The organism is Moorena sp. SIO1G6 (genome assembly GCF_010672795.1).
In the GTDB taxonomy this organism is placed as follows: Bacteria; Cyanobacteriota; Cyanobacteriia; order Cyanobacteriales; family Coleofasciculaceae; genus Moorena; species Moorena producens.
Window position 1 is genome coordinate 1 of sequence record NZ_JAAHFZ010000035.1, and the last position, 57,671, is coordinate 57,671.

The 57,671-nt window shown below is 43.7% G+C and carries 51 protein-coding genes, 1 tRNA gene and 3 pseudogenes (1 of these 55 running past the window's edge); 26 read left to right on the forward strand and 29 right to left on the reverse strand.

Annotated features, from left to right (window positions below; genetic code table 11):
* From F6K63_RS25440 to F6K63_RS25450, 3 genes are all read right to left on the reverse strand, one after another.
* A partial coding sequence (locus tag F6K63_RS25440; protein WP_287313432.1) for a tetratricopeptide repeat protein occupies positions 1–1,310 on the reverse strand: 1,310 nt, incomplete at its 3' end.
* A 54-nt stretch (positions 1,311–1,364) separates the two neighbouring features.
* Complete coding sequence (locus F6K63_RS25445; protein ID WP_287313433.1) at positions 1,365–1,598, reverse strand: hypothetical protein; 234 nt, start codon at positions 1,596–1,598, stop codon at positions 1,365–1,367.
* 19 nt (positions 1,599–1,617) lie between these two features.
* Positions 1,618–3,021 carry a tetratricopeptide repeat protein gene (locus F6K63_RS25450; RefSeq protein ID WP_287313434.1) on the reverse strand — a complete coding sequence of 468 codons (1,404 nt, stop codon included), beginning with the start codon at positions 3,019–3,021 and terminating at the stop codon, positions 1,618–1,620.
* Between the two features lie 174 nt (positions 3,022–3,195).
* Between F6K63_RS25450 and F6K63_RS25455 the strand changes: the two genes are divergently transcribed.
* The gene (locus tag F6K63_RS25455) at positions 3,196–4,536 is read left to right on the forward strand and encodes an FAD-binding oxidoreductase (protein WP_287313435.1); all 1,341 of its coding nucleotides are present in this window, start codon (positions 3,196–3,198) and stop codon (positions 4,534–4,536) included.
* A 232-nt stretch (positions 4,537–4,768) separates the two neighbouring features.
* Here F6K63_RS25455 and F6K63_RS25460 read toward each other — a convergent pair.
* Positions 4,769–4,842 (reverse strand) — tRNA-Val (locus F6K63_RS25460).
* Positions 4,843–5,034: 192 nt separating this feature from the next.
* Here F6K63_RS25460 and F6K63_RS25465 point away from each other — a divergent pair.
* The 3 genes from F6K63_RS25465 (at position 5,035) to F6K63_RS25475 (ending at position 6,724) form a co-directional block, all read left to right on the forward strand.
* Complete coding sequence (locus F6K63_RS25465) at positions 5,035–5,538, forward strand: DNA-processing protein DprA (protein ID WP_287313436.1); 504 nt, start codon at positions 5,035–5,037, stop codon at positions 5,536–5,538.
* A gap of 43 nt (positions 5,539–5,581) precedes the next feature.
* Entirely contained in the window at positions 5,582–5,992 is a 411-nt protein-coding gene (locus F6K63_RS25470) for an MAPEG family protein (protein WP_287313437.1), read from the forward strand.
* 240 nt (positions 5,993–6,232) lie between these two features.
* Positions 6,233–6,724 carry a YajQ family cyclic di-GMP-binding protein gene (locus tag F6K63_RS25475; RefSeq protein WP_287313438.1) on the forward strand — a complete coding sequence of 164 codons (492 nt, stop codon included), beginning with the start codon at positions 6,233–6,235 and terminating at the stop codon, positions 6,722–6,724.
* Between the two features lie 386 nt (positions 6,725–7,110).
* Here the strand turns inward: F6K63_RS25475 and hemL are convergent, their stop codons facing one another.
* A complete protein-coding gene (gene hemL / locus F6K63_RS25480; RefSeq protein WP_287313439.1) occupies positions 7,111–8,418 on the reverse strand; it encodes a glutamate-1-semialdehyde 2,1-aminomutase in 1,308 nt (435 codons plus the stop codon).
* Between the two features lie 479 nt (positions 8,419–8,897).
* Here hemL and F6K63_RS25485 point away from each other — a divergent pair, with 479 nt between their 5' ends.
* Entirely contained in the window at positions 8,898–10,142 is a 1,245-nt protein-coding gene (locus F6K63_RS25485; protein WP_008190491.1) for an RNA-guided endonuclease InsQ/TnpB family protein, read from the forward strand.
* A gap of 90 nt (positions 10,143–10,232) precedes the next feature.
* Positions 10,233–10,883 (forward strand): bifunctional phosphoribosyl-AMP cyclohydrolase/phosphoribosyl-ATP diphosphatase HisIE, encoded by a 651-nt coding sequence (gene hisIE / locus F6K63_RS25490; RefSeq protein ID WP_287313440.1) that lies wholly within the window; start codon positions 10,233–10,235, stop codon positions 10,881–10,883.
* 3 nt (positions 10,884–10,886) lie between these two features.
* Here the strand turns inward: hisIE and F6K63_RS25495 are convergent, their stop codons facing one another.
* On the reverse strand, positions 10,887–11,672 hold the full coding sequence (locus F6K63_RS25495; protein ID WP_287313441.1) for an SDR family NAD(P)-dependent oxidoreductase: 786 nt from the start codon (positions 11,670–11,672) through the stop codon (positions 10,887–10,889).
* Between the two features lie 23 nt (positions 11,673–11,695).
* The gene (locus F6K63_RS25500) at positions 11,696–12,676 is read right to left on the reverse strand and encodes an SDR family NAD(P)-dependent oxidoreductase (protein ID WP_287313442.1); all 981 of its coding nucleotides are present in this window, start codon (positions 12,674–12,676) and stop codon (positions 11,696–11,698) included.
* Between the two features lie 47 nt (positions 12,677–12,723).
* Between F6K63_RS25500 and F6K63_RS25505 the strand changes: the two genes are divergently transcribed.
* The 4 genes from F6K63_RS25505 (at position 12,724) to F6K63_RS25520 (ending at position 16,494) form a co-directional block, all read left to right on the forward strand.
* A complete protein-coding gene (locus F6K63_RS25505) occupies positions 12,724–12,858 on the forward strand; it encodes a hypothetical protein (protein WP_287313443.1) in 135 nt (44 codons plus the stop codon).
* Positions 12,859–13,100: 242 nt separating this feature from the next.
* Positions 13,101–14,543 (forward strand): flavin-containing monooxygenase, encoded by a 1,443-nt coding sequence (locus F6K63_RS25510; protein WP_287313444.1) that lies wholly within the window; start codon positions 13,101–13,103, stop codon positions 14,541–14,543.
* A 96-nt stretch (positions 14,544–14,639) separates the two neighbouring features.
* Positions 14,640–15,509 carry a DUF4351 domain-containing protein gene (locus F6K63_RS25515; protein WP_287313445.1) on the forward strand — a complete coding sequence of 290 codons (870 nt, stop codon included), beginning with the start codon at positions 14,640–14,642 and terminating at the stop codon, positions 15,507–15,509.
* A 127-nt stretch (positions 15,510–15,636) separates the two neighbouring features.
* The gene (locus tag F6K63_RS25520) at positions 15,637–16,494 is read left to right on the forward strand and encodes a DUF4351 domain-containing protein (RefSeq protein WP_287313446.1); all 858 of its coding nucleotides are present in this window, start codon (positions 15,637–15,639) and stop codon (positions 16,492–16,494) included.
* Positions 16,495–16,725: 231 nt separating this feature from the next.
* Here F6K63_RS25520 and shc read toward each other — a convergent pair whose 3' ends face one another.
* A complete protein-coding gene (shc, locus tag F6K63_RS25525; protein ID WP_071105911.1) occupies positions 16,726–18,639 on the reverse strand; it encodes a squalene--hopene cyclase in 1,914 nt (637 codons plus the stop codon).
* Between the two features lie 103 nt (positions 18,640–18,742).
* Here shc and F6K63_RS25530 point away from each other — a divergent pair, with 103 nt between their 5' ends.
* Positions 18,743–20,131: a glycosyltransferase gene (locus F6K63_RS25530; RefSeq protein ID WP_287313447.1), complete on the forward strand. Its 1,389-nt coding sequence runs from the start codon at positions 18,743–18,745 to the stop codon at positions 20,129–20,131.
* Positions 20,132–20,650: 519 nt separating this feature from the next.
* Entirely contained in the window at positions 20,651–21,424 is a 774-nt protein-coding gene (locus tag F6K63_RS25535; RefSeq protein ID WP_287313448.1) for a hypothetical protein, read from the forward strand.
* 287 nt (positions 21,425–21,711) lie between these two features.
* Here F6K63_RS25535 and F6K63_RS25540 read toward each other — a convergent pair whose 3' ends face one another.
* Complete coding sequence (locus F6K63_RS25540; RefSeq protein WP_287313449.1) at positions 21,712–22,221, reverse strand: hypothetical protein; 510 nt, start codon at positions 22,219–22,221, stop codon at positions 21,712–21,714.
* Positions 22,222–22,425: 204 nt separating this feature from the next.
* On the opposite strand from F6K63_RS25540, the gene F6K63_RS25545 reads away from it, so the two are divergent.
* The gene (locus F6K63_RS25545; RefSeq protein ID WP_287313450.1) at positions 22,426–24,210 is read left to right on the forward strand and encodes an iron uptake porin; all 1,785 of its coding nucleotides are present in this window, start codon (positions 22,426–22,428) and stop codon (positions 24,208–24,210) included.
* A gap of 117 nt (positions 24,211–24,327) precedes the next feature.
* On the opposite strand, the gene F6K63_RS25550 is transcribed toward F6K63_RS25545, so the two are convergent.
* A complete protein-coding gene (locus tag F6K63_RS25550; protein WP_287313451.1) occupies positions 24,328–24,534 on the reverse strand; it encodes a hypothetical protein in 207 nt (68 codons plus the stop codon).
* A gap of 491 nt (positions 24,535–25,025) precedes the next feature.
* On the opposite strand from F6K63_RS25550, the gene F6K63_RS25555 reads away from it, so the two are divergent.
* Complete coding sequence (locus F6K63_RS25555; RefSeq protein WP_287313452.1) at positions 25,026–25,982, forward strand: ribonuclease Z; 957 nt, start codon at positions 25,026–25,028, stop codon at positions 25,980–25,982.
* A gap of 206 nt (positions 25,983–26,188) precedes the next feature.
* Here F6K63_RS25555 and F6K63_RS25560 read toward each other — a convergent pair whose 3' ends face one another.
* The gene (locus F6K63_RS25560) at positions 26,189–28,453 is read right to left on the reverse strand and encodes a RelA/SpoT family protein (RefSeq protein WP_287313453.1); all 2,265 of its coding nucleotides are present in this window, start codon (positions 28,451–28,453) and stop codon (positions 26,189–26,191) included.
* A gap of 314 nt (positions 28,454–28,767) precedes the next feature.
* Between F6K63_RS25560 and patD the strand changes: the two genes are divergently transcribed.
* The 6 genes from patD (at position 28,768) to F6K63_RS25590 (ending at position 32,083) form a co-directional block, all read left to right on the forward strand.
* Complete coding sequence (gene patD, locus F6K63_RS25565) at positions 28,768–29,142, forward strand: heterocyst frequency control protein PatD (protein ID WP_287313454.1); 375 nt, start codon at positions 28,768–28,770, stop codon at positions 29,140–29,142.
* Between the two features lie 332 nt (positions 29,143–29,474).
* Complete coding sequence (locus F6K63_RS25570; RefSeq protein ID WP_008190529.1) at positions 29,475–29,609, forward strand: hypothetical protein; 135 nt, start codon at positions 29,475–29,477, stop codon at positions 29,607–29,609.
* Positions 29,610–29,642: 33 nt separating this feature from the next.
* Positions 29,643–30,071 carry a hypothetical protein gene (locus F6K63_RS25575; protein ID WP_008190532.1) on the forward strand — a complete coding sequence of 143 codons (429 nt, stop codon included), beginning with the start codon at positions 29,643–29,645 and terminating at the stop codon, positions 30,069–30,071.
* A complete protein-coding gene (locus tag F6K63_RS25580; RefSeq protein WP_502708357.1) occupies positions 30,068–30,292 on the forward strand; it encodes a PEP-CTERM sorting domain-containing protein in 225 nt (74 codons plus the stop codon). Before F6K63_RS25575 ends, F6K63_RS25580 begins: the two co-directional genes overlap by 4 nt.
* A 577-nt stretch (positions 30,293–30,869) precedes the next feature.
* Positions 30,870–31,469, forward strand: coding sequence for a 2OG-Fe(II) oxygenase (locus tag F6K63_RS25585; RefSeq protein ID WP_287313455.1), 600 nt, complete (start codon positions 30,870–30,872; stop codon positions 31,467–31,469).
* Between the two features lie 23 nt (positions 31,470–31,492).
* Complete coding sequence (locus tag F6K63_RS25590) at positions 31,493–32,083, forward strand: 2OG-Fe(II) oxygenase (protein ID WP_071105899.1); 591 nt, start codon at positions 31,493–31,495, stop codon at positions 32,081–32,083.
* A 169-nt stretch (positions 32,084–32,252) separates the two neighbouring features.
* Here the strand turns inward: F6K63_RS25590 and F6K63_RS25595 are convergent, their stop codons facing one another.
* A complete protein-coding gene (locus F6K63_RS25595; protein WP_071105898.1) occupies positions 32,253–32,978 on the reverse strand; it encodes a pirin family protein in 726 nt (241 codons plus the stop codon).
* Positions 32,979–33,029: 51 nt separating this feature from the next.
* Positions 33,030–33,747, reverse strand: a pseudogene (locus tag F6K63_RS25600) (nitroreductase family protein).
* Between the two features lie 536 nt (positions 33,748–34,283).
* Between F6K63_RS25600 and F6K63_RS25605 the strand changes: the two are divergent.
* Positions 34,284–35,180: a LysR family transcriptional regulator gene (locus F6K63_RS25605; RefSeq protein WP_287313457.1), complete on the forward strand. Its 897-nt coding sequence runs from the start codon at positions 34,284–34,286 to the stop codon at positions 35,178–35,180.
* A gap of 519 nt (positions 35,181–35,699) precedes the next feature.
* On the opposite strand, the gene F6K63_RS25610 is transcribed toward F6K63_RS25605, so the two are convergent.
* Positions 35,700–36,119 (reverse strand): hypothetical protein, encoded by a 420-nt coding sequence (locus F6K63_RS25610; RefSeq protein ID WP_287313458.1) that lies wholly within the window; start codon positions 36,117–36,119, stop codon positions 35,700–35,702.
* A gap of 1,218 nt (positions 36,120–37,337) precedes the next feature.
* Between F6K63_RS25610 and F6K63_RS25615 the strand changes: the two are divergent.
* From F6K63_RS25615 to F6K63_RS25630, 3 genes and pseudogenes are all read left to right on the forward strand, one after another.
* Positions 37,338–38,246 (forward strand): annotated as a pseudogene (locus tag F6K63_RS25615) (reverse transcriptase domain-containing protein); the annotation flags it as partial.
* Between the two features lie 105 nt (positions 38,247–38,351).
* Positions 38,352–38,963, forward strand: a pseudogene (locus tag F6K63_RS37995) (HNH endonuclease signature motif containing protein); the annotation flags it as partial.
* A 701-nt stretch (positions 38,964–39,664) separates the two neighbouring features.
* Positions 39,665–40,933 carry an RNA-guided endonuclease InsQ/TnpB family protein gene (locus F6K63_RS25630; RefSeq protein WP_287313459.1) on the forward strand — a complete coding sequence of 423 codons (1,269 nt, stop codon included), beginning with the start codon at positions 39,665–39,667 and terminating at the stop codon, positions 40,931–40,933.
* An 11-nt stretch (positions 40,934–40,944) separates the two neighbouring features.
* Here the strand turns inward: F6K63_RS25630 and F6K63_RS25635 are convergent, their stop codons facing one another.
* From F6K63_RS25635 to F6K63_RS25665, 7 genes are all read right to left on the reverse strand, one after another.
* Entirely contained in the window at positions 40,945–41,640 is a 696-nt protein-coding gene (locus F6K63_RS25635) for a redoxin domain-containing protein (RefSeq protein ID WP_287313460.1), read from the reverse strand.
* A 306-nt stretch (positions 41,641–41,946) separates the two neighbouring features.
* Positions 41,947–44,055, reverse strand: a complete 2,109-nt coding sequence (locus tag F6K63_RS25640) for a protein-disulfide reductase DsbD family protein (RefSeq protein ID WP_287313461.1) — start codon at positions 44,053–44,055, stop codon at positions 41,947–41,949.
* A gap of 85 nt (positions 44,056–44,140) precedes the next feature.
* Positions 44,141–44,752, reverse strand: coding sequence for a Uma2 family endonuclease (locus F6K63_RS25645; protein ID WP_287313462.1), 612 nt, complete (start codon positions 44,750–44,752; stop codon positions 44,141–44,143).
* A gap of 43 nt (positions 44,753–44,795) precedes the next feature.
* Complete coding sequence (locus tag F6K63_RS25650) at positions 44,796–44,918, reverse strand: hypothetical protein (RefSeq protein WP_287313463.1); 123 nt, start codon at positions 44,916–44,918, stop codon at positions 44,796–44,798.
* A 184-nt stretch (positions 44,919–45,102) separates the two neighbouring features.
* Positions 45,103–48,345, reverse strand: a complete 3,243-nt coding sequence (locus tag F6K63_RS25655) for an efflux RND transporter permease subunit (RefSeq protein WP_287313464.1) — start codon at positions 48,343–48,345, stop codon at positions 45,103–45,105.
* A 23-nt stretch (positions 48,346–48,368) separates the two neighbouring features.
* Positions 48,369–48,503 carry a hypothetical protein gene (locus tag F6K63_RS25660; protein ID WP_287313465.1) on the reverse strand — a complete coding sequence of 45 codons (135 nt, stop codon included), beginning with the start codon at positions 48,501–48,503 and terminating at the stop codon, positions 48,369–48,371.
* A 428-nt stretch (positions 48,504–48,931) separates the two neighbouring features.
* Entirely contained in the window at positions 48,932–50,461 is a 1,530-nt protein-coding gene (locus F6K63_RS25665) for an efflux RND transporter periplasmic adaptor subunit (RefSeq protein WP_287313466.1), read from the reverse strand.
* Positions 50,462–50,653: 192 nt separating this feature from the next.
* Here F6K63_RS25665 and F6K63_RS25670 point away from each other — a divergent pair, with 192 nt between their 5' ends.
* Positions 50,654–52,336 carry a dipeptide ABC transporter ATP-binding protein gene (locus F6K63_RS25670; protein ID WP_287267165.1) on the forward strand — a complete coding sequence of 561 codons (1,683 nt, stop codon included), beginning with the start codon at positions 50,654–50,656 and terminating at the stop codon, positions 52,334–52,336.
* A gap of 200 nt (positions 52,337–52,536) precedes the next feature.
* Here the strand turns inward: F6K63_RS25670 and F6K63_RS25675 are convergent, their stop codons facing one another.
* Entirely contained in the window at positions 52,537–52,785 is a 249-nt protein-coding gene (locus tag F6K63_RS25675; protein ID WP_287313467.1) for a hypothetical protein, read from the reverse strand.
* Complete coding sequence (locus tag F6K63_RS25680) at positions 52,772–53,173, reverse strand: hypothetical protein (protein ID WP_287250651.1); 402 nt, start codon at positions 53,171–53,173, stop codon at positions 52,772–52,774. The genes F6K63_RS25675 and F6K63_RS25680 overlap by 14 nt, the downstream gene beginning before the upstream one ends.
* A gap of 23 nt (positions 53,174–53,196) precedes the next feature.
* On the opposite strand from F6K63_RS25680, the gene F6K63_RS25685 reads away from it, so the two are divergent.
* A complete protein-coding gene (locus F6K63_RS25685; RefSeq protein ID WP_267875698.1) occupies positions 53,197–53,331 on the forward strand; it encodes a hypothetical protein in 135 nt (44 codons plus the stop codon).
* Between the two features lie 145 nt (positions 53,332–53,476).
* Here the strand turns inward: F6K63_RS25685 and F6K63_RS25690 are convergent, their stop codons facing one another.
* From F6K63_RS25690 to F6K63_RS25715, 6 genes are all read right to left on the reverse strand, one after another.
* The gene (locus F6K63_RS25690; RefSeq protein WP_008190568.1) at positions 53,477–54,421 is read right to left on the reverse strand and encodes a trypsin-like serine peptidase; all 945 of its coding nucleotides are present in this window, start codon (positions 54,419–54,421) and stop codon (positions 53,477–53,479) included.
* Between the two features lie 953 nt (positions 54,422–55,374).
* Positions 55,375–55,713, reverse strand: coding sequence for an excalibur calcium-binding domain-containing protein (locus F6K63_RS25695; protein WP_287313468.1), 339 nt, complete (start codon positions 55,711–55,713; stop codon positions 55,375–55,377).
* A 178-nt stretch (positions 55,714–55,891) separates the two neighbouring features.
* On the reverse strand, positions 55,892–56,077 hold the full coding sequence (locus F6K63_RS25700; protein WP_008190569.1) for a hypothetical protein: 186 nt from the start codon (positions 56,075–56,077) through the stop codon (positions 55,892–55,894).
* 124 nt (positions 56,078–56,201) lie between these two features.
* Positions 56,202–56,420 carry a hypothetical protein gene (locus tag F6K63_RS25705; RefSeq protein WP_287313469.1) on the reverse strand — a complete coding sequence of 73 codons (219 nt, stop codon included), beginning with the start codon at positions 56,418–56,420 and terminating at the stop codon, positions 56,202–56,204.
* Positions 56,421–56,447: 27 nt separating this feature from the next.
* Complete coding sequence (locus F6K63_RS25710; RefSeq protein WP_008190580.1) at positions 56,448–57,026, reverse strand: hypothetical protein; 579 nt, start codon at positions 57,024–57,026, stop codon at positions 56,448–56,450.
* A gap of 152 nt (positions 57,027–57,178) precedes the next feature.
* Positions 57,179–57,671, reverse strand: partial view of an adenosine kinase gene (locus F6K63_RS25715; RefSeq protein ID WP_008190583.1) — the end only. It continues 527 nt past the right edge of the window; only the last 493 of its 1,020 coding nucleotides appear in the window; its start codon lies off the right edge, out of view; it ends in the stop codon at positions 57,179–57,181.

The following is a 57,671-nucleotide window of genomic DNA, read 5'->3' on the forward strand; positions in this document are numbered from 1 at the left end:
TTCTGGTTATAGTAAACCACGCCAATAGTATTGAGCGCAATCCCTTCCAGCTTACGCTTACCCAATTCGCGGTGAATAGCTAAAACTTTCTGATAATAGTTGAGGGCTTGGTCATACTGTTCTTGCTGGCGGTAAAGGTAAGCAATATTACCAAGGGTGGTGCTTTCATCAGCCTGATTCTTAACTTCCCGGTGAATAGCTAAGGCTTGCTGATAATAGTTGAGGGCTTGGTCATATTGTTTCTGTTGATGGTAAACCAGGCCAATAGTATTCAGCGCAATTCCTTCCAGCTTACGCTTACCCAATTCTTTCCGAATTGCTAGGGATTGCTGGTAATAGTCTATAGCTTTGACATACTCCCCTTTCTGGTTGTAAATCCCTCCAATCCAAAATAGAATATTCTGTTCTAATCCCCGAAAACCAGTGGGTTTAGTAATGGCATTTGCCAACTCCAGGGTTTCCAGCCCTTTATCCAATTCTCCTTGATTGTTATACAATATTCCCTTCAAGGTCAGGGCTACACCTTCCCTTAATTGATAACCCTCTTCTCGACTCAGGGCATGAGCTTGCTCCAGAAACTCCCCAGCTTGGTTTAATTTCCCTGACCAGATATAAGCTGAGCCGATCCAATTCAGAGCGTAGGCTTGATAGTAGCCTGCTAGAATGCGTACGCTTTTCCCAGTCTTAGCTACTTCTTTGATAATACTCAAACCTTGCTCTAACCTATCAAAGGCTTTGTCATACTCTCCTTGGGAGGAGTAAACTGAGCCAAGATTAACCAGAGCATAACCAATCCCAAGCTGATTACCTACTTCTTGGTTAATGGTTAGGGCTTGCTCCAACAATTCCAGAGCCTTAGGATACTCTTCGAGATCCGAATAAACTGTTCCGATATGGGTCAGGGTTTCCCCTTCTCCCTTACGGTCTCCATTACCTTGACGGATTTTCAGAGCTTGCTGCAATACTTCCAGAGCTTTGCTTTCTTGAGATAATAAATTGTAAACCTGTCCAAGGCCATTAAGAGCTTGAGCAACACCTGTAGAGTTTCCCAATTCCCGATAAATCTTCAACACTTGTTGATAACTCTCCTTGGCTTGAGGCAACTGACCTTTAACAAACTCTGACCTTGCCCTATCCAATAACTGCTCAGCTTGAGTGGCTTGGTCTGGAGTCGTTTGTGCCACTGCTGGAGCAACTCCCAGATTTTCTGGAGCTAGGATCGGTGAGAGCAGGCACATTAAGGTAGCACTAGCTAGCTTGAGACAGAATACAGGAATAGTAGAGTAAGTACCCATCGAAAAATCAGCCACTTGGTAGTTTCTTACTATATATCCTTAGGTGGTGGCAGTTTTATGCAGATTTTACTATGGAAGTTTTAAATTGGGTGAGGGAGTAGGGAGTAGGTTGAAGGTTAGCAGGTTGAAGGTTGAACGCGATCGCGTGGCCAAAGGCCAAGGTTGAACGCGATCGCGTGGCCAATAGGCCAAGGTTAGTGCGTAGGGTGAGTTAGGGGCGGACTTGCCCTTATTGTTCGCTTCGTAGCCAGGGTTGAGATAGTCCGCCCCGTAACGCACCACTAGACGTAATGATTTACCCAATATTATTGAGGGTAGTACTTTACCCTGAGCGTACACCAATGTCTTCAGCAATCGCTACAGCTTGCTGGTAGTAGTCTAAGGCTCGGTCATACTCACCCTGATTCTGGTACACTGAGGCAATATTATTGAGGTTAGTAGCAACACGTACACGACCAAGATCCCCCAACTCTTGGTTAATCCCTAAAGCTTGCTGATAATAGTCTAGAGCTTGGGGATACTTCCGTTGCTTCTGATATATCGAGCCAATGTTGTTGAGTGTAGTCGCAATTGTGATCGAGTCGTTTAACCTTTTGCTAATAGTTAAGGCTTGCTGGTAGTAATCTAAAGCTTGGTTGTACTTTCTCCAATTGTTGTAAACTCCCCCAAGATTATTGAGGAGGTTTGCACTACTTTTCTGGTCATCATTTTTTTTAGTAATGGTCAAGGCTTGCTGGTAGGAATCTAGAGCTTGGTCATACTTTCCCTGATAGTTGTAAATTTGCCCAATAAAATTGAGCGCGATTGTTTCTTGAGAGGAGTCTTTGATTTGTCGGGTAATGGCAAGGAGTTGCTGATAAAACTCCAGGGCTTGGTCATAGTTGCCTTGTCTGATTTGAGCTACTCCAAGCACTCTCAGGATATTGACTTGATGGGGGTAATTTTTAAGTTCTCGAAAAATCTCTAAGGCTTGTTGGTAGTAGTCTATAGCTTGGTCAGGCTTGCCAACTTTAAAATAATCTACCCCAATTTCCATAAAATTTAGACCTTTTACAGTCAGATTTTCAATGGTTTGGGAAATAGCTAAAGCTTGTTGATAATAGTCTCTCGATTCCTGAGACTTTCCCTGTTTTTCATAAACCTGACCAAGATTAACAAGGGTAGTGCTTTCCCCAGCATGATTCTTAACTTCCCGGTGAATAGCTAAAGCTTGCTGATAATAATCAATGGCTTGGTCATAGTTTTTCTGTTTATCGTAAACCAAGCCAATAGTATTCAGCGCAATTCCTTCCAGCTTACGCTTACCCAATTCTCGGCAAATTGCTAGGGATTCCTGGTAAACCTCTAGGGCTTGGAGATACTCTCCTTTTTTGTTGTAAATCCTTCCAGTCTCAAACTGGATATTCTGTTCTAATCTCCGACTCCGAGTTGGTTTATAAATGGCTAACCCAAGCTTCAGGGTTTCTAGCGCTTTATCCAATTCCGCTTGAGCAGTATACAGTATTCCCTTCAATATCAGGGCTGCACTAACCTGATATTGATAACCCTCTTCTCGACTCAGGGTATGAAATTGCTCCACAAACTCCCCAGCTTGGTCTGGAGTGGTTTGTGCTACTGCTGGAGCAACTCCCAGATTTTCTGCGGCTAGGCTCGGTGAGAGCAGGCACAGTAAAGTAGCACTAGCTAGCTTGAGACATAATACAGAAATAGTAGAGTAATTACTCATAGACACACCGGTGACTTGACAGTTGATTACTATATATATCTGTAATTGGTGGCACTTTTATGCGAATTCTACTAAATAATTTTTCAATATCAAGCAACTTGCTCTGATCTGATGTCAAGATAATTACTATTAATAAAAATCTCCCCACACCTCCCCCCACTCCCCACACCTGTGATGACAACTCCCCAAGCTATTGACTGGAATTCCTTAGCCTCGGAACTTACCGGAATAGAAATTATTAATGACCCGACCAAAGTTGCTAAATTATCCCTAGACTACTACCACTTCAGTCCGGTACTGGAATCCCAGCTGAAGGATAAACGGGGGAATATGGTAGTTCGTCCCACTACGGTGGCGGAAGTCCTGGAAATAGCTAGGGTTTGCGTTAAGTACAAAGCTCCCCTAACCGTAAGAGGCTCAGGCACTGGTAATTATGGTCAGTGTATCCCCCTCAACGGTGGTCTGATTCTCGATACTACTCGCCTGAATCAGATTAACTGGATAAAACCGGGTTTAGCCTCTGTTCAGCCTGGGGTAAAGCTAGCCGCCTTTGACAAAGAAGCTCATAAAATTGGCTGGGAATTGCGCATGGCTCCCTCTACCTATCGCACCGCTACTATTGGTGGGTTTATTGGTGGCGGCAGTGGCGGCATTGGTTCCATTACTTATGGAGTATTACGCGATCGCGGAAATCTTCATGCTGTCCAAGTCGTAACCCTCGAAGACCAGCCCCGTGTAATCGAATTACGGTCAGATCAGGTACAGAAGGTGAATCACGCCTATGGCACCAATGGTATTATCACCGAATTAGAAATACCCCTAGGGCCAGTGTATCCTTGGGCGGAAGTGATCGTAGTCTTTGATGACTTTATGACTGCGGCTAGATTTGGTCAAGCCTTAGGTGATGCGGATGGCTTGATTAAAAAACTGATTAGCATTCACGCTTGGCCAATTCCATCCTACTTTGCCGCTCTCAGCAACTACCTTCCCCAAGCTAAGCACTGTGCCTTGCTGATGATCGCAGAATCTTCCCTAGAGCCATTCCAGGATTTAGTTCGGGAGTATGCTGGAGAAGTCACTTACCAGAAGAGTGCCCATGAAGCTAGTAAGGGAGTCAGCCTAGCAGAGTTCACCTGGAATCATACCACCTTACACGCCCGTAGTGTTGATCCCAACCTCACCTATTTACAAACCTCATTTGTGAATCTGGAGCAGGTGGAGCATCTGTATCACCACTTTGGGGATGAAGTGATCATGCATTTAGAATTTATGCGAGTGGCAGGAAAACTGATACCAGTGGGACTACAAATCGTTCGGTATAGTTCTGAAGACCGTTTAAATGAAATTATTCGCTATCACGAAGACTATGGCGCTATGATTGCTAATCCCCACACCTACATCCTAGAAGATGGGGGTATGAAAACCGTTGATATGGAACAGTTGCGGTTTAAGGAAATAGTTGATCCCTATGGATTGATGAATCCCGGTAAAATGCGAGCCTGGAAGCATCGGTAGAGTAAGGAGTGTGGGAAGTGTGGGGATAAGCAGTCAGCAGTCAGCAGTCAGCAGTCAGCAGTCAGCGGTCAGCGGTTAGCCGTCAGCGGTCAGCCGTCAGCTTATTTTATTCAAAAGCTGTTCCGGTAGCGTGGCCATAGGCCAATGGCTGTTCCCGTAGCGCATAGGCTGATAGCTGTTGGCGTAGCCTGCGCGTAGCGCATATGCTTACCTGTGGATAGTGAAATAAATATGGACACAACTGGACTCGAACCAGTGACCCCCACGATGTCAACGTGGTGCTCTAACCAACTGAGCTATGCGTCCAAACCATTCATTATGATAGCACATATTTAGAATATAGCAATGCTCAGGAACGTTTGAGGGAAATTGCCTATTGCCTATTGCTAGCATGCCTATTGCCTATTGCCTTTCCTTAAAATTCTTTTGAAGGAGGACATGAGGGATGAGTTCTGCTAAAATGTCCTGGTCGTTCAGCCTTTACCAACATCTTTATCTTTGAGTCAACCAATAGAAACCGCCAGTATCGATACATTAGCCAAGGAACTCGCAGCCATACAGCAAACTGGTTCTAAGCGAATTGCCTTGTTGGGGTCACGTCACGTTCCTATCACCCATCAGAATCTAATTGAGATGATGAGCTATGCCTTAGTGCAAGCGGGTAATCGTCTGATTACCTCTGGTGCGACCGGAACCAACTTAGCTGCCATTCGAGGTGCTATGCGAGCCGATCCGTCCTTGCTAACGGTAATTTTGCCCCAAAGTCTTCAGCGACAGCCACTGGAATCCCGGAAATACTTGGAGAAGGTAATGCATTTGGTGCAAAACCCCCAAAATGATACCTTGTCTCTTGCTGAAGCTAGTGCCTTGTGTAATGCCGAAATTGTTGCGAGGTGTCAGCAATTAATTTGTTTCGCATTCCATGATAGCCGTACCCTCCTCAACACCTGTAAGGAGGCGGAACAGCAAAACAAGGTTGTTACTCTGTTCTATTTTGATTAGTTGTGATGAATTGTGATTAATTTTGATTAGTGTGAGCTAGACTATGCATCTATCCGGTTCGGGAATTTTACTTTACTGTATTGTGGGGGCAACGGTTTTAATATATCTACCATTTCTGGTAGTTGGCTACAGCCGTTTAAAACTAGGCTATGACCAAAGTGCTCCTCGCGCCATGTTTGATCAGCTACCGCCCTATGCCCAACGAGCGACTTGGGCACATCAGAACTCCTTTGAAACCTTTATTATATTTAGCGCAGCCGCGTTGATGGCCTATGTAACGGGTCAGAATTCAACTCTCGCCATCGGCTGTGCGATCGCATTTGTAATTGCCCGAGTCTTCTACTCGGTGTTTTACATTCTCAATATTCCCTTGGGGCGATCGCTGATGTTTGCCATCGGCTCTCTTTCCACTGGTACTCTGTTTGTTCTGAGTCTAAGCAGCGTCAGTGGCTAGACGAGATCAAGTCCACTTGCTTCGGGCCTTGATAGTTTTAGTTATTGGTCATTTGTCTTGAGAGCCACCAGGTTGAGCCACCTCCCCAAGACTATGGGCTTATCCAATACTGATGCTACCGGCCTTGATATAAATAGGTTGAAAAATTTTGTATAGGGTGCAACAAATTTCCATTTTGGTTTTAAGCTGTTAGATAGTGAGCCACCATTGCTCACGCCCTACCGCTGACCGTTATTAATTATGGCTAGTACCTATTCTTTTGATATTGTTAGTGACTTTGATCGACAAGAGTTGGTCAATGCTGTGGATCAAACTATTCGTGAAATCAAAAGTCGTTACGACCTCAAAGATACTAAAACCACTGTCGAATTAGGAGAAGAATCTATCACCATCAATACTGATAGTGAATTTACCCTAGATGCTGTGCATACTGTTCTTCGTACCAAAGCTGCGAAACGGGAACTTTCGCAAAAAATCTTCGACTATGGTAAAATAGAATCAGCTAGTGGTAATCGTGTCCGCCAAGAAATCACGCTAAAAAAAGGCATCAGCCAAGAATATAGTAAAAAAATCACCAAATTGATTCGAGATGAATTTAAAAAAGTACAAGCCTCGATTCAAGGTGATTCAGTTAGAGTAACTAGCAAATCTAAGGATGACTTACAAAATATCATCCAGCGGTTGAAGCAAGAAGATTTGCCAGTTGCTTTGCAATTTACTAACTATCGATAAGTAAGTTATCAGCTATCAGCCGTCAGCCGTCAGCCGTCAGCCGTCAGCCGTCAGTCGTCAGCCTTGGCCAAAGGCCACGCTACGCGAACAGCCGTCAGCCGTCAGCCGTCAGCCGTCAGTCGTCAGCCGTCAGCTTATTTTATTCAAAAGCAAATCAAGTAGCGTGGCACAGGCTTCTAGCCTGTGACCCATAAGCTGATAGCTGATAGCTGATAGCTGATAGCTGATAGCTGATAGCTGATAGCTGATAGCTGATAGCTGATAGCTGATAGCTGATAGCTGATAGCTGATAGCTGATAGCTGATAGCTGATAGCTGATAACTGATAGCTGATAACTGATAGCTGATAACTGATAGCTGATAGCTAAATGCTTACACTCTAGACTACTATGGCTTGATACCAGAAATGACTTCCTTAGCTGCTGCTAATGTGCGGTCAATATCCTCCTCGGTGTGAGCTAGGGAGGTAAATCCTGCTTCAAATTGTGAGGGGGCTAGGTAGATTCCACGCTCTAACATGCCGCGATGGAAAGAAGTGAATTTGGATAAATCAGAGGTTTTGGCATCATCGAAGTTGTGAACAGGAACACCAGTAAAGAACATGCCAAACATAGCGCTGATGTAACCACCAGTAGTTGCATGACCGCTATCTTTAGCAATTTGCAGCAGTCCCTCGGAGAGCTTTTTAGTAATAGTCTCTAGCTGTTCATAGGTACCCGGTTTTTTCAGTAACTCCAGGGTTTTAATACCTGCTGTCATGGCTAGAGGATTCCCGGAAAGGGTTCCGGCTTGATACATTGGCCCAGCTGGTGCCACCATGGACATGATATCCTTTCGTCCGCCATAGGCTCCCACGGGCAAACCACCACCGATGATTTTGCCTAGGGTAGTCAAGTCAGGAGTGATGCCAAATTTCTCCTGAGCACCACCGTAGGCAATCCGGAAGCCAGTCATCACTTCATCAAACACCAGTAGAGCGCCATGGTTTTGAGTAACTTCCCGCAAGCCTTCAAGAAAACCAGGTACAGGAGTGATGAAACCAGAATTCCCCACCACAGGTTCTAGGATCACCCCAGCAATCTCATTGGGATATTGCTCAAATAAAGCTTTAACTTCCTCCAAGTTGTTATAGGTAGCGGTTAACGTATTAGCAGTGGCAGACTTAGGAACACCAGGGGAATCGGGTAAACCTAGAGTAGCCACTCCAGAACCAGCTTGTACCAGCAGCATATCAGCGTGACCATGGTAGCAGCCGGAAAATTTGATAATTTTGTCCCGTCCTGTGAAGGCACGCATCAGTCGCAGCACTGCCATACAGGCTTCGGTCCCAGAATTAACAAACCGCACCATTTCAATACTAGGAACAGCGTCAATCACCATTTCTGCTAGCACGTTCTCTAGGGCAGAGGGAGCGCCAAAACTGGTACCCTTATCTAGAGCCTGGTGCAATGCCCCAATAACTTCCGGATGAGCATGACCGCAAATAGCTGGTCCCCAGGTACCTACATAGTCAATGTACTGGTTGCCATCTACATCCCAGATGTATGCTCCTTTAACTTGGTCAAATACAATCGGTTCTCCGCCTACTGATTTAAAGGCTCTGACTGGGGAGCTGACCCCTCCTGGCATTAGGTTCTTGGCAGCGCTGAAAATTTCTTGTGATTTGGTGGTTTTAAACGAGGTGGTGGTAACCAAAATAGTCTCCTAATATCAATAGTGTACGGGTTAGTTGAAAATAAGGTAAAAAGCTCTAAGCCCATTACCCCCCTTAAACAGGGCAATAGGTCACTTCGGCCAAAGTGCGCTTTCCAATGGGCGAGTAAATCGCCCTTGGGTCGCACTTCAGGGAACTTCGGCTTAGGGGTAATACTGGACAAGAGATCATTATCCTATGGAGCCAGATCCCTTTTGAATTTGTAAAGAAAGAATCCAGATTTACTAGAAATCTGAACACTGAAAGCCCCGCATCTTTAGATCGGGGATGAAAGTGACTAGCGAGTTTAGTCGCCGTGTCACTTTTATTTTATCTGTACTTGAAAGATTACGCCCAACCTGTTAGCGTAAGAATAGAGCGAGTGAGGTCGAAATTCGTTCCCTTAGCGTGACCGTTCCCGTAGCGTGACCGAAGGTCAAGGTCAAGGTCAAGGTCAAGGTCAAGGTCAAGGTCAAGGTCAATGATTATTGTTGAGATGAAAGCCTACGGCAAAAGCCATCAATATTTAGCTATAGATGAAGCTATTCGGACAGTTAAATTTATTCGCAACAGTTGCATTCGCCTATGGATGGACAATAAAGGAACGGGTAAATATGACCTTAGCAAGTACAGTAAAGTACTGGCTAAAGAGTTTCCGTTTGCCAATGAATTAAACTCAACAGCTCGACAAGCTGCGGCTGAAAGAGCATGGTCATCGATTTGTCGTTTCTTTGAAAACTGTAAGAAGAAGGTACCAGGAAAGAAAGGCTTTCCCCGCTTCCAGAAACACTGTAGATCAGTCGAATACAAGCAGTCAGGATGGAAACTGTCCCCTGACAAGAAGTCGATTATCTTCAGTGACAAAAAGGGAATAGGAAAGCTGAAGCTTAAGGGGACATGGGACTTGTGGCGTTTTGACAAAAAGCAAATCAAACGGGTTCGTATAGTTAAAAGAGCTGATGGTTATTACGTTCAGTTCTGTATTTCCATAGATGTAAAAGAACAATTAGACCCGGCTGATGCCACTGTAGGATTGGATGTAGGACTAAAAGAGTTCTATACCGATTCTAGGGGAAACACTGAACCATCACCTCGCTTTTATAGGGTAGGGGAGAAGCGTCTAAAATTTTATCAACGCCGAGTATCTCGGAGAAAGAAAGGCTCATCTAACCGTAAGAAAGCCGTTAATAGATTAGGCAGACAGCACCTCAAAATAAGTAGGCAACGTAAAGAACATGCCAAGAGACTGGCACGTTGCGTAATCCGGTCTAACGACCTGGTCGCCTATGAAGATTTGAGAGTAAAGAATCTGGTCAAAAACCATTGTTTAGCTAAGTCTATTAATGATGCTGGTTGGTATCAATTTAGAAAATGGTTGGAGCACTTTGGCAAAAAGTTTGGCAGAGTCACTGTTGCAGTTAATCCTGCCTATACAAGCCAGAACTGCTCCAAATGCGGTGAACTCGTGAAGAAGTCACTATCCACTAGGACTCATATCTGCGAATGTGGATGCGAACTAGATAGAGATCACAACGCCGCTATCAACATTTTAAAAAGAGCCTTGGGTACGGTGGGGCACACCGGAACCTGGATCATAGATCCGAACGCTTCGGGAGATTTGACCGCTACTGTTCTTGGTTCCGGCCAGGTTCAGCAAGTCGAGTCTGTGAGCGAAGAATCCCCGCGCCTAAAGGCGCGGGGAGTGTCAATGATCAATATTTACTGATCAATTGGATGTCAGGGGTGGTATCTTGTAGGGTGTATCTAATTAAAGCTGTTTGACCCGCTGGGTGTTTCCATCCGTTGCCCTAAAACTATGTCAGCATCTGAACCGACTTCCATTAGCCAAGCTATCCCAGTTGACCAAGTTCGCTACAACGATCAAGGACTAGTGCCAGCCATTGTCCAAGATTACCTCGATGGTACGGTATTAATGATGGCTTGGATGAATCGGGAGTCATTGCAAAAAACCCTCGATACAGGAGAAACCTGGTTTTGGAGTCGCTCTCGTCAGGAATTGTGGCACAAGGGTGCTACATCTGGGCATTTACAAAGGATAAAATCCATCCGCTACGATTGTGACAGTGATGCTTTACTCGTGACCGCAGAACAAATTGGTGATATTGCCTGCCATCTTGGTGAGCGTAGCTGTTTCCATCAAGTGGACGGTAAGAAAGTAGCCCCTCCAGCAGATACATTGTCTCAGTTGTTTGAAATAATTTGCGATCGCCGTGACCATCCCGTAGAAGGGTCTTATACCTGTAAGTTGTTTAAGGGTGGGGATAATAAGATTCTTAAAAAAATTGGGGAAGAAGCGGCAGAAGTGGTAATGGCGTGTAAGGATGATCACCCGGATGCGATCGCATCTGAAGTAGCAGACTTGCTCTATCACAGCCTAGTTGCTATGGCTTACCATCAGGTTGATGTACGGGATGTTTATCGCAAATTGCAACAGCGCCGTAGATAAGTGTCAGACAATCCAGTTTAATAATTGGGGAAAAAAACGTTTAATAACCGAGATACTTTTTGCCATTCCATCAGGAAAAACCTGAGGTTTATTATCAATGATTCCTTGAATCGTTTGCCTCATGACCTTAGCCGGATCAGTTATTATAAAGTCCGGCAACTCCTGATTTTCTTTAGCAAGGGTTCCGTACTGTTTGCACTGGAGAATGGGAGTACGGCTGTAAAAGGGATAAACAGTTGTAACCTTGACGTTATAAATTTTAACTTCATTTAAAAGCCCTTCGCTGAATCCTCGCAACCCGAATTTACTAGCACCATAATGAGCCATACCAGCGGGTGCCACCCAGCCAGCAGCAGAGGAAATATTAACTATGTGACCTTGGCGACGCCTAATCATATCAGCGGCAAATAGAGAACTTAACCGCATTGGTGCCAGCAGATTTACCTGCATCAGCCTTTCCCATGTTTCTCCAGGAACTTCGTCCATGCGACCAAAAAGCCCAATGCCAGCATTGTTGATCAAAATATCGATTTCTATTCCCAGGTCTTTAACCTGACGATAAAGGGTTTCGCATCCGTCACGTTCAGAAAGATTAATCCCCAAAAGAGCAAGTATATCCCCAGTTTTAACCTCCCGTTGAATAGCCTCGGCACGCTCTTTAAGAAGAGTTTCATCAAGATCGGTGAGGATCAAATGGCTACCAGCTTCTAATAATTGCCGAGTCAGTTCCTGACCGAATCCACCGGAGGCACCGGTGATGAGTACCACAGCTCCATGGAGATCACTCATATGGTTCAAATTTTTGCTCTGGGTTAAATTTTAGGAGATTGGAGTATTCCCCATAGTAATAAAAACCAGGGTACATTAATGTTAGGTATCAGCGACGCATATTTTATTAATGCTGGCCAAAACATTGGAGCTATAAAACGTAGAGAGCGTAGTGATACCGGACGTAAACCGTCTTTATCGATGATTCCATAGTAATCAGCTAGTTCTGCAACAATTCGAACACGGCCTGTAAAGCGCATTACAGTTCGGTCTGCAGCAAGGGCAGCAATAACGCGCCCTGTTAGTAAAGGAGTTTCCCAATTATAGCCTTGAGAGATCACTTGGCTTTGCTGATTACGTGGTTTATCTTCTCCCATTTGCAAAGCCAAACTGGAAATATGCTCGGTACCAACTATGCCTGGCCAAATCGAAAGGGATGCCACATTATATGGCTTCAGTTCAACAGCCATATCCGCAGCAAGTCGATCACAAGCGGCTTTACCCGCCCCGTATGCGGCACCAAAGATGTAAGACATGCCGCCCCAGGATGAGATGGTGCAAATCAGCCCCTGCTGACGCTGAATCATCAGTCGAGCTGCAAAAACACTGGCAATATAATGGCTGCGGAGACCGACATGATTGACAGCATCCCAAAGATTCTCAGCGCATTCCCAAAATGGTTTTTCGTATGCATCCGTCAATGCCTGCACTCCTGAAAACGCATTATTGACCAGCAGATCCAGTTGTCCCTTCTGCTCGTCTTGAATCCGTTCAAAGAGTAAGCGGACTTGTTGGTCGTCGCTATGATCTACCATTACCGGAATACAAATCCCACCAGCATCTTGCACAGCTAATTGGGTTTCCTGAAGACTACCGGAAACTCCCTCTGTAACATTGGAACTGTCGAGACTACGACCGGTAATATATACCGTAGCACCTTCCTCTCCAAGGCCAATCGCAATTCCTTTACCAATACCACGGCTGGCACCCGTGACTAAGGTTACTTTGCCTTCAAGGCTCCCCATAATTGCTTTTTTTGATATTTATTATATTATTTAATGGTAGCATTTTTTTGACCGTAAGCATTCAGCCATCAGCCGTCAGCCGTCAGCCGTCAGCCGTCAGTTTTGTGGCACAGGCTTTGGCCTTGGCCTTTCGGCCACGCGTGCGCGTTTGGCCACGCTGTGCGAACGACGCTGGGAGGTGACTTTACTCAGCATTATTCCAATGCTTACTTGTTTTATTCAAAAGCACCTCAAGTAGCGCATTAGCTGATAGCTGATAGCTGATAGCTGATAGCTGATAGCTGATAGCTGATAGCTGAATACTCACTTTTGACCTTTGCTGGTTGGGATTTTTATCTAAACTTCGATTATCGCGTTTTGGGAACTATCCAACTAAACAATAAAACGAATAATCACCAGTAATCATAACATAAAAATAATAAAAATGCAAGTAGTTATTATTGGTGCCGGCATGTCTGGTATCTGCATGGCTATTAAACTTAAAAAAGCCAAAATACCTTTCATTATTCTAGAAAAATACTCTCGAATTGGAGGGACTTGGCGGGATAATAACTACCCAGGATGTGCCTGTGACATTCCCGCTCATTTATATTGTTACTCTTTTGAGATGAAATATGATTGGAACCAAGTTTATCCCTCTCAGCCAGAGATATTGAAATACTTAGAACACTGCACACGTAAATACAATATTTATCCCCATATCCGTTTTAATCAAGAGGTTATTAGCGCCCATTTCAATGCCAAAAATTGCCTCTGGTATGTTGACACAGCTGATAATAAAACTATAACAGCTAACATACTGATCAGTGCCTGGGGAGGTTTAAATTTACCCAAACTACCGAATTTGGGTAGCTTGGAAACCTTCAAAGGAGTCTCGTTTCACTCAGCTAGATGGAATCACAGCTTTGATTTAACTGATAAAACTGTGGCAGTTGTAGGAACTGCAGCGAGTGCAGTTCAATTTATCCCAGAAGTTGCAAAAAAAGTGAAACAACTATTCATTTTTCAAAGAACTCCTAACTGGATTACTAACCGAGACGATGGGACTTATTCACCCCAGATGCAATGGTATTTTAAGAACTTCCCTATTCTGATGCAACTCCACCGGGGATTACTATACTTACGTAATGACTTAATCAGTTTTCCCCTATTCACTACTGGAAGTTTTATTGGTAAGTACCTGCGAAAACAATTGGAAAAACGCATACACCAGGAAATTGCTGAATCCCGAGTAGGGGATGCGGTGATGCCCAGCTATCAACCAGGTTGTAAACGAATTTTAATTAATAACGACTTTTATCAAACCCTGAACCGAAAAAATGTAGAATTGATTACAGATAAGATAGAAAGCATAACTACTGATAGTCTGCTAACCGAACAAGGAAAAGACTATAAAGTTGATGCTATTATCTATGCTACAGGATTTAACTATTTGTCCTACAAAAAAATAGATATACGTGGTAAAAATGGAGAGAGTCTAGGGGAGATATGGGGCAACGAACCAGAAGCGTATCTTGGTATTTCTGTTCCCAATTTCCCTAACTTTTTTAGTCTTTTAGGACCGAACACTGGTTTAGGTCATAGCTCAGTTATTTTAATGGTAGAGTGCCAAGTTAATTATATTATTGGCTGCTTGAATAAAATGCTCACAGAAGACTGGAAATCTCTGGAAGTGAAGGAGGAAGCAATGGAACGTTATTATCAGGATTTATGGAAAACTATGGAAAAAAGGGTGTGGACAAAAGAAAACTGTATGAGTTGGTATCAAAATAAAGATGGCAAAGTATTCGCTTTGTGGCCTGGTAATACTATTCAATATTGGTGGGCTACAAGAAAACCAATTTTTGATGACTATATTTCTACCTAGCCTAGTTGCGTTCGCGTAGCGGCTCTTTGAGAGCATCGCTTTTTTTGACCAAATCCTGTAAACTCGGCCAGGTAGTCTTAACCAAAGATAACTACCTTGGCTTACGATAATATATGTAAATATCTCGCCGAAAACTACCCAGCTGATTTGGTCAGGTGGCTTCATGGTCTTGAAGTTACTGAAATATCGGTGCTCAAAACTGAGTTAAATACTGAACCGATTCACGCCGATTCCTTGACCCTGCTGCAAACGCCAAATCAAATATTGCAGTGGGAATTTCAAACCCTGCCAGCTTCCAAGCCATCCCTACCATTGCGGATGCTCAAGTATTGGGTCAGACTCAAAGAAAAGTATAACTGTCCCATAGAGCAGGTAGTGATATTTCTCAAGTTCACCACCTCATCCAAAGCTTATACTAACCAGTTGCTGGAGAGTAATACCAGTCATCGCTATCGAGTAATCAGGATGTGGGAGCAAGACCCGGAGCAATTTTTGGCCAATCCCGCCTTATTGCCTTTTGCCACTTTAGCATTCAGTGAGTCTCCCAACAGATTATTAGAGCAAGTGGCGGCAGCAGTCGATAGGATTGAAGAACCACTAGCTTTTACTAACATATCCGCTTGTACCCAGTTACTAGCTGGCTTGCGGTTTGACCAAAGGTTGATCACAGAATTATTTCCGGAGGACGTGATGCAAGAGTCTGTAATTTATCAGAAGATAATTCAAAAAGGACATAAACTTGGTTTACTCGAAGGAAAACGTGAAGGAAAACTCGAAGGAAGGCAAGAGGAAGGTTACTCAATCGTGATACGTCAACTGACCCGTCGGTTTGGGAGTGTTTCAGACCAGCTACAACAGGGGATTCAAAAGCTTTCTGTTGCTCAATTGGAGGAGTTGAGCGAGGCGTTGTTGGATTTTGAGACAGTCACCGATATAGCTGTGTGGTTGGCATCCCATCAGCAATAAAAAAAGCGATGCTCTCAAAGAGCCCCTACGCAAACGCGCGGAAGCTTCGCTTCATCGCTTATGCGATCGCTTTTTTTGACCAAATCCTGTAAACTCGGCCAGGTAGTCTTAACCAAAGATAACTACCTTGGCTTACGATAATATATGTAAATATCTCGCCGAAAACTACCCAGCTGATTTGGTCAGGTGGCTTCATGGTCTTGAAGTTACTGAAATATCGGTGCTCAAAACTGAGTTAAATACTGAACCGATTCACGCCGATTCCTTGACCCTGCTGCAAACGCCAAATCAAATATTGCAGTGGGAATTTCAAACCCTGCCAGCTTCCAAGCCATCCCTACCATTGCGGATGCTCAAGTATTGGGTCAGACTCAAAGAAAAGTATAACTGTCCCATAGAGCAGGTAGTGATATTTCTCAAGTTCACCACCTCATCCAAAGCTTATACTAACCAGTTGCTGGAGAGTAATACCAGTCATCGCTATCGAGTAATCAGGATGTGGGAGCAAGACCCGGAGCAATTTTTGGCCAATCCCGCCTTATTGCCTTTTGCCACTTTAGCATTCAGTGAGTCTCCCAACAGATTATTAGAGCAAGTGGCGGCAGCAGTCGATAGGATTGAAGAACCACTAGCTTTTACTAACATATCCGCTTGTACCCAGTTACTAGCTGGCTTGCGGTTTGACCAAAGGTTGATCACAGAATTATTTCCGGAGGACGTGATGCAAGAGTCTGTAATTTATCAGAAGATAATTCAAAAAGGACATAAACTTGGTTTACTCGAAGGAAAACTCGAAGGAAGGCAAGAGGAAGGTTACTCAATCGTTATACGTCAACTGACCCGTCGGTTTGGTAATGTTTCTGACCAGCTACTTGAGGGGATCCAAAAGCTTTCTATAGCTCAATTGGAGGAGTTGAGCGAGGCGCTGTTGGATTTTGAGACCGTCACAGATTTGACGGTCTGGTTAGCTGAGCATCAGCAATAAACAGGATGCGTAAGCATTCAGCTAATTTTAGAATTAAGAATTAAGAATTAAGAATTGAGAATTAAGAATTAAGAATTAAGAATTAAGAATTGAGAATTGAGAATTTGGAATTCTGTATTCGACATTCACCATTCACCATTCTGGATTTTACATTCTGCATTCTTAATTATACATTCTTAATTCTACATTCTACATTCTACATTCTTAATTCTACATTCTGACCAACAACCTTCAACTTAAAACAGACATTTGATACCGTCCCAAGGCCAACAACGGGAAATATTGTTGATAGAAGTGGTACTTTAAATAAAAATGACTGGGAAAACCTGTGCCTGTAAACTCGGTTTCATCCCAACTGCCATCGGGCTGCTGAGTTGACACTAAGTAGTTGACTCCCATCTCAATGGCATCCATTGCCCAGTTGCCAGTAGCTTCTCCTGCTGCCATTAAACCAATTAAAGCCCAAGCAGTTTGAGATGCAGTACTGATTCCTACTCCCTTAAGACTGGGATCATCGTAACTAAGACAGGTCTCACCCCAGCCACCATCAAGGTTTTGACATTTCACTAGCCAAGCCGCACCCCGTTCTATACTACGTTGGTGGCTGTGAGGCGCTACCTTAGATAAGGCTGAAAGAGCACTACTGGTGCCATAGATATAGTTAACCCCCCAACGACCAAACCAGCTGCCATCGGTTTCCTGTTCCTGAATCAAAAATGCGATCGCTTTCTCTAACTGCTGGGATTCTATGGATAAATTACACGAACCCAGCATTTCCAGGACCCGTGCCGTCACATCCGCTGTGTTAGGGTCAATCATCGCTTTCAGGTCAGCATAGGGCAGAGAATTGAGCCAGTGTTGATTATTATTAATATCAAACGCCGCCCAACCCCCTTGCTTACACTGCATTGATGCTATCCAAGCCAAGCCACGAGCCATGGCTGCCTGCTTTAGTTTCTGATTAGGCAGTTTCAAGCTATTCAAGGCCATAATCACCACTGGGGAATCATCTAAATCGGGATAGAAACGGTTTTGAAACTCAAAGGCCCATCCTCCTGGTTTCCCTTGGGGATTCTTCACCACCCAATCCCCATAGTCTAGTATTTGCTGCTGCAACAACCATTCTCCACCCCGAACTAAAGCTGGATGATCCGGTTCTAAACCAGATTCCACCATCCCTCGCAATACCCAAGCTGTATCCCAAACTGGGGAAACACAGGCTTGGACTCGGTAGCTGTCAGGGGTTTCAATGGCAAAGCGATCAATGGCTTCCAGTCCCCGTTGCACAATCGGATCAGCAAGATCATAGTTGAGACAACGCAAGGCTAACAGGGAATTCAACATGGCTGGAATAATTCCCCCCCAGTCTCCTGTGGCTTCTTGCCTCTCCAAGACCCATTTTTCCGCTGCTGCCAGTCCCTCCTTCCGGAATGGAACTAAATTCAAGTCTTCTGCTAACTTAAATCCATCATCAAGCAGTACAAATAAATCTGTCCAATCGGAATTGCGAGGTAGCTCAAACTTGGCGTGATCAGCTCCTTCGGTATATAACTCGTCTAGATTGATCCTTGGCTGAATATCAAATACTGGCTTCTGGTCAAAGACAATTAATAAAGGAACTGTACTTCCCCTTGCCCAGCTAGACATTTCATAGATAGTAAAGGGAAACCATTCCGGAAACAACATTATCCAGGGGGGAATCGAGGGAATCCCGCGCCAGCTATAGCAGCCAATCAAGGCTAAATGAAATTTGGTGAAAATCCGGGTTTTGGTGATGCCACCCCGTCTGAGAATAAAATCCCTGGCTCGGACCAAAGCTGAGTCACTGGCAGGTACCCCCAAAAGGCGGAGTGCCATATAAGCTTCCACCGAACAACTCAAATGCCCACCATCACCATAGAAAAGTTCCCAGCCACCGTGTTTCTGCTGTTGAGAACGCAGATAGGCTTCCGCTTTATGTAAAGGTCGTTGTTTGTCAGTTCCCCAAATTTTATGGAGTAGGACAATCTCCGCTGTTATGGTGACATTAGATTCCAGTTCTGCCCACCAGTAACCGTCGGGATATTGCTGAGCGAGTAGATAGCTTTGGCTATTTGCGATCGCTTCTGTAACCCCTGATTCTACAATCCTGTCTTGGGTTTGCATATTTTACCGTTGCACTTCACACACCACATTCAAAGGTGCGCGCACCTTTGGTTACGTTATTTTGCTACTTGTAGTGGAAAATTAGCAATAGGTATCAATACAAATGGATACAATCGGATTAGGAATCACTGTTCTATCCTTAGGGATTTGGATCGGATTACTAGGATTTCGGGGTCAGTTTTGGCGAGCAGACCAACGGCTGGTTATAGAGAAATTCCCTACCAGGTCTGTAGGTGAAGGGGAATCCTTACCCAGCGTTTGTGCTGTAATTCCAGCTCGTAATGAAGCTGAGTTGCTCCCCACGACATTGCGATCGCTTCTGGCTCAAGACTATGCTGGCTGCTTGAAGGTGATTGTAGTGGATGACCAAAGCACTGATCAAACCTGCACCATTGCTCAAGCCCTTGCCCAGGAAAGCAACGAATCCTCCGAACGATTCCAACTAGAAGTATTATCCGGTCAAGAGCTACCCCCTGGCTGGACTGGTAAACTCTGGGCCTTAGAACAAGGGATTTGTCATGGGCAGCAGCAAACCCCAGCCCCAGATTATTTTTTATTTACCGATGCTGATATTGAGCATGATCCAGCTAATCTCCGTCAACTGGTTACCAAAGCCGAGATGGAAAATTTGGATCTAGTTTCCCTAATGGTGTTGCTCAGATGCCAAGACTTTTGGGAGCGACTACTTATTCCTGCCTTTGTGTTCTTCTTTCAAAAACTGTATCCCTTTGCTTGGGTCAATAATCCCACAAAATCCACTGCGGCTGCGGCTGGAGGATGTATTTTAATTCGCCATCAAGCCTTAAACCGCATCGGTGGCATTGAGGTGGTGCGTCAAGCATTAATCGATGATTGCGCCCTAGCTCAAGCAGTTAAATCTAGTAGACTTCTTGCAGAAGTCGGGAACAGGGAACAGGGAACAGGGAACAGTGGACAAGAATTGACGCAAAGCGATGCAGCGCGGTCTTGGGGGTTTCCCGCAGGAGCGACTGCATCAAGAACACTATCAGAAAAATACTTTTGCAACAGGTCTAGTAATCAGTCGAGATCTTCCTCTGGTTCCCTTTCTGGCCTTGGTGGCATTTGGTTAGGGCTAAGTCAATCAACCCGCAGCTTACGACCATATCCTTCTTTAGCGAGTATCTGGAATATGATTGCTCGCACGGCTTTTACCCAACTAGAGTATTCCCCATGGCTATTAGTAGGTACGGTGATGGCAATGACGTTAATTTATCTAGTACCCCCGATTGGTTTGATCGTTAGTATTTTGACTGGACATTGGCTGAATGCGATCGCATCCTTTGTGACATGGTTACTGATGGCTTTAGCTTACTTACCGACACTGCGTCTCTATCAATGTTCTCCTCTGCTGGCATTTTGCTTACCTGGGATCGGATTGCTGTATACCCTGATGACCATAGATTCAGCATGGCGACATTGGCAAGGAAGGGGTGGTGCTTGGAAAGGAAGAGTTTATTCGGTTGAAGGTTGAGGGTTGGAGGTTGAAGGTTAACTGTTGAAGGTTGAATGTTGGAGGTTGAATGTTGAAGGTTGAATGTTGGAGGTTGAATGTTGGATGTTGGATGTTGAAGGTTGAAAGTTTACTGGTATAGCAGTCGAAGTAAAGGTTAAGACATAGTTTTGTTACCATATCCGCTGTTGCATATTACCTATTACTCTTTCCATAACTATAATTCCTTGTCTATAATTCCTTTCTACTGCCCCTAATGCATTTTTTTATTAACTTTTGTTAAAATCCGCATAACTTCTTGAACTTTACCTGATAAATCAATAGTGGTATTTGAAAACAAGTATGCTCAAAATCAACTCGAAGCCTAAGCAGTAAATGGTAATTTATTGATTGACTATTTTATTAGGATTTAAAGGGTTTAAATAATTCAACCTTAATCAAAATATTGGCTTGTGATATAAAGGCATTCAGCTAATTTTAGTCTACGAAGGTTTCAAAATATCGATAAACACTAGCTGATCTCGACAAAGGATAGGATTTATGTTGGATAAAAATATAGTAACTATTTTTAGTGTTTTTTCCATGTCTTTAGGTTTAACTATTGCTCTGGCTGGTGATATTCATGCAGAGAGAACATTTCCTGATGCTAATGTTCCCCTCGTTGCCCAGTCTCTAGACGTATTGACAAATGAGATTGGATTTCCCATTGAGCTGGACTTAACCAAAGCACAAATTCGAGGAACTTTGCCAATTGACAAATTCCGGGAAGATTTAGTTAACTCTATCAATCAATATGATGGGTATTACATCAAGAATACTCGTTATAACAAGTGGAAGATCAACGATATTAATCTTCAGTCTATTGACCATGGTGGAGCGACATTTTCCTTTACGGTAAATTTGCGTAAGTATGAATGCATCAATATTCCAGGTGTTGGCAGGAAGTGTACTCGCCTGTTTTCTGTAACACCTAGTGGTGATGTCAGTCTTGGTATTGCTATACGTAATAACGATTTACAAGTTGCTTACCGTAAGCATAATGTGCGTGGACGGGGATGGTATTCTGATGCTTTGACTCTTCTTGAAGGTGTATTTCGCAATCAAACAGTTAAAGCGGTCAAGAAGGGTTTGGCAAATTTTGATGGTGTCAATTTGATTTCCTATCTTAAAGATGCGGGCGTTGATAAAAAGTTGAAACCCTATGGATTAAGCCTAGATAAACTTGTTAAGGCTGGTGTTTCTATTAACGCCGATGTTACTCCACAAGGGCTGAACTTTGTAATTGATTTACCTAAGACCATCACCCTTGAATAATTACTTAAGCTGTTAGGCACTAATGCTTAACAGCTTATTCATATTTATTTGATTTTTTCTAAAACTTGGTTATCTCTAATAATGTCCTCTATTAGATTAATAACATAAGTTCGTTGTCGAGGCACCAAATATTCTGTTTCTATGAATCCTATCACAAAGGATAAGATTCCACTACCAGGTCTAAAGGAATAGTCAACTATTTGAGATTCCATTTCAAAATTTCCAATACAATCAGGCTTATAATTAATATTGTATTGGATATATCCTCGATAGTTTCTATCGATAAGTTACCTGAATTTTTTTTCGTACTTGATAAATTCTACATCACTAAGCAACAACTGTAATTCATTAGGTTGAAGCAGTGATTTTCTAATTATACCTCTTGCTTCCGCTTTATGTATCGAGACTTTCTTTAAACTATTAGGTTTACCTATATTTTTGATTTCAAAAACTTGCGCTATGTCTGGGTAATTGTCAAATTTTTCAGGTAATTTTACTGTTTTAGTGGGAAGAACGCTAAATAGACTTGCTTCCACTACCATCAGTAATATGATTAAGCTAACTGACGCTATTTTATTCAGTCCTAAATTTAATCTTTTAAATAAATACTTACTAGCTATGGGTGTAAATAGTATAAAAACCAACATACTAAAGGCTTTATACTGCTTAAACGATTCTTGATTATTTAATAATTCGGCTATCCAAGCTCCAATAGCATTAGTTAAGAGTCCTACCACTATAGCTAAGACTACATTATTTAAAAAAAATTGATAAAATTGACGTAAGCGGTTATTCATAATACAAGCGGTATAAGCCAGTTCGAATCAATTTGAGTGTAACAACAGCGGTTGGATATCTAACTCCTCTCCCCCCACACTTCCGACACTTCCCCTTTGACCCTAATCTAAGAAAACACCCCTGTTACCACCACCCTACTGGGCAAATTGCTGAAATTTGCGCCAATATAATAGTTTCGGTGTGAAAAGTGAACTATTTAACCAATGCCCAAACTGACTTGGAGCTTGCCCCATGTAACTCCAGCTGCGATCGCTGCAGCGTTTCTACTAACTCCCAATGGTCTAGCCAATGAATCTCAACCAAAGTCTACAACAGCCCAGGAATTATCCGTAGCAGTAGAGTTACTTCCCCCCATCTCTGTGGGCGTGATGGAGCAGGTGACACCTGTTTCCCAGTTGTTCCTAGGATCACCAACAACGGAATTACCAACAACTACACAAGAGTTTGAGAATGAACTAACTCCCAATCTCGAACCCAATATCGAACAGACAGATGATCCGATGGATCAGGTCACATCAGTATCCCAGTTATCGGATGTCCAGCCCACAGATTGGGCATTCCAAGCCTTACAATCTATCGTAGAGCGCTACGGTTGTATGGCAGGATATCCTGATGGTAGCTATCGTGGCAATAGTCCCCTCAACCGTTATGAATTTGCTGCTGCTCTCAATGCCTGTTTCGATCAGCTCAGTAAGATAATTGTTGCTCCCAATTTGGCATCGTCCTACTTTAAAGAGGATCTAGAAGCAATCAAGCGTTTGCAATCAGAGTTTACCCTGGAACTAGCTCGACTGCGTGGTAACCTCGATGCTGTCACCGCTCGTACTGCTGAAGTCGAAATTACTGAGTTTTCCACCACTACTAAGCTCAATGGCGAAGTAGACTTTATCCTAATTGACTACTTCACTGATAACAAAGCTGCCCCTTGTTGCAGTAATCCAACTCAAGACGATAGTCTTACCACTACATTCACAGGTCTTGCCCTATTATCCTTTGATACCAGTTTCACCGGTAAAGACCTGTTACGCACTAGAATCGATACCACCGATGTGCCTGAATTTAATAACCCCCTTGATGGCACAGACATGACCCTCTATGACTTTGAGACAGATACTGACCAGGAATTTGTCTTAACCGAACTATATTACCGATTCCCGATTAGCGATCGCATTCAAGCCCATATTGCAGCAGCCGGTCTGTCAGCCGATGAGATTACTGACCCCCTCAATCCCGTCTCAGCCCTCTCCCGTTTTGGAGTACATAACCCCGTTTATCGCCTAGCTGAAGGTGGTGGAGCTGCTATTCGTTATCAATTTAATGACTCCATTAGAATCAGTTTAGCTTATCTAGGTAGTGCCGCTAGTATCTCTAATCCCACCGAAGGTAATGGACTATTTAATGGTCAATTTGGTGCTTTTACTCAGCTAACCTTAACACCAAATCAGCGCTTAGGGATTGGATTGAATTATGTCCATTACTATTCTCCTGAACCCAACTCAGGAATTGATGTCACTGGCAGTACTGGCAGTCAATTTTCCCAAGCACCCTTTGGTGATCAAACCGCCACCTCCGCTAATGGGTTTGGCTTACAAGGGAGATATCGACTTAGTCCTGGTTTTGCCCTTGGGGGTTGGCTTAGTTATATCAATGCCAACGCCGAATCCTCTCCCCGCCAAAGCGGTTTGGATGGCTCAAAGGGGGCTAAAGCTGATATCTGGACTTGGGCTATCACCATGGCATTTCCCGATTTAGGCAAAGAAGGCAATGAATTAGGTTTCGTGTTTGGAATGCCTCCTAGACTAGCTGAAAATGATATTAACAGTCGTCAAGATTTGGATGTATCTATCCACTTAGAAACCTTTTATCGCTACCAAATTAATGACAATATCTCCATCACTCCCGGTCTATTTGTAATTATATCTCCAGAACACAACAGTAACAACAATAGTATCGTAGTACCAATGTTAAAAACTAAATTTATTTTTTGATTTGTTGTAAGCAATCAGCCCTCAGCCCTCAGCCCTCAGCCCTCAGCTGAAAGCTCACGCTACTTGAGGTGCTGTCAGCCGTCAGCTTGAAATAAACCTGTTTGGCCTATGGCCACGCTACGGGAACGGTATATAGCAATTCTCATAGCTATGAGGTACACAATTTCGGGATTTTAGGTAATAGGTAATGGGTAATAGGTAATAGGTAATAGGTAATGGGTAATAGGTAATGGGTAATGGGTAATAGGTAATAGGTAATAGGTAATAGGTAATGGGTAATGGGTAATAGGGATGCGCTGCATCAAGACAGGGAATCAGCTTCAAATAATACTGTACCTCATGACTGTGATCAACGCTATAATTTTCGAGATTAATGAGAATTGAAAGTCACCAGGAAAGTCCATCTAAGCATATGCAGAAAGCTGATAGCAGAAAGCTGATAGCAGAAAGCTGATAGCAGAAAGCTGATAGCAGAAAGCTGATAGCAGAAAGCTGATAGCAGAAAGCTGATAGCAGAAAGCTGATAGCAGAAAGCTGAAAGCTGATGGCTGATAGCAGAAAGCTGAAAGCTGATGGCTGATAGCAGAAAGCTGATAGCTGATAGCTGATGGCTGATAGCTGATAGCTGATAGCAGAAAGCAGAAATCTGAAAGCTGAAATCTGATAGCTGATAGCTGATAGCTGATGGCTGATAGCTGAAAGCTGAAAGCTGATGGCTGACCCGGTGATATCCTACCCACTCTTCGAGACTATCGGACTCAGGCTGTGTACTATATATAGAAGAGTCAAGACAAGAACATTCAAAAACAGGCTGCGTGGAAATTACATTTTTAGGAACTAGCTCCGGAGTCCCAACGCGATCGCGCAATGTGTCCAGTGTAGCGCTGCGCTTACCTCAGCGTGCAGAAGTCTGGCTGTTTGACTGTGGCGAAGGTACTCAGCATCAACTTTTGCGGAGTGACCTGAAAACCAGCCAGATCAGACGAATGTTCATTACCCACCTCCACGGCGACCATATTTTTGGTATGCCAGGTCTGTTGGCAAGCTGTGGCTTAGCGGGAAACATCGACAGGGTTGATATTTATGGACCACCAGGTTTAGATAGTTATCTCCAAGCTTGCCTAAAATACTCTCGCACCCATTTGGCATTCCCCTTCAAGGTTCACACAATAAAACCTGGTTTAGTCTACGAAGACCAGGAATTTACCGTTAGCTGTCTACCCCTGGAGCATCGTGTGCCAGCCTTTGGCTATCGAATATGTGAAAAAGACCGACCGGGCAGGTTTAATGTCGAAAAAGCGATCGCATTAGGAATTCCGTCTGGTCCTCTTTACGGTAAACTCAAACGGGGAGAAACGATTACCCTACCTAATGGGCGTAAGATTCAGGGTATTGACTTGTGTGGAGTACCCGAAACTGGTCGTAAAGTGGTTTATTGTACCGATACTATCTTCTGTGAGCAGGCTATTGAACTAGCAAAGGATGGAGATGTGTTGATTCACGAAGCTACTTTTGCCCATCAAGACGCTCAGATGGCTATTGAGCGCTTACATTCTACTTCTACCATGGCAGCTCAAGTTGCCCTTGGTGCAGGAGTCAAACAGCTAATTATGACCCATTTCAGTCCTCGTTATGCTCCAGGAAACCCCCTGAGGTTAGATGATTTGCTTCAAGAAGCACGGGCAATTTTCCCAAATACCATCTTAGCCCATGATTTCTTCACCTATGAAGTGCCTAGACGACGTTCAGAAGAAAAACAAGTGGTTTGTTGAATCTTGACTGTTGAGTTGAATCTTGACTGTTGAATCTTGACTGTTGAATCTTGACTGTTGAGTTAAATCTTGACTGTTGATTGTTAACCTTCTAACTTTCAACCTCCTAACTTTCAACCTCCTAACCTTAAACCTCCTAACCTTCAACCTCCTAACCTCCTAAGCTTATTACCTCCTAAGCTTATTACCTCCTAAGCTTATTACCTTCAATTACATTCCTCCACCTGAGAAACACGTCGGATATTTAACACATCGCTCATTTGTTGGATTTTGGCAAAGCTGCAGTTGAGTTGTTGGTGATCGAGAATATCAATGCACAGGTCAATTAGAGCTGGTTTGCCATACTGAGTTTTGACTTGAGCTTTACGGACATTAATGTTTTGGTCACTTAAGCGAGAGAGAATGTCTTTGAAGACACCAACCCGGTCAATGACTTCAATTTGCACATTTACCGGGTAGGTTTGGGGACGTCCGTTATCGACATCAGTGGGATTCCAGCTGACCGGTACTAGTCTTTCTCCTAAAACATTTTCCACATTCACACATCCTTGCCGATGAATGGAAATCCCCTTAGTGCGAGTGACTACCCCAATAATAGATTCTCCCGGTAAGGGGTTACAACATGCAGCCAGGCGATACAGTAGTCCTTCTACACCAGCAATAGGATGTGTCTTACTAGGAAGTTGGGATTGGAGATTAATGGGGGTAGAGCTAGAATACTGTTGGATAACTTCACTTTCTTCTGGCTGATTGTCTAAACCAGCGTGTAGTTCTTCCCTTAGTCGTTTCACTACAAAGTTGAGTGTCACTGCACCATGACCCAGGCCAGCCAGTAAATCCTCTACTTTGTGGTAGTTACAGCGCTCCGCCACAATTTGCATTGGTGCTGATTTGAGCAAGGCTTCAAATCCTTTTTTCCCAAGTTCCTTCTCTAAGAGTTCCCGACCCCGAGCCACATTTTCTTCCCGATGCGATCGCTTAAACCATTGCCGAATACGATTTCTGGCACTGGCTGTTACCACAAAGTTGAGCCAATCTAGACTAGGGTGAGCGTTTTTGGTGGTGATAATTTCTACAATATCCCCATTCTTGAGAGGACAATCGAGTACCCGCCATTCGCCATTAACTCGTACACCAGCACAATGGTTTCCCACCTCGGTATGAATCCGATAGGCGAAGTCTACGGCCGTTGCTCCCCGGCTCAAAGCAACTACGTCACCATCTGGTGTAAATACATAGACATCTTCATCAAATAAGTTATCTTTGATGTTTTCCATGTATTCCTGAGCATCTTTGAGGTCTTTCTGCCATTCCAATAACTGCCGCAGCCAAGTCAGCTTTTCATCATCAGCCGTGAATTTGGTGGTATTAGAGCCACCGGTTTCCTTATACTTCCAGTGAGCAGCAATACCCCATTCCGCCACATGGTGCATTTCCAGGGTGCGAATTTGGACTTCAATCGGGCGACCATTAAACCCAATCACTCCGGTATGGAGGGATTGATAGCGATTAGGTTTAGGTAAACCAATATAATCTTTAAACCGACCTGGAATTGGTCTAAACAGATCATGAACAACCGCTAAGGCTCGGTAGCATTCCTCTTTGGTTTCCACAATCACGCGCATTGCAGCAATATCATAGATTTCATGAAACCCCTTGTTCTGCCGCTGCATTTTCTGATATATTCCATACAGGTGCTTGGGGCGACTACTAATATCAACGCAATGAACACCGGTTTTCTGAATGCGCTCTCGCAAAAGTTCTGAGACTTCCTTGAGGCGCTGTTCCCGGTCTGAGCGTCTTTCTGCTACCAACGACTGAATTTCCCGATAAGCATCCCTTTCGAGATACTTAAAGGCTAAATCTTCTAGTTCCCACTTGAAGCAACCAATTCCTAACCTATTGGCTAGGGGGGCAAAGATATCTCGAGTTTCTTGGGCAATCTGACCCTGTTTTTGTGGCTTCAAGTATTCCAACGTCCGCATATTATGTAATCGATCTGCCAGTTTGACAACGATTACCCTAATATCTGCTGCCATGGCCAGGAACATCCGGCGGAAGTTCTCGGCTTGACGCTCAGTTTTACTCGAGAAGTTGAATTTAGATAGTTTGGTTACCCCTTCTACTAAATTTCGTACCTCCACTCCGAACCGGGATTCTATTTCTTCTGGAGTAATTTCCGTATCTTCAACTACATCATGGAGGAATCCAGCCGCTATCATAGTAGAGTTGCCTCCCAAATCCCTTAATAAATCAGCCACTGCAACAGGATGGGCAATGTAAGGCTCTCCTGATTTGCGGGACTGGCCTTGATGGAGTTGGTAAGCAAATTTAAATGCCTCAGCGATTAACAAAGTATGATCACCGACTGGTTCCTCTGCCGCTGATGAAGCGGCTCTTAAGCAATCTTGCAGCCAGTCAGGAATCTCGACGTTAAAATTCAAAATAGAGTAGGTGGCGATCGCGTCCATAATTATTTGCCCCTCAGAGAAAAAATAGATACCGGAGTCTAGGAAAACCGAAGTCTACCAAAATGAGTACTGACTCAGAAGGGTGGCAAGCTTGTCGATGCAGCCAAACCCTTCTCAGCAGTCGGTTTAAGTAAAGCTTCCTCTCACCCTCCTTTTTCGTCAAGCCAGAATGCTGTCCGGATGCTCAAGTTCAAAGAGATGGAAGCTTCCTCCAATATTTAAGTGGCAGAGCCAAATTGTTGGTTTGGTAACTGCCCTGTCTTTAAAAAGAAAAAATTCTTTACATTTATAATTTTACGCTAATAGGGCTCACAATGTTATCTCAATCACATAATCAAGCATTACGGGAATTCCAAGCAGCCCTAGAACAAATGTACTACCAAGTTGGCGCTGATGATGTGGCCCGATCAGCAATTCAGGAGCAGTTTCAAGCACTAAAGGGGCTGTTCATCACTCAGATCGCTAGTATTAGTGCCTCAGACATACCTCTGGATTATGCCTCTCGATGGCAGTCCCTAAAAACGGAAATTCACAAACAGATCCGATTATTGGAAAATGACCTGATGCTTCTGCAGGCATCCCGGAGTGCCCAGACAGCCAAATTAAGGCAGAAGGGAGTATGCGATCGCATTGGGACCCTGATTCAGTACTGCCAAGGGTGGCTGCAACAATCTCAGGAACAACCATAATACTCCTAGCGTAAGCATTCAGCTATCATCCTTAAAATTTATACAAAAGTTAAACCTGGCATCAAATCTTCATAAACGCGATCGCATATAGCAATCCTAAATCATTTGTAAAATTGGTAAAATCGTAAATCCTTGCAGGGCTTGGGTTATAGCGATAGCTTCGGCCAATATATTTCACGAATCATAAAGGAAACGCTATACATCGGACAGAGACACTGATAAATAAGAGGGAATGCACAGACAAAACAGCTCTATACTCCCTAATTTATACAACCACGAAGTGTCTAATCAGTTAAGTCAATTTCATTAAATATAAACTGCTTTCTGGATTAATGGCGACCGCTACTGTTTTAGGAGTTTTGTATTCTGCCAATCAAGCATCTGCAAATGTATCTGAGCAAGAATACAATCAACAGTATAGCAATTCAGGGAATTACGTACCAAAACTAACCTATGAGCAGTGGTAATACTTTAACGATTTCGTAAATGAAGAAAGATTAATGATAAATCAAGAGGATTTGCCTGAAATCGATTTTAATTTTCTGCGCTGGGAAAGTGGTGCCAACGATGTGGAAGTCTTTTTTATCAACGAAGGAGCCGGTTTCAGAAATCAACTATTCTATTCTGTGGATAATGGTAACAGTAAAGAAATAGTTTTTGATGATGTTTCCTCTCCCTTGAGCATTCTCCCTAACGACGATGGTCTTTTGGCACTTGGTCAAGGTGTAAATCTGGGGAATTTTGTCGGTGACACCTTTATTGAGTTTTTCATAAAGTCCGATGGGTACAATGATAATCGTGAAAACGACAAGTACTTTGGTTCCAATCGGGAAAAAATCCGCGACGAATTCAAGCTCGGCAGATTCAATCTCGACGGATTCATCATCTCTTGGGTTATGAAGTTGAATTTGGAGGGGAAAAGTTTGTGATGCTAGGATTTGAAGACGATTGGATATCAGAGCAAGCCCATGAGTCAGGAGACCAAGACTTTAACGATGTGGTCTTTGTTCTCAAGGGACTCACATACACACCGAGTCCAGCATCAGGCAGTGTATCCACACCAGAACCAGGAACTTTAGTAGGTACGCTGTTTGCGTTCGGAGTTATGGGGTTAACGTCAGTACAGAAACGCCAAGGTAAAAAATCCTAGTCATAAGACTGAGGGAAAAGAAGGCTAAAGATAGTTACTTGGTAATTGGGCATTGGTTATTGGTCATTGGTTATTGGCTTACTATTACCCATTTCCCATTATCCATTATCTATTATCCATTATCCATTACCCATTACACATTACCTATTACCTATTACCTATTACCAGAACGTAGTCATATTATTAGTTATCATCTGAATAGACAATATAAATCAAAACTAGTGTGTAGGAATACAGCAATGTTTCCTACACACTATCTATGTTTACCGCTATTAATAATGGGTGCATCTCAGTTGTGTTGTTTGACTCGGTAAAATCGAGATTTTGGGTTTTACCGAAACATGATTCAATAGTGATGCCCAGGAATATTGAGTGATTGTATGATCAAACCAGGGGGAAAGTTGACTGAAGAATGGATTTTATGCTATCAGTCTAGTGATTGTATGATCAAGCCAGGGTAAAAGTTGACTGAAGAATAGATTTTATGCTATCAGTCTTATGCTCTACATCTTCAGCTTAACCATCCTGGAGGTTTTGGTGTTCAAGAAAGAGTTTTTAGAGGCTAGAAGAAACTTAGATGTTGGAGCTTAGTTCTCAGTATAGTGATTTGCGCTATAAGTTTGCCAAGTATGGAGTCTTGGTTCTATCCCTTAATGAAACTCCAATGACCGCTGAAGACTATCAATGTATTCTTAATATTTCCCGCAAGACTGCTACTAGCTCAGTTACTGTGGGTGACAGAGGGGAAACTCACAACTTAGAAGTGGGTCGTCTGAAGACCGATACACCTTATCTACAAACTCTTACCTCTACTGCCACAGTGATTGAAAATATCCTCCTGAAGGAGCCAATGAAGGCCTTTTTTCAGTTCATAACCTGTGCTAAATTTCTAGAAATTCGACGCATTCAGTTGAATGTTATGAGACCTGGAGGCTATATTGGTGCTCACTATGATAATGATTCCGATCCACTGCGACATTTAGCAATTATTATTCATCTTCAGGAAGCTGATGAAGGTGGCGATCTAGTTGTTTATGATGAAGGAGGGTCTTCCTATGTATATCATCCTTTGTCAACTCAGATGGTACTCAGTGCAGGTGATCTACTCCACGAGGTGACTCCTGTTGTCCGAGGGGAACGACGGACTCTTGTAGCTTTTCTCTCTATAAAACATTAAATTGTCCCATAGGAAATTATCTGATGTCTATTGTTGTAAGCCCTCAACCCCCTCATCAACATTTAATGACCTTCCCTGGAGTTCTCTCTATTGGAGAGTGTGTTGATCTGGTTGAAGATGCAGCGAAGCACGAGTTGGAAGAAGCAAAAATTCGTGTCGGTCATGACTACTCTAAGCAAGTAATTGACCGTTCTTATCGATGGGCACATCTTCTCAAGATCCCTCAATTAACTGAGTATAGTTGGCTTTATCAACGCCTAATCGCATGTGCAGATCAGGCTAATGAGGTATTCAACTTCAACATTGAGAGGGAATTTTCAGAACCAATTGTTCTCCTACGTTACGGGATCGGAGGTCATTATAAGGAACATACTGATGTCAACAAAGGTGTAATTGGTGGACGCCGTATCAGCATTGTCGTTCAACTTAGCCCACCTGAAGACTATGAGGGGGGAAGTCTCATCTTTAGGAAAGCTGGACAAGTGGCTAGCACAGAGCAAGGCTCAGCAACACTCTTCCCATCCAGTTGGATTCACCAGGTACAGCCCGTTACACGAGGAACCCGCTTTGCTCTAGTAGCTTGGATTAATAGTCCGATCTTCGATGGAGTTTGATCGATCAGGAGTAGAACTAGCCAAGCTGTCACCAGGGGCAATCTAGCCTGAAACCCTTTTTGTTTACCGCTATCAAGAATGGCGATAGGACTTACCCAGGTGAAATTAACAATCAAGGTTTTAGCCAATAGAAAACCGGTAACTTCAGATTTACAGATGCTCACTGGATTCAGGCCAAATCAAACAGCAACACCTCTGCTTGCTCTTGACCCACTAATATCACAGATTCTGCTTGAGAAATAGCAGCACCATCACCAGCTTGTAGCAAGTAATTATCTAACTTAACCTGACCTCGTGCTACTTGTACCCAAATATGACGATCTTGATTAGCTTGGTAAATTACTGATGCACCAGCATCCAGGTTTGTGGCATAGACATTAACATCTTGATGAATGCTCACAGAACCATCTCGTCCGTCCTGTGAAGCAACTAATCTTAATTGATTCTGCTTTTCTTCTGGTGCATAAAATTTCTGCTCGTAGCTTGGTGTTAATCGAGTTTGATTCGGTAAAATCCAGATTTGCAGAAAATGGGCGATGTCAGCGGCTGAATAATTATACTCACTGTGGGCAATACCTTTTCCTGCACTCATCCGTTGCACTTCACCAGGACGAATAACTGTTGTATTGCCAAGGGTATCTTTGTGCTCAAGGGCTCCTTCTAGGACATAGGAAATAATTTCCATATCTCTATGGGAGTGAGTTCCAAAGCCACTTCCACCTTTAATCCGGTCTTGATTAATTACCCGCAGTTTACGAAATCCCATATGAGCGGGGTCGTAATAGTTGGCAAAGGAAAAGGTGTGGTAAGAATCAAGCCAACCGTAATTAGCATGTCCTCTTTCAGAGGATTTACGAATTTTGATTACTTTCTGATTGTTTGTGGTTACAGTCATCGGGTTTGTTTCCAAATCTTGTAATTAGTCATTAATAAACTTTGAGGAGTACTACACTTGGAATGATTCTCCAAAGCTCTCCCCATAGTAAACTTGTTCGATATAAAACCGTCCACCATAGAGTTTAAAGCGATGCAGCGCGGTCTTGGGGGTTTCCCCCATGAGCGACTGCATCAAGACAGGGTTCAGCGGCGTATCCCATGGGGAGTAAACAACACACATCTACTTCCGCAGGAATGTTAAATGCTTCTTTAATTTGAGCAGACACAAATCCTTCCATGGGACAGGTATCAACCCCAAAGCTTTTTGCCACAATCATTAAATGAGCAACGGCTAACATAGTGTGACGATTTGTCCAGGCTTCGGTGGATTGAAACGAGGGATGATACTCAAACAATTGAGGAATGGAGCTACGCATAATATCTGCATAAGCATCATTGACTCCACCAGCATCTTTACCAAGTTCAATCACCGATTCAATGTAATCGGTTTGATTAACTCGGCTATCGCCACAACAAATTAATACAACTGGAGCTTCTGTTACTTGACGCTGATCAAAGGCACAGGCTCTTAATTTTTCTTTGTTAGCTTCCTCTTGTACGACTATAAAGCGCCAGGGTTGTAAATTAAAACCGGAAGGCGATCGCACTCCTAAGCGAAAAATTTCTGTTAAGATTTCTTTGGGAATTGGATCAGGACGAAATGAACGGGCAGCACGACGCTTTTCTATTGCTTCTTTTAATCCCATTGAGGGTGATAGTTCGTTCATAGTTAGTTATTTGAAGGTTTAAAGTTGATAGGTTTAAAGTTGATAAGTTGAAGGTTTACAGGTTGAAGGTTTACAGGTTGAAGGTTTACAGGTTGAAGGTTAAAGTGTGTAGGGTGCGTTAGGGGTGCGCCTTGCCATCATTTCAACTTCGTAGCCAATAGCCCCGTAACGCACCACCGAAGGGCTCGAACTCATTTTCCACCTGGTAGTAAGCGTTGGTAAAGCCCGTCCCGTAACGCACCACTAGGTCAAACTAGATATCAATACCAAGCAAAAATTTGATATCTAGTGTTGAATAAATAAGCAATTAATTCGCACTTTATGACTATCTTTATCCTCTCAACTATAGTTTTATAAATTACCTATTAACTAGGAGCTATTACCCTGGCTAATTCTAGAATTTGGTAACGCAGTTTATGCTCTTAATTACTTGATGTTTTTACTCCATAGAAGCTTATATTACTAGCTTAGGTAGTAATTTGAATTTTGTCTAATATAATTTTTGGAGGGACTTGATACCTCGAAAGGTATGACTGATGCTATCTAACATTGAACTTAATCATCTTAAGACTTTTCTGGTCGTGGCGGAAGAGATGAATTTTGGGCGAGCTGCAGAGCGGCTTCATATTGCTCAACCGCCTCTGAGTCGTCAAATTAAACGCCTTGAGGAAAGCTTGGGGGTACAGCTTTTTCATCGTACCAAGCCCCAGATTCAACTAACTGAAGCTGGTAGGGCGTTGGTGTTAGAGGCGCGAAGGATCCTCAAGCAGGTGGATTTGGGTGTCCAAGTGACTCAGCGAGCTAGTCGTGGGGAAATTGGCCAGATTATCTTGGGGTTTGAGGGGTTTTCTTCAGCTGATATTGTCCCGTTATCGATTCAAGCTTATAAGCAGCAATTCCCTGATGTACACATTGTGGCGAAGGAGATGTCAACTGGGGAACAAGTTCAGGCATTGTTGGAGCAACGGATTGATTTGGGTTTTATTGTGCCTCGCAAGGTGGATGAATCACTGATGGTGGAAACGATTCTGCGAGAACCTTTGGTGTTGGCGGTATCTGAAACTCATCCCCTAGCTAGTCAAGATCAGGTGCAACTACAGCAACTCCAGGATGAACCGTTTATTCTGGGATTAAATACTGATCAATGTGGTTTATATTCGGCGGTGATTCGTGTTTGTCACCAGGCTGGCTTTACTCCTGAGGTGAGTCAAGTAACCAATGAAACCCAACTGATGTTGGGATTTGTGGCAGCGGGTATGGGAATTGCTCTATTGCCCAATTCGATCAGACGTTTTCGTCGAGATGGGGTAGTGTATCGCTCAGTACAACCTTCTACAGCAGAGATTGTGTTAGCGATCGCATGGCGTATTACTAATCCTTGTCCTACTCTTGAGCAGTTTTTACAAGTAGTTAGAGATACAGCCAATCTGTAAGCATTCAGCCGTCAGCTGTCAGCTTTTTAATAAAAGAGATAAGTATTAAGCTGTTCAGCATTTAGATTGGGATACCTAAATTGCTCAAAGGGAACAGGGAAAAGGGAACAGGGAACAGGGAACAACCAATTTAAATGCACATCAGCTTAGAATACGGCGGTTTGCATAACTATCAGGTACACAGGATTGTTTGCCCACTTCCGACTTCCGACTTCCCTGCTCCGAAGTCCCTGCTTCCTAAAACCCAAGAATTTGTACCTAACTCAATTGCAAACCGCTGTACTCAGTCCCCAACCAGTACTTATAGTATGGTTGGGGATTTTATCCTAGTTAGTAAGGTACGAATGGTAATATCTACAACTACTTTCAGCATTAATAGCTCCAAGAGTTTAAAAAAAACTTCCGTTAGTCCAAGTTCTCCGAGAATTGAATAAGAAGTGTCTTTAGCAGAATAAACCTCTATGAGATTGTCAAACAGTAATCACAATAGATTTAATTTATTCAATAAACCTAAGATTATTAATTCTTACTCTTATCCTGAGACCATATAATAAATAAATACAATAACCATATAACAAGACTAACAAGACTTAATATTAAAGCCTCTTTATGAAACCCTAACTTATATAAAATAGTTATAAAAATCCCAGAAACTGCCAAGATCAAATAAAAATTACTTACTCTAATCTGTTTAACCTCTTCATATATTTTTAAAAATGTTTGTCCTATAAGTGAAAGTGGTTGATCAAATATATTTCTTAGAAAATATAATGTAATTAAAAACGACAATATATATACCCAAGGGATTATCTTGTCAGTCTCAAAAAAAATAAATAATAATAGTAAGCTAAAATTGGCAACAAACCAAGATAGACCTGCTATCATTATAAAAGCTGCTATTATTTGGATTAAACCTATTATTAAAGCTAAGTAAATCATAATAACTCCTATCAATTACTTAAAGATAATGATAATCTTAGTAACTCGACACACACTAAAAATAACCCATATTTAGTTATCAGTATTTTATTTTACTTTTATGCAAATTTTTAAATATTTTTAATTTTAGGGATAGGTTGTTTAGGTTAAATCAGGTTTCTTCGATACTACGGCCAGGGTAAACGCATCTAATTTTTTTATTCCTACATATAGTGTTTATTTAATTTAATGAACACTATATGTATAAAATCTATTGTCAATAAGCACAATAATACTGGGTTTATTGAGAACTACCCCCGGTTTATTGACAAGATGCGCTTACCCTGTAACTGGTTTGCTCATTGTTGTTACTGTACCTCATAGTTATGCAAACCGTCGTAATGTTGAGTTACGTCACCTATCAGCTATCATCTATCAGCTTATGGGCGCTTGGGCAAGCTACACCGAACAGCTTTTGAATAAGTAATGCAGCGCGGTCTTGGGGGTTCCCCCATGAGCAACTGCCGTGGTTTCCCCGGAGACGAAACCTTAGAGAGGTGCGGCTCGTTCTAGCTAAGGAGCCTCCCGTAGTAGGGAGGGGTATGAGCTAGGGGCGCGAAGAGTAATCTTCAAAACCCAACTAACTGTTGAATGGTGGTGAAAGTCCACCCCTTGAAGAGACAAGTGACTCCTTATCTGGCCACACCGAGGTGGGCGGCAACCCACCAGAGTGACGCTGGCATCAGGGCGGAATCAGAGGTAAATCAGATGTGCCACACTGCCGCTAAAAGGGAGGCGACATGGGTAGATTAACAAAAGTCCTTAAAAAGTGTCTGACGGTCAAGCCGCAATCTGAAGAGAATATGCGAGACTTTATCCTTTTATTCTCACGATGCTTTCTTTCTGGTAATCGTAATCTCTGAGAAGAGGATAGGCAAAATGGTTAGAAGTTACCGCAAGAATAGTGGAGCCTTTATAGTTAGTCGGCTATGGGTAAAAGGGTTAAAAATTTTGTAGTAAGGCTCCACTATTCTAAGGTTTCATCTCCGGACTGCCCTAAATCGTCAAAACAATCTAACAGTTGGAACGAGTAAAAACGACAGCAAAAAGAGTCTGGGGAAAGGTCGAAACCTCAGTAAGTTATGCCAAACTTAATCCTCACTGTCGGGTAAGATGCAGTCGAATAACTGACTGCGGGTATCCAGAAAACACAAACTCTAGGAGAGTATAGGTAGACGCATGTCCAATAGATATAGCGACCTCTGGAAAAGTCAAAAGTGGAAAAAACTCCGCCAAGACTTATTCCGCCTACAAAAGCGAGTGTTCAAAGCGATTCGAGATGGTGACCTGAAGAAGGCGCGGTCTTTACAAAAACTGATTCTGAAATCCCGTGCAGCACAACTTTTGGCTGTCCGTCAAGTCACACAATTGAATAAAGGGAAAAAGACGGCTGGAGTTGATGGCCTGTCAAGCCTCAACTACAGACAGCGAATGGAACTGGTAGAAACATTGAACGACCATGCCTCTGACTGGAAGCATAGCCGAGTTCGTGAAATTCCAATCCCGAAAAAGAATGGAAAAGTAAGAATGTTGAAAATACCAACTATCGCTGACCGAGCCTGGCAATGTCTAATTAAGTTTGCGCTAGAACCAGCTCATGAAGCAGGTTTTAGCGGAGATAGCTACGGATTCCGCACCGGTAGATGTGCTCAAGACGTACAAAAACGCTTACAGCTACATCTAAAATCGGACAAAAACGGAATCAACAAAAGGGTGATCGAATTAGACATCAAAAAATGCTTTGACCGTATCTCACATAACTCCATCATGGAGCGCGTCATAGCCCCGGCAGCTATCAAAAAGGGAATATTCCGATGTCTTAAAGCAGGAGTAAATCCCGAGTTTCCGGAGCAAGGCACACCTCAAGGGGGAGTAGTGAGTCCCTTATTAGCCAACATCGCACTCGACGGAATAGAGGACATACACACCAGTCTGAGATATGCCGACGATATGGTGTTCATCCTTAAGCCAAAAGACAATGCTGAGAAGATACTAGACAAAGTTAAAGCCTTCCTAGCAGAGCGCGGAATGGAAATCAGTGAAGAAAAGACCAAGTTAACTAAAACGACAGACGGGTTTGACTTCCTATGAAGTTACCGTAATAATAAAGAAGCCTTTACAGGGGACAGACTATGCAAAAAAGGGTTAAAAATTATTAATTAAGGCTTCTTTATTCTAAGGTTTCGTCTCCGTGGCTGGAATTTCCTCCTCCAGAAAAACGGAAAGTTTCGGTCAATTCCCTCAGAGGAAAACCACCGAAACATCCGGAAGAAGATTAAAACTGTGGTCAACAGCTCGAATTATGGTGCTGAAATAAAAGCAACGAAACTAGCACCCATCGTGCGCGGTTGGCGAAACTACCATAGTAGCTGTGATATGAACAGCAGCAGGGATTCCTTATGGTTCATGGGCAACACTGCCCACCGAAAGTTCCGAAAGGAAAAGAAAGTAAGTCGGTATAGAGCTACAGAACTATGCAAAAAGGCATTCCCAAAAGTGGGGTACAAACAAAACCAACACGTAAACGTAAGGGGCACCAAGTCACCCTACGACGGCGACCTGGTATACTGGAGTAATCGAAATTCCCGATTATACTCCGATGCTACGTCAGAAGCTTTGAAAAAGCAAAACCATTCCTGCGGATATTGCGGGTTGAGGTTGATCGAAGACGAGGATGTACATCTTCATCACATAGATGGAAACCACGACAACTGGTCAAAAAAGAACCTATCAGCAGTTCACCAAAGCTGCCACCAGCAAATACATTGGAGCAAAAGCGAGGTGCGCTTTCCAATGGGCAGATAAACTGCCCCTGGGTCGCACCTCAGCTAAGGATATCTAGGAGCCGTGTGAGGCGAAAGTTTCATGCACGGTTCTGAAGGAGAGGTGCTCCCCGTAATAGGGGACATCGACTCTAATTGGAGCCTTTATAGTCGGAGTCGGCAGGTTATAGGTAAAAGGTTTAAGTCTTTTGTAATAAGGCTCCACTCTCTTACGGTAACTTTAAACCATGAGCGACTGGATCAAGACAACAAGTAACCATTCTTTTAATCTGAATTGAGTCTGCATGATAGCTGACCGCTAACGCCACGCACTTCAAGCAGGGTGCCCGTAGCGCATATGCTTATATGGGCTTTTCCCCAGACTTTCAATGTTATTTTAAGCTCACGGCTGACAGCTGACAGCTGTTCGCGTAGCCTGCCCGTAGCGCATATGCTTACAAATAACCTTCAACATTTACCCTTTAACTATTGTTTTTAACAAAACTCGCGGAATTCCCCAACCTCGTGCGTTGTAGGTTGGGTTAGAAGTTACCGCAAGAATAGGGCAGCCTTTATGGTTGGTCGGCTATGCATAAAAGGTTTAAAACTTATTGATTAAGGCTGCCCTATTCTAAGGTTTCGTCTCCGGGATGGATAGCGAGCCAGGAAATTCATCTTATCCCTTGACATATTACTACTAAATACATATAATATTAAGCAAGGTCGATAACAAGGTTGAGTGCAGTGAAACATAAAGCCGTCAAAGTTAGAATTTATCCCACGCAAGAACAAGTTCAAGTATTAGCTCAGCATTTTGGATGTGCTCGCTGGTGGTGGAACTATGCCTTGAATCAGTGCATAGAAACCTATAAAGAAACTGGCTTTGGGCTAAAGCAATCTGCACTCAACTCTATGTTGCCAAAGCTCAAGAAACAAAAGGAGACTGAATGGCTGAAAGATTGTTACTCTCAGGTTCTGCAATCCGTGAGTCTCAATCTTAGTCGTGCTTACCAAAATTTTTTTGAGGGAAGAGCAAAATATCCTAGATTCAAGTCGTACCATCACCGTCAATCAATCCAGTATCCTCAAAACGTAAAACAGGTAGGAGATTGCCTTAAATTCCCTGGAAAACTAGGAATTGTCAAGGCAGTAATTCACCGACCACTGGATGGAGAATTTAAAACTGTGACAGTCAGTAAAACTCCTTCCGGAAAATATTATGCTTCTGTGTTAATGGAGTACGAGGGTGATGGAGTGAAGCTGTTAAAGAACGGAGGTGCGCTTGACCTAGGCGAATTTAATTCGCCTAGGTCAAGCGCACCTAAGGTGATCGGTATTGACTTAGGTATCAAAGATTTGGCGATTACCTATGACGGTGAAAAGACCTCTAAGTTCAGTAATCCCAAGCATCTGGCTAAGTATGAAAAGAAGTTAGCCAAAAAACAGCGTATTGCTGCTCGAAAGAAAAAAGGCAGCAGTGGGCGTAAAAAGGCCAGAAAGATTGTAGCTAAGGTATACGAGCGAATTGGAAATGTCCGCCAAGACTACCTACATAAGCTGTCTAGAAAGATAGTAGATCAGAACCAAGTAGTGGTAGTCGAAAACCTGAATGTCAAGGGCATGGTTCGTAACCATAAATTAGCTAAAGCAATTTCTGATCTGGGCTGGGGAACCTTTGTCAATTTCCTTTCTTACAAATGCGAAAAAGAAGGGAAAGTATTGGTAGAGATAAATCGGTGGTTCCCCAGTTCTAAGACCTGTTCTAATTGTCATTATCAAATCAAAGAGTTACCACTTGACGTAAGGACTTGGACTTGTCCAAGTTGTGGAACTCACCACGATAGAGATGGTAATGCGGCAAAAAATATTAGGGCAGAAGGAATCAGAATGCTATCCTCCTCTGGGACGGGGGGGGACAACGCCAGTGGAGAAGAAGTAAGACCAAGACGTGGGCGTCCGTCCAAGTTAAGGCGTTCTTCCGTGAAGCTGGAAGCCCCGACCTCTACGAAGTAGGTCGGGGTAGTTCACCTATTATATTTAACTGAGCAACCGTAAGGCTGAGTGACTGTTGTTTCTACTGGTTTATTAGTAATAACACTATCCACAGCAGCTTGGACATAGTTGCTAGCAGTTTCTACATCGGCTGGATTAGCTGAGGGTTTATTATCAATTGCTCCCATGTATTTTAAGACTCCATCAGTATCAATAACATACATATGGGGTGTAGTGCGAGCCTGATATAGACGACCAATGGTGCCTTCGGAGTCTATAATTACTGCTGTGGGATTAGCGCTACTGCTTTTAATCAATTCATTGGCTTTTTGAGGGGTGACATGACCTTGCTTTCCTGGAGCTGAGGAGATAATAGATAACCAGACTACTCCCTTGCTGGTGGCTTCTTTCTGAAGTTTCTGCATGTTACCGCTGTTGTAATGTTTGCGGACAAAGGGACATTGATGATTAGTCCATTCCAATACTACAACTTTGTCTTTGAAATCACTGAGCTTGTGGGTGGTATTGTTGCTGTCAACTCCAGTGAATTCTGGTGCTTTTCCATCAATCTGTAATGGTGATGATGCTGCAATTGCGGTGGATACTTGACTTGTATTTTTGGCATCTTTGGTGAGGGGAGTAGTCTGGCATCCAGTGATAATTAAGGCTAGGGCTACTAATCCAGTAGTGGTAATTTTCTGACCGTTAACTTTGAGAAAGTTGTTCATGTTTTTTGATGGCTGATTGTTGATTATTGATTGTTGATTGTTGATTATTACTTGTTACTTGTTATTTGCCATTTCATTAAATTCTACCTAAATTTTATATAGGGATCCTAAATTAATTGTGATAATTTTTGATGCCATATTCCCTACTCCCTACTCCCAAATCCGCTGGGGTGCATCTCTTGTTTGCTGTTTGACCCGATGGTGCGTTACGGGGCTGGCTATCTTAACACTGGTTTAGAGGCAGAAAATGAGGGCTCGCCCGCCCCTAACGCACCCTACGCTACTCCCGACTCCTGACTCCGTTTGCTATAGTTTTTTGATGGCACGTTGAACTTGCTCTGGGGATAGAATCTGAGGTAGTATAATTGGCTGGGTAAATTCTGAGTCTGGTGGATACAATACATAAAGGGGTACGCCACTACGTCCGAAGGATTCTAGAGCTTTGGTGATGGCTGGGTCACGATTAGTCCAATCTGCTTTGAGTAGGGCAATTTTTTTAGACTCAAAGGCGGCTATGGTTTCTGGCTGGTTTAGGGCTACACGCTCATTAACTAGACAGGTAATGCACCAGGATGCTGAAAAATTCAGGAATACTGGGCTTCCTGATTGCCTTAGTTTAACTAGTCGTTCAGCTGTATAGCCTTGCCATTTGATGCCGTTATTTTGATTATGGGTCAGTGCAGTAGGAGTGGTGCTGGAAACTTGGGCTAAGCTCAGGGAAAATCCTAGGGCGACTAAGGCGCAGATTGAGCCAAGATGCTTTCCTAGAGGGGGGAGTAGGCGGGTTTTTTGGTGCAACCAAGTGGCAAAGGCAATTAGGATTAGTCCTGTTAGGGCAGCTGCTAAACCGTTGGTTCCAGTTTGCTGGACTAATACCCAGATTAACCAGGCGGTGGCGGCGTACATGGGGAATGCCAGAAGCTGTTGGAAGGTTTCCATCCATGCTCCTGGTTTGGGTAAAATACGCTGCAATCCTGGGGTGAAGCTAATGGCTAGGTAGGGCAGGGCTAGCCCAAGACCGAGCATTTCAAAGATTGCGATCGCTATCGGTACGGATTGGGTCAGGGCTACTCCCAGGGCGGTTGCCATGAATGGTGCGGTGCAGGGAGTGGCGACTACGGTGGCAAAGACTCCTGTGAAAAATTCCCCGATGTATCCTGAGCGAGTGGTTAATCGTTGCCCAATTCCCATGATGGAAGCACCGAAGATAAAGACTCCCGATAGGCTTAAGCCAACGGCAAACATTAGATATGCCATTAAGGTAACGAAAACGGGGGATTGTAGCTGGAATCCCCAACCGATTTGTTGCCCTAGCGATCGCAAAATTAATAGCACACTGGCCACTACGGTAAAACTGACGAGAATGCCTACAGTGAATGCGATCGCATGGCGTCTCACTTGCTTGGGACTTTTCTGGGATTTTTGGACTATGTTGAGTGCTTTGAGGGATAGCACTGGGAAGACACAGGGCATCAGGTTTAGGATTATGCCTCCGAGTAGTGCTAGCAGGAGCAATTGCCATCGGGGTTGGGTTGGGGTTGGGGCGGTTTTGCCTATTTCATTGCTTACTGCGGCTTCAATGGAGAAGGCTTGGACTACAGATTGGTTGTCTAGGGATTCTCGAATCACTAGCACTCCAGTGATGGGGTCGAGTTTCCTAAGATAGCCTCGCTCTAATCGCAAGGTGATTCCATCTTGATTAAGTTCTGCGATTTGAGGCGCTGGGTTGCTAATGATACCGTCTTGATGTGGGAAAAAGGTCACCTCTTGGATTTGAGCCTCTTCCATTTCGGGGGCTTCAACTTGCAGGGTTAAGTCTTTTGGTTCGATAGTCACCGTGACTTTCCATGGGGAGGGTTTGGGTAGAGCTTGACGGGCTTGCTCAAATACCTGTACCCACCGTTGGTTGACTAAGGTAGGTCTAGAGGTAATTGGTAAGGTGAGGTTGAGGGTGCCTTCTTCTGGAATACAGTTTACTTCACAGACCAGCCAATCAGCTTTTACTCGGAGTTGGAGAGAATCGGGAGTAGCTAGGTTGGCTGGGGGTGTGATTTGGCTGAGTAGGGTAACCTCTTCTTCATAGCCAAAGTTCATTAATGGCTCAAGGGGTAACCGCTGGGGATAGGGCCAAACGATGTCTCCCACTTCAAAGCCGGGGGGTATAGTCCAGTTAAGGGTAGCTCCAAGACCAGAGTCACCAGGGTTTCGCCAATAGGTGTGCCAGCCGGGATTGATGTTGAAGTGTAGTCCTACCCAGAAGGGGGTTCCAGGTTGAATGTTGATCACTTCGCTGATCAATTGCACCTCAACGTTCTCGGTTTGGACTGGGTTAGCCGAGGCAGGAGCAATGGGTAGTAAGGTAGTGGATAGGGTTAGGGCTAGGGCTATGATCCAGGTGAGGAGTTGGTGCAACATGATGACTCTACTGATACATGTTTAACCTACACGATTTTTTTTTAGGAATCATTGATCGCGTATTCCAATGGGATGAAAGCGTTGTTCAGCCTTCCCAAACTTCTTCCATGACCATGACAAAACCAGGCAGCACTGATTCATCCCCCTTCACCGTAGCTGGATTGTCCAACTGCTCCACTTCTACCCCAGGACGGTAAATATATACTTGACGACTATTTGGCTCAATCAACCACCCCAACAGAGCGCCATTTGACCTGTACTCTTCCATCTTTTCCTTAAGACTCTTCACCCTATCACTGGGAGAGCGCAACTCAATCACAAAATCTGGGCACAGAGGAATAAACTTTTTCCTTTGTTGAGGCGTTAGGGCTTCCCACCTGTCTTTTTTGACCCAAGAAGCATCAGGGGAACGTTCTGCACCATTGGGCAGCTTAAAGCCACCAGAAGACTCAAATACCTTGCCTAGCTTTGTTTGGCGATTCCACAACTGTAGCTGAAAATTAATGTTGGAATTTTTTTGAGATGTTTCACCTCCTGTGGGGGGCATAACAATTATTTTTCCGTCTAATGTGCGCTCAATTCGTAAATCTCGATTAATCTGACAAAACTCAAAAAATTGATCATCATCCATAGCCCATGCCGGGGGCATCCTCAACACAATGGGATTGGTTTCAACAGGTGTGGTGGCTACTTTCATGGCGATCTCTACTTCCCGCACAAAAGAGTTTCTTCTATTCTAGTTAACAAGAATACCCAGTCTTTAGCCTAAAAACCCAGCTAAGTTGCACGTCACTCCATTCTCCTGACCCTTGAATCGCAGAACTGCCATCTGCTGCAACTGCTCCAAATAAGTGCAATGTCATTTTTGTACTCCTTATTATAATTCTGATCAATCGGGATTATCGTACCATACTATAGTACTTACGAAATCAAAGGAAAATATTAAGGTTTTAGGCAATAGGTAACTTCTGAGCTGGGAACTTCGGACTTAAACCTTCAACCTTAATTCGTATAACCAACTGCGATATTCCCCAGTAACCAATAAGATTAATCAACTCTAACCATTTCACGGGATTCTTCTTTCTTATTCACCTCAGAAGGTTTCGGCTTTTGACCCCTAAAGTCTCCTAATAATCCCATCAATGCTGGAACTACTGTAGGTGTTAGTAATGTAGACAAGGCCAATCCCCCAGTTAAGGTAATCCCTAACCCTTGATATAATTCAGCACCTTTCCCTGGTATTACTGCTAACGGTAACATGCCTAGTACTGTAGTTCCAGCAGACATGAATATTGGTCGTAAGCGATCGCATACAGCTCTATACAAGGATGTATCGTAATCTATTCCTTCTCGCTGTAATTGCAAGGCTCGGTCTACCAAAAGGATGGCATTATTCACCACAACTCCAGTCAGAATCACAAATCCCAACCCGGTAATCATATCCAGTGGTACCAAAACACCAGGAATTCTGTTGACTATCACCAAACTCAACAAGGCTCCGGTTAATCCTATCGGTACGGTTGCCATAATTACGATGGGATAGAGAAAAGAACGGTAGAGTGCTACTAGCAGCAGATAGGTAATCAGTAAAGACAGAAGAAAGATTGACCCCAATTGAACTAAGGTTTCTGATAGCAAATCTGCTGAACCAGCTAACTCGACACGATAGCCAGCAGGTAGGTTTTTCCGGAAGGGTTTGAGAATTTGCTGCTCTGTCTGTTGAACTAGTTTGCCTAAGGGAGCTGAGCGCTCGACACTAACGGTTAGGGTAATAGAACGCTGTAAATCCACTCGGTCAATCCGATCGGGTCCGGTGGTATCTACTACTTCAGCGACATCAGCTAGTTGTACTTGCCCACCATTGGGAGTATAGATCACTAACTGACGCAACTGCTCTGGGGTTTTGACAACGGTATGTTGTAATTCAACGGTCACATCCAGTTCCCGTTTACCATCCACGAATTCTGAGGCTCTAATCCCACCGAGAGCAGCTTCAACCATTCTCCCTAAGTCAGCTTCTGACAAGCCCACTTCTGCCAGTCGCACCCGATTGGGAATTACTTGTAATTCTGGCGCAGCAGTAACAAAACTGGAACGAGCATTGCGCACACCGTCCAGTTGGCGCAATTGCTTAGTAATCTCCTGACCCCACTGGTTTAATTGATCCAGGTCTTGTCCTACCAGACGCACTTTATAGGACTTGCCTGGATTCCGAAAAATGGCAGTGCGCCTGGCAACCACAAAGCGATAACCAGGGAAATTAGACTTTACCTTTCCCATCCGATTCACCATGTCATCGAGATTCCTAGCGGTAGCTAACTCTGGCTTGAGATAGACTAAAATCGTTTTCCGTCGCGAGCTTGCTATTACCAAGGTTCGGTCAATTTCCGGCTGCTGTGCCAAGAACTTTCTCGCCGGTTGGGATAGCCGTAGGAATTCTGGAATACTGGTGCCTGGAAAGGGTTCCGTTAACCACATAATTAAATTACGGTTCCCTTCTGGTAGGTAATCCATGGGGGGGAGTAACCGAATACTGACAAAGAGCAATATTACAGGAATCAACAACACAGCCAAACGCCTTCCGATCCGTTTGCCACCAACAGACCAACGCACGGTTTTTAATAACAATCCCTCTAGCTTGCCTTGCCATACTCGAAACACTGCTGAAGTTTTGGCTACAGCTAGCACCAGGACATTTTGGATTTTGGCTCCTCTATTTCGCTGCTTTGGGCGCAATGGTTTTGGGTCTAAACCTTGGGTGCCCACATCCCCCATCCCCTGCAAAATCTGTTGCGCCTCCGCTTGATTAAGAAACAGTCCCGATAGCATCGGCACTAGGGTCAGAGCTGCAAACAGGGAAAACAATACCGATGTCGATAGAGCAATACCAATATCAAAGAACAGCTGTCCTGCTTCCCCTGTTACTAAAACAATGGGAGCAAATACTGCTACGGTAGTCAGAGTAGAGGCTAGCATAGCTGACCACACTTCTTGAGTGCCGTCAATAGCAGCTCGGATCGGATTTTTTCCCCGTTGCATGTGGGTGAAGATATTTTCTAGCACCACAATCGCATTATCTACGACCATTCCCACTGCAAATGCTAATCCTGCCAGACTGATCACATTCAGAGAGCGACCCAGCAACGCTAAGACAATAAAGACGGTAATAATAGTAGTCGGAATAGTGAGGGCTATTACTGCTACGGTGCGCAATGACCCCAGAAACAACAGCAACACTAGGGATGCTAGTATTGCACCTATGATCAAATTTTGCTGCACTAAGGCAATAGATTGGTTAATATAGCCATTCTCGTCGTAGTTAATTAAGAACTGGACAGCTTCCCCTTGCTGTTCCAGTTGGGCTTCCAGTTCCTTGAGTACTGCTCTGACCCCCTTAGATATCTCTGGGACATTGCCACCAATTCGTCTTTCGATACCAATGCCAGCGGTTGGTTGGTCATTTGATACAAAAACTGTACTTTGAAGCTTGCGGCCAATGCGGACATCAGCTACATCTCCCAAATAGACAATTCCTGATTGGTCTCGGCGCAACACAAACCCTTCTAACTCCTTCACATCCTCAGAGCGACTGACGGTGCGGACTCGGTATTCCCGTCTGCCCACTACCATCGGTCCACCGCGAATATTGCGGTTATTATTGCGCAAAGTATTAACGACATTAGACAGGGTTAGATTGCGGTCAGCTAAGGCTTTCGGGTCTACAATCACTTCCACTTCCCGTTCCCGTCCCCCAGGAGTAACAATCTGACCCACTCCTTCCACTTGCCGTAACTTGGGTAAGATGGCATCTTGAATCAAGTCACGGTAATGGTCTGGGTCAGAATCATAGCCTTCTTTGGGCATTAGGACAATCCACATCATGGGACGGCTAACACCACTGACCACTTCAGCAGAGGGGTCTCCCGCTTCTGGGGGTAGAGAGGACACTCGCTGTAATTTGCTCAAGACATCTACTAAGCGAGCATCAATATCTGTTCCCCAATTGAATTCGAGAGAAATGCGACTGCGTCCAGGGCGAGAGCTACTGGTAATTTCTTTAACCCCTGTGACTTCTTCGACCGCTTCTTCGATCGGTCTAGTAATCAGGTCTTCTACTTCAGTTGGTCCTGCTCCACCGTAGGAGGTGCTAATGGTAATTTCTGGGGTATCACCTCCTGGTCTAAGTTCTAGGGGAAGCTGGAATAGGGCTAAGATGCCACATAGGGCTAGGAGGCAGAACAGAACAAATGTGCCGTGTCGCCAGCGGACAGCTGTTTCGATAAGTTTCATCAAATTTGGCCGAAGTTGGCAACTTAGGAACTAGGGAACAGGGAGGGAATCGGGAATCGGGAATCGGGAATCGGGAATCGGGAATCGGGAATCGGGAATCGGGAATCGGGAAGGATTCTAGAGACTAATATAGCGGTTTCTAGCCTAATGAGGTACACAGGATTTTTTCCCTGTTCCCTCTTCCCCTCCTGGGAGGGGTTAGGGCGTGTCTTCAAACTCCGAGTACCCCCGTTTCCCTTAAAAAAGGGGGACTTTGAGTATGGCTCCCCCCTTAATAAGGGGGGCTGGGGGGGATCTAATATCTTGCGGAAAACTTTGAAAACACACCCTAGGGGTGGGTTCCTCTTTCCTGTTCCCTGTTCCCAGATCCGCTGTTCCCTAAAACCAGGTAATCTGTACCTCACCAAATTGAAAACCGCTATACAGCACGGCGGAAATCAATATACTTTTCAAAAATAGCAAAACTCTTATATATTAAACCTCTAATAACTAAACATGTAATAATTTTGAATTTTGAATTTTGAATTTTGAATTCCGCACAGCGGTACTAGTTTTTCAGGTTTGCAATAGGTTCAATAATTAGGAATTAAGGACTAGTAATTTTGACTGGTGCGCCATCTTTTAGTCCTTCACCGCCTGACACAACTAGGGGTTGATTGGCTTGTAATTTTTGATTAGTGATCAGGAGTTTTTCCCCCATATCCGCTAATATTTCTACGGTAAACTCTTGTGCTTTGTCTTGGTAAATGGTATATATTAAGGATTGGTTTTTTCGTTTAATGATGGCATCACGGGGGATAACAAAACTGGGATCTACATCAATGGGTAAATCTAAGGTGGCTTCAATTCCCATTCCAGCTAATAAGTCTTTTGGGGGATTGTTGAGATTTACCCTTACTAGTTGTCGCCGTGAGTTGGCATTGGCTGTAGGCACAACGCTGGTAATCTGTGCTCGTTGCTGCCAGTTAGGTAAACTTCGCGGTGCAGTTAATTCCACATACATCCCTGGTTTGACCTGATTAGTAAACTGTTCTGGTACTTCTAGAAAGATATCGAATTGATCATTATTGACCAAGGTAATGATGGCATCGCCACCTTCAACATAGTTGCCAGTGTCAACTTGCCGGGATTGCACAACTCCGGCTATAGGCGCTTTAATCGTGGCTCGTTCTGATGCTAGTTGAGCTTGCTCAACCGCTGCAACAGCTGCTGCTACTACCCCTTTCTGGGCATCAATTTCTTCCTGGGTTGGTCCGACTTGGGCTTCCGCTAACAGAGCTGCAATGCGCAACCGCTCACTGATGGTGGCATCAACGGTACTTCTGGCTTCAGCAATCTCTTGCTGGGTTTTAGTTTGTTCTGCACTTAGGGCAGCTTGAGCCCGTAAGCGCTCACTGGTAGCTGCATCAGCTGCTTTTTCGGCTTCCACTTTTGCTCGTTCAGACAGAGCTCCTTCCAGAGTTAGGGCTTCAATGCGTTTTAGGTTATCCTTGGCTTCTTGTTCCCGAGCTTGAGCCCCATCTAGTTCTGCTTGCCGTTGGGCAATTAAATTGGGTTGGACGGCTATCATACCATCAAGGTTGTCCTTTGCTTCTTGTTCCCGAGCTTTAGCTCCATCCAGTTCTGCTTGCCGTTGGGCAAGAATTTCTGGACGGGTTCCCACTTGTAATCGAGCGAGATTACTTTTTTCCTGAGCAAGCCTTGCTTTAGCTTGGGCAAGGGCTAACTGTTGGTCAGCACCATCAAGAATAGCAATGGTCATGCCCGGTGTAATGCGATCGCCTTCTCGGACTTTGACTTGTTGTATCACACCATCCACCTGAGATTTAATCGTGATTTTTTCACTTGCCTCTACTTCACCCAGTAACTGGATCCGTTTAATTCCTTTACCTAAGGTCAGGGGAATAGTTTCTACAGGTCGCGGTGGTGTCTGTTTAGTTTTCGTCTGGGCTACAGGGGGTTCTGGTACTGTCGAGATTTGCAACAAAGCTAGACCTCCTACCAAAAACAGGACTGTGAGTAGCCATGCCGAGGATTTGGCTTTGGTTTCTTCTTGGCTTTGAGAATTTGAATCTGGCTGATAGTGATTAGACACTTGGGGATTTACAGGTTCCATGGTGATGCCCTGACAAAAAGATGTCAAAAAGATGTTTATAGGATAACTTTGCTCAATCCTACTGGCGGCCTCATGAACTCGATCAGAGCAGTTGACTTAGATAGGAATTAGTCTAGCTTTACAAATTTTAATCAAAATTTAATGGTTATGGCATCAAAGTTTTTATATTATTGGGAGAGAAATATTTAATAGATGAGTGAAGCGCTACTTTGTGTCGAAAACTTGCAGGTGGCCTATCCTAGCAGCCAATCCCTTGAAAAACCCACTTGGGCAGTAGATGATGTTTCCTTTATCCTAGATTCAGGGGACCGACTGGGATTAGTCGGTGAGTCAGGCTGCGGTAAGTCTACTCTGGGACGAGCAATCATGCAGTTGTTACCGCAACGGTCCCGAGTGAAAGGACAGGTTAGGTTTGCAGGAAAGTCTGTCTTTGATTTAACCCCTGCACAGCTGCGCCAGTTTCGGGGAGAAGCAGTAGCCCTAGTCTTTCAAGACCCGATGACTCGCCTTGACCCTTTAATGAGTATAGGGGAACACTGCCTAGAAACCCTCAGAGCTCACCAACCCCAGCTATCAGGACGTGAGACTAAAGCAAAAGTAATAGAAACTCTAGATGCGGTGAAAATTCCCGCTAATCGCTTCTCTCAATATCCCCATGAATTTAGTGGTGGGATGCGGCAACGGGTTGCGATCGCATTAGCCTTGTTGCTCAATCCCAAGCTAATTGTAGCAGATGAACCCACCACTAGCTTGGATGTTACGGTAGAGGCACAGATATTAGAAGAATTAACCATGGCTTGTCGAGAACGGGACATGGCACTGTTACTGATTTCTCACGATTTGGCCATGATCGGGGAATATTGCGATCGCATTGCGGTCATGTATGGTGGGAAAATGGTGGAAACTGGGCCAGTGGCACAGATTCTGTGGCAACCTAACCATGATTATACGCGATCGCTTTTAGAAGCAGCTCTACATCTCCAGGCAGTTAGAGAGCACACTGACACTAATGACCCTGACACTAATGACAATGAGGGTAATTCCAGCTCTGCCATTCCTACCCCTTTGCTACGGGTTACCAATCTCCAGCAATATTATACCTTAGAAAGCAATTTTATTCAGCAACTGGTATCTCAAGAAAAAAACGTTATCAAAGCTGTGGATAACGTCAGTTTTGATTTATATCCTGGTGAAATTTTGGGACTAGTAGGAGAATCCGGTTGTGGTAAAAGTACTTTATCTCGCACTATCTTGCAATTAGTTCGTCCTACTGCTGGAACCGTTGAGTTTCAAGGCACAAATTTAGCTACACTCAATCGACATTCCCTACAAGAGATTCGTCGTCAAATCCAAATGGTATTTCAGGACCCCCATGCTTGTCTTAATCCTTTAATGACTGTGGGAGAAAGTATTGCCGATCCGTTATTTATTCATAAATTAGCGGCTAATCCAACAGCAGCAAAAAACCAGGTCAAGGAAATGCTAGAACGGGTAGGATTAACGCCTGTAGAAGATTACTATAATCGATATCCTGCTGACCTTTCTGGAGGACAACAACAACGGGTTGCTATTGCTCGGGCATTGATTACTCATCCTAGTTTGGTGATTTGTGATGAACCAGTGAGTATGCTGGATGCTAGTGTCCAAACTCAAGTACTAGAATTAATGTTGGAGTTGAAAGAAGCCTTTAATCTTACCTATTTGTTTATTACTCATGACCTCTGGGTAGCACGGTTTTTCTGTGATGGAATCGCCGTGATGAATAAAGGTCAGATTGTTGAAAAGAAACCAACTCATGACCTGTTTACTAATCCTGAGCATCCTTACACTAGAACCTTGCTAGAGGCAGCTCCATTGTTAGATAAACAAAGGTGATTTCTAAGCATTCAGCGGTCAGCATTCAGCTTTCAGCTTTCAGCGGTCAGCTTTCAGCTTTCAGCTTTCAGTTTTCAGTTTTCAGTTTTCAGTTTTCAGCTTTCAGCTTTCAGCTTTCAGCTTTCAGCTTTCAGCATTCAGCTTTCAGTTTTCAGCTTTCAGCTTTCAGTTTTCAGTTTTCAGTTTTTAGTTATCAGTTATCAGTTATCAGTTATCAGCTTATGCGCTACGCGCACGCTACGCGAACAGTTAACGGCTAACGGCTGACCGCTGACCGCTGACCGCTGACCGCTGAAGGCTGACCGCTGAAGGCTGACCGCTAACGGCTGACCGCTGACCGCTGACCGCTGACCGCTGACCGCTGAAGGCTGACCGCTGACCGCTGACCGCTGACCGCTGACCGCTGAATGCTGATAGCTGAATGCTGATAGCTTACTAAAGGATTTCAATAGTTTGAGCAGTGATAGCAGACTTACTGGAACCAGAACTCTGACCTTTAATCCGAACCTTCTGATCAGGACTTAATTTTCCTGGGTCAACAGTTTCTCCTTGACGAGTGATTTTGGTATCGGAAAGAAGTTGTACACTATAGGAACCAGACTTCGTCTCTACCTTTAACTGTAGAGGGAAGCTTTCCATAACTGCGACAATTTTACCTTCGATAATCATTTGTTCATCAGTTGACCTTTCTATTGGATTATTATCTGGATTATTACCCTGATTGTTTTCCGATGGAACGTCTGGTTGCGGAGCGCTACAAGCGGAAAACAGCAGGCATAATCCGATAAGACTGCTCAAAGCAAAAGATTTAACAGGAATTTGTAGTTTAGTAGTCATCTGACAGTTTTTTCCTTTGTTAGTTGAACTGTAAGCATTCAGGTATCAGCCGTCAGCAGTCAGTGGTCAGTGGTCAGCCTTGGCCTTTGGCCACGCTACTTGAGGTGCCGTCAGCCGTCAGCCTTGGCCTTTGGCCACGCTACTTGAGGTGCCATTAGCTATCAGCCGTCAGCTGTTGACTGAAAGCTGATCACTGATCACTGAAAGCTGATCACTGAAAGCTGATCACTGAAAGCTGATAGCTGATCACTGAAAGCTGATAGCTGACTGCTGATAGCTGACTGCTGATTAGTCCCGGACATATTAGACATTTTTCCAAGCCGACATGTTATCAAACACAGACTTATTGATGCGGACAGCACTGTTAGGACAGCCACCATAGCCGTGAATTCCCACTACATGGTGTTGACCATCTTGCAAGCGCCAGACTGGGCTACCGCTTTGACCGCCATAGGTATCGAGCATATAGGAGAGCTTGCGACCAGTGATTCTGGTAATTCGACCAGCATTGAACCATTGTGTGCCAAATGGTTTGTCACCAGCGTAGCCAGAGTTATTTATCAGTAGATTTGTGAGTAAGTCGTCGGATAGATTGGCAAATCCGAACCAGCCGACTCGGTTCCCTAGGGTGTCATCCGGTAGAATAATTGCTCCGTAGTCGAAATCATCATCTTGTTCTTGTGTCCAGCCTTTTACACTGCGGAAGGATGTGCTAACTTGGGAGCCGAAGGGAGCTTCGTTTTCATCAATACCGGGAAAGACCTCAATTTTCCTGGCCCAACCACCAGCACTATGGCTATAGACGCAGTGTCCAGAAGTCATTACTGTCCGTGGTCCAATCAACCAGCCAGTACACAGAGACCGCCTCCCATTAGCTTTGGTAATGATTAACTGGCAAATCCATCGCCAGGGCATACTAGTAAGTGAAGAAATGCGGATGCGGTCGTCACTACCACATACTGACTCTGGCCTTTGGAATTCTCCAGCACCAGCATCTGGAAGATTTTCCATATCCTCTGTGACCAACATTCTTTCCTGGAAATCAAAACCCTCATTAAGCGCTCGGGATTTATTGAATCTGGGTACTGCTTCGATTTCACCGCGACCCATCATTCCCTCAAATTGGTCTTCGGTATCTATTGACTGGGATTGAGTTTCGCTGGAAGTGATTTCATGGAGCTGCTGATCCTCCCGTTCTATTTCCTTGCCTTGGTTGGTTTGATTGGAAACTATTTCAGTTTCTGACATAACCATTCTCCTTACAATTAACTACTACAAAGAACTCAAGTGAATGTTCTTTCCATGTACATAATCGCAAGGTTGCACTAGGCTTGACAGTACCCTTGCGGGTACTTATAGCGCTACGGGCAAGTCAGAAGTTAGAAGTCAGAAGTCAAAAGTAAGCGATTACTTACGTTTCGGAGTTTAGGAGCGATGCAGAGGTGCGACCCGTGGCGAATTTCATTCTTAATGCGGAAAACGCACCATTACGGTCTTGGGGAGGCAGCGCGGTCTTGGGGGTTCCCCCCGGAGACGAAACCTGATTACGTTGAGCCTTTATGGTTGGTAGGTTATGCAAAAAAGGGTTAAAACTTATTGATTAAGGCGAGCCTGTCTTACGGTAACTTCAAACCACTCGCGCTTTGCCGTGGTTTCCCCCACTCGCGCTTTGCATCAAGACAATGTCCTAATCTGAATGGGTAGTGCTATATAGTCAATTTTTTGATCAAGGAAAACTTAGGTATTTAACTGAGGTACGGGAGTACCTCAGTTATCCTGAACAACCCAACCCTCAAGAACGTGATAGCTGATTGCTGATTTTAGCTAAAATTTGGTATCATAGATGTTTTTCGCCTTTGATACCACAAAGAAGACCTTGATTCCTTACTATAAATAACTTTTTCTCTTTATAATAAGCGCATATTTGTATTTTTCTTTACAACTTAAGTATAACACATTAGGGCATCAACACCTACAGCTTAACAATTTGTAAATACATACCCTATATCCCCTATATCATTAGATCAGCCCTGTGAGAATAAGAATCACGTACAGCGAGCGAACCTCAATGGCCACGTAATCGATAAACTACTAGATGAACGACTGGCATTGGCCGCCAGATCTTGGGTAACAGGTGTTTCTGAACCTTGGTTATAACCTGAAGTCAATCAAACGCCTAAGTCAGTCCTCCAAGTACATCTTTAGTTTTGGATTTGTAAGAGCTTCTCACAAGCTATACCGTCTTGATCACCATCGAGGTTGTGAATATCCCCGGGATAGGTTTTCAGTAATAATTGAGCTTGTCTTTGACTTTTAAAATCCGCGCAATTACAAGTATCACCTGTACCGATAACACAAGGTGGGATTTCAGGACAGGTCTCATTTTGAACTCCAATGGAACATAGTGCTCTCTGTCCTGAAGAGCTAAATACAAAAGTCAAAATTGATACTATTAAAGCAAAGGCAGCGATAACATCAGAGCGCTCCCATTTGTGACTGTTATTTTTATTATCAGTATGGATCATGATTACATGATTCAAGTTCTCAGTTCAAGTTTCATTGACCATAGATTAGATTCTTCTAACTCCTTGTGTCAAGCCTAATTGAGATGCTCTTACACTGCATACTTAACCCTTCATACTTCATAATTGATACTTAAGCCTTCATAATTGATACTTAAGCCTTCATAATTGATACTTGATGCCTTGTTCATACTTCTTACTTTAACAACTGGGATTCCCAATCCTGACTAGTATCCAACCTAATCACCAAAGATTGTTCCTCTTCTGTAAACCCTTCAAATCCAGCCTGTTGACCCTTAAGCAAATCAACCGTAGCATCAGACACATCCCCACTACGAGATAATAAGCGATTGGCCGTAGGCCACGCGGGGCGCGTTCGCATAACACAGCTTCTGGTGCGCAGAGCGTAAATAATTTGTATCGGTAACTGATAACGCTTGGCTTTTGCGATCGCTAATTTTCGGAAAGCCAGTCGATCATACTTACCATCTCAAATAGGGAGCATGTCACTTATGCAGAACATTAGTACGCTTATCTGGGGAATGGGGAATGGGGAATGGGGAATGGGTAATGGTGATGGGTAATGGGTAATGGGTAATAGGTAATAGGGGGAGTATGTCACTTTTACCGAATATTTTTACCTTATCGATCGCCCCCTCATGGGTAATTGCTTGCTCATCTGGTAAATAGTTCATCTGTTCTGCAACTAAGACCGGCTCGAACACAGGATTTTTGTTGTTTTGTCAAGTAGTTCATTTGTTAGGCTTATTTGACCTGCTCCCAGTTTGAGGTCCACCAATGTACTTTTGGCTTTGCTGATAATTTTGGTCAATCGCCTCCCGAATTTTAGCAACTGTGCCAAAACTACGGATATAATTATTGGTCTTCGCCCTTTGATGGAACTGAGCTACAACTTTTCCCAATTCCAACCTATGAGTTGTGGTAAGATTCTGCTGTTCCAGGATAGTACTTAACAGAGACTCTTGAGGAAACTGGCGCATTTTAACTGCATACTCTACCACCTCACCCACTCCCCCTAGTCCAAACCCATCACTGGTTTTAATGATTGGCACAACTTCCAAATAAATCTCAGGAGAAACTGACTGATTGATGCGCATTTCTTCTTGACAAAAATGCTTTCGCTGAGCTAAACTTGAATAGTCCAGGAATCCAAAATATACGGCTTTCTTGACTTTATAGACGTACTCGCCAGTAAGCAGCACATAGGAAGCATGGGTCTGAATCAGTTCAATAGGTAGTTTCACCGGATGAGGATAAAATTCCGGCTGCATCATCTGGTTAATTAAACTGGGAATATCTGTCTGTGTCATTTTTCAATAAACAGTTAACTTGGAACTGTTTACTAATTGGGAAGCATTCAGCTGTCAGCTGTTAGCTGACAGCTGATGACTGAATGCTTACAATGATTGGCCGTAGGCCACGCTACGCGAACGAAAGCTGTCTAAATTAAATACACAATAGCTTAATCGCTACTAACAACTTCCTTGACAGACTCAGCCTGAGAACCCTCCAGACGTGGACCATGAGTTTGTACTACTTTTGAAGCAAAATAGTTTCCCCAACGTGCTGCTTGCTTAGTGGTCAAACCATTGGTGATTCCAAACAACACACCACCGGCAAAGGCATCACCAGCTCCTACGGTATCCACGGCCTTAGCTGGGAATCCAGGCACCTGGAAAATTGTTTTATTTTCCACCACTAAACAACCATTAGAGCCATCAGTGATAAAAGCTGTATCCACTAACTCACTAATTTTACCAGCACAATCAGACAAGGATTCCAATCCACAGAAGTGACGTGCTTCTTCCGCGTTACAGAAGACCACATCACAATAATCTGTAATCAGCTGACGGAAATCATCAGCAAAATTCTCTACTAGAAAGAAGTCGGAAAAGGTAAAAGCACTCTTTACTCCTTTAAGCTTGGACTGTTCCATAGCCTCAATACAAGCTTTC

Bases quoted from the DNA above. Each gene is read 5' to 3' on its own strand.
- F6K63_RS25450 (WP_287313434.1), bottom strand. From the start codon at position 3,021: ATGAGTAATTACTCTACTATTTCTGTATTATGTCTCAAGCTAGCTAGT.
- F6K63_RS25455 (WP_287313435.1), top strand. From the start codon at position 3,196: ATGACAACTCCCCAAGCTATTGACTGGAATTCCTTAGCCTCGGAACTT.
- F6K63_RS25470 (WP_287313437.1), top strand. From the start codon at position 5,582: ATGCATCTATCCGGTTCGGGAATTTTACTTTACTGTATTGTGGGGGCA.
- F6K63_RS25475 (WP_287313438.1), top strand. From the start codon at position 6,233: ATGGCTAGTACCTATTCTTTTGATATTGTTAGTGACTTTGATCGACAA.
- F6K63_RS25485 (WP_008190491.1), top strand. From the start codon at position 8,898: ATGATTATTGTTGAGATGAAAGCCTACGGCAAAAGCCATCAATATTTA.
- hisIE (WP_287313440.1), top strand. From the start codon at position 10,233: ATGTCAGCATCTGAACCGACTTCCATTAGCCAAGCTATCCCAGTTGAC.
- F6K63_RS25495 (WP_287313441.1), bottom strand. From the start codon at position 11,672: ATGAGTGATCTCCATGGAGCTGTGGTACTCATCACCGGTGCCTCCGGT.
- F6K63_RS25500 (WP_287313442.1), bottom strand. From the start codon at position 12,676: ATGGGGAGCCTTGAAGGCAAAGTAACCTTAGTCACGGGTGCCAGCCGT.
- F6K63_RS25510 (WP_287313444.1), top strand. From the start codon at position 13,101: ATGCAAGTAGTTATTATTGGTGCCGGCATGTCTGGTATCTGCATGGCT.
- shc (WP_071105911.1), bottom strand. From the start codon at position 18,639: ATGCAAACCCAAGACAGGATTGTAGAATCAGGGGTTACAGAAGCGATC.
- F6K63_RS25530 (WP_287313447.1), top strand. From the start codon at position 18,743: ATGGATACAATCGGATTAGGAATCACTGTTCTATCCTTAGGGATTTGG.
- F6K63_RS25535 (WP_287313448.1), top strand. From the start codon at position 20,651: ATGTTGGATAAAAATATAGTAACTATTTTTAGTGTTTTTTCCATGTCT.
- F6K63_RS25540 (WP_287313449.1), bottom strand. From the start codon at position 22,221: ATGAATAACCGCTTACGTCAATTTTATCAATTTTTTTTAAATAATGTA.
- F6K63_RS25545 (WP_287313450.1), top strand. From the start codon at position 22,426: ATGCCCAAACTGACTTGGAGCTTGCCCCATGTAACTCCAGCTGCGATC.
- F6K63_RS25560 (WP_287313453.1), bottom strand. From the start codon at position 28,453: ATGGACGCGATCGCCACCTACTCTATTTTGAATTTTAACGTCGAGATT.
- patD (WP_287313454.1), top strand. From the start codon at position 28,768: ATGTTATCTCAATCACATAATCAAGCATTACGGGAATTCCAAGCAGCC.
- F6K63_RS25570 (WP_008190529.1), top strand. From the start codon at position 29,475: ATGGCGACCGCTACTGTTTTAGGAGTTTTGTATTCTGCCAATCAAGCA.
- F6K63_RS25575 (WP_008190532.1), top strand. From the start codon at position 29,643: ATGATAAATCAAGAGGATTTGCCTGAAATCGATTTTAATTTTCTGCGC.
- F6K63_RS25585 (WP_287313455.1), top strand. From the start codon at position 30,870: ATGTTGGAGCTTAGTTCTCAGTATAGTGATTTGCGCTATAAGTTTGCC.
- F6K63_RS25590 (WP_071105899.1), top strand. From the start codon at position 31,493: ATGTCTATTGTTGTAAGCCCTCAACCCCCTCATCAACATTTAATGACC.
- F6K63_RS25595 (WP_071105898.1), bottom strand. From the start codon at position 32,978: ATGACTGTAACCACAAACAATCAGAAAGTAATCAAAATTCGTAAATCC.
- F6K63_RS25605 (WP_287313457.1), top strand. From the start codon at position 34,284: ATGCTATCTAACATTGAACTTAATCATCTTAAGACTTTTCTGGTCGTG.
- F6K63_RS25610 (WP_287313458.1), bottom strand. From the start codon at position 36,119: ATGATTTACTTAGCTTTAATAATAGGTTTAATCCAAATAATAGCAGCT.
- F6K63_RS25635 (WP_287313460.1), bottom strand. From the start codon at position 41,640: ATGAACAACTTTCTCAAAGTTAACGGTCAGAAAATTACCACTACTGGA.
- F6K63_RS25640 (WP_287313461.1), bottom strand. From the start codon at position 44,055: ATGTTGCACCAACTCCTCACCTGGATCATAGCCCTAGCCCTAACCCTA.
- F6K63_RS25645 (WP_287313462.1), bottom strand. From the start codon at position 44,752: ATGAAAGTAGCCACCACACCTGTTGAAACCAATCCCATTGTGTTGAGG.
- F6K63_RS25650 (WP_287313463.1), bottom strand. From the start codon at position 44,918: ATGACATTGCACTTATTTGGAGCAGTTGCAGCAGATGGCAGTTCTGCG.
- F6K63_RS25655 (WP_287313464.1), bottom strand. From the start codon at position 48,345: ATGAAACTTATCGAAACAGCTGTCCGCTGGCGACACGGCACATTTGTT.
- F6K63_RS25665 (WP_287313466.1), bottom strand. From the start codon at position 50,461: ATGGAACCTGTAAATCCCCAAGTGTCTAATCACTATCAGCCAGATTCA.
- F6K63_RS25670 (WP_287267165.1), top strand. From the start codon at position 50,654: ATGAGTGAAGCGCTACTTTGTGTCGAAAACTTGCAGGTGGCCTATCCT.
- F6K63_RS25680 (WP_287250651.1), bottom strand. From the start codon at position 53,173: ATGACTACTAAACTACAAATTCCTGTTAAATCTTTTGCTTTGAGCAGT.
- F6K63_RS25690 (WP_008190568.1), bottom strand. From the start codon at position 54,421: ATGTCAGAAACTGAAATAGTTTCCAATCAAACCAACCAAGGCAAGGAA.
- F6K63_RS25700 (WP_008190569.1), bottom strand. From the start codon at position 56,077: ATGCGAACGCGCCCCGCGTGGCCTACGGCCAATCGCTTATTATCTCGT.
- F6K63_RS25710 (WP_008190580.1), bottom strand. From the start codon at position 57,026: ATGACACAGACAGATATTCCCAGTTTAATTAACCAGATGATGCAGCCG.